The sequence below is a fragment of the Pseudomonas sp. TAE6080 genome (assembly GCF_018732265.1).
Taxonomy (GTDB): domain Bacteria; phylum Pseudomonadota; class Gammaproteobacteria; order Pseudomonadales; family Pseudomonadaceae; genus Aquipseudomonas; species Aquipseudomonas brenneri.
Genome location: NZ_JAHIDY010000003.1, coordinates 99,089 through 155,796, shown reverse-complemented (window position 1 = coordinate 155,796; position 56,708 = coordinate 99,089). Strand labels below are relative to the sequence as shown.

General features: G+C 58.8%; 51 protein-coding genes and 1 tRNA gene (1 of these 52 cut by a window edge). 17 read left to right on the top strand and 35 right to left on the bottom strand.

Features of this window, described 5'->3' with window-relative positions:
* From nuoJ to KL786_RS04195, 19 genes are all read right to left on the bottom strand, one after another.
* On the bottom strand, window positions 1-455 hold the 5' portion of the coding sequence (gene nuoJ / locus KL786_RS04285) for an NADH-quinone oxidoreductase subunit J (protein WP_017476146.1). Its footprint begins 49 nt before the window's first position; the window shows 455 of its 504 coding nt (coding positions 1-455); the start codon lies at window positions 453-455; the stop codon falls past the left edge of the window.
* A 9-nt stretch (window positions 456-464) separates the two neighbouring features.
* On the bottom strand, window positions 465-1,013 hold the full coding sequence (nuoI, locus tag KL786_RS04280; protein WP_003174725.1) for an NADH-quinone oxidoreductase subunit NuoI: 549 nt from the start codon (window positions 1,011-1,013) through the stop codon (window positions 465-467).
* A gap of 11 nt (window positions 1,014-1,024) precedes the next feature.
* On the bottom strand, window positions 1,025-2,032 hold the full coding sequence (gene nuoH, locus KL786_RS04275) for an NADH-quinone oxidoreductase subunit NuoH (RefSeq protein WP_017737147.1): 1,008 nt from the start codon (window positions 2,030-2,032) through the stop codon (window positions 1,025-1,027).
* On the bottom strand, window positions 2,029-4,743 hold the full coding sequence (nuoG, locus tag KL786_RS04270; protein ID WP_215516860.1) for an NADH-quinone oxidoreductase subunit NuoG: 2,715 nt from the start codon (window positions 4,741-4,743) through the stop codon (window positions 2,029-2,031). The genes nuoH and nuoG overlap by 4 nt, the downstream gene beginning before the upstream one ends.
* 135 nt (window positions 4,744-4,878) lie before the next feature.
* The gene (nuoF, locus tag KL786_RS04265) at window positions 4,879-6,234 is read right to left on the bottom strand and encodes an NADH-quinone oxidoreductase subunit NuoF (RefSeq protein ID WP_215516859.1); all 1,356 of its coding nucleotides are present in this window, start codon (window positions 6,232-6,234) and stop codon (window positions 4,879-4,881) included.
* Entirely contained in the window at window positions 6,231-6,728 is a 498-nt protein-coding gene (gene nuoE / locus KL786_RS04260; protein ID WP_029293358.1) for an NADH-quinone oxidoreductase subunit NuoE, read from the bottom strand. Before nuoE ends, nuoF begins: the two co-directional genes overlap by 4 nt.
* Window positions 6,729-6,730: 2 nt before the next feature.
* Window positions 6,731-8,515, bottom strand: coding sequence for an NADH-quinone oxidoreductase subunit C/D (gene nuoC / locus KL786_RS04255; protein WP_032857382.1), 1,785 nt, complete (start codon window positions 8,513-8,515; stop codon window positions 6,731-6,733).
* Window positions 8,516-8,588: 73 nt separating this feature from the next.
* The gene (locus KL786_RS04250; protein WP_012724951.1) at window positions 8,589-9,263 is read right to left on the bottom strand and encodes a NuoB/complex I 20 kDa subunit family protein; all 675 of its coding nucleotides are present in this window, start codon (window positions 9,261-9,263) and stop codon (window positions 8,589-8,591) included.
* Between the two features lie 10 nt (window positions 9,264-9,273).
* Entirely contained in the window at window positions 9,274-9,687 is a 414-nt protein-coding gene (locus KL786_RS04245) for an NADH-quinone oxidoreductase subunit A (RefSeq protein ID WP_003219575.1), read from the bottom strand.
* A gap of 572 nt (window positions 9,688-10,259) precedes the next feature.
* Window positions 10,260-11,585, bottom strand: a complete 1,326-nt coding sequence (gene aceA, locus KL786_RS04240; RefSeq protein WP_007946425.1) for an isocitrate lyase — start codon at window positions 11,583-11,585, stop codon at window positions 10,260-10,262.
* 508 nt (window positions 11,586-12,093) lie between these two features.
* Entirely contained in the window at window positions 12,094-12,819 is a 726-nt protein-coding gene (locus KL786_RS04235; protein ID WP_215516858.1) for a secretin N-terminal domain-containing protein, read from the bottom strand.
* A gap of 222 nt (window positions 12,820-13,041) precedes the next feature.
* Window positions 13,042-13,464, bottom strand: a complete 423-nt coding sequence (locus KL786_RS04230; protein ID WP_032857376.1) for a GNAT family N-acetyltransferase — start codon at window positions 13,462-13,464, stop codon at window positions 13,042-13,044.
* Window positions 13,457-14,626 (bottom strand): ribosomal protein uL16 3-hydroxylase, encoded by a 1,170-nt coding sequence (locus KL786_RS04225; RefSeq protein WP_215516857.1) that lies wholly within the window; start codon window positions 14,624-14,626, stop codon window positions 13,457-13,459. The genes KL786_RS04230 and KL786_RS04225 overlap by 8 nt, the downstream gene beginning before the upstream one ends.
* An 84-nt stretch (window positions 14,627-14,710) precedes the next feature.
* A complete protein-coding gene (gene purB / locus KL786_RS04220; RefSeq protein WP_215516856.1) occupies window positions 14,711-16,081 on the bottom strand; it encodes an adenylosuccinate lyase in 1,371 nt (456 codons plus the stop codon).
* 125 nt (window positions 16,082-16,206) lie between these two features.
* Window positions 16,207-16,830: a high frequency lysogenization protein HflD gene (gene hflD / locus KL786_RS04215; protein WP_032857372.1), complete on the bottom strand. Its 624-nt coding sequence runs from the start codon at window positions 16,828-16,830 to the stop codon at window positions 16,207-16,209.
* Window positions 16,827-17,951, bottom strand: coding sequence for a tRNA 2-thiouridine(34) synthase MnmA (gene mnmA, locus KL786_RS04210; RefSeq protein ID WP_215516855.1), 1,125 nt, complete (start codon window positions 17,949-17,951; stop codon window positions 16,827-16,829). Before mnmA ends, hflD begins: the two co-directional genes overlap by 4 nt.
* 59 nt (window positions 17,952-18,010) lie before the next feature.
* Window positions 18,011-18,457 (bottom strand): NUDIX hydrolase, encoded by a 447-nt coding sequence (locus KL786_RS04205; RefSeq protein WP_215516854.1) that lies wholly within the window; start codon window positions 18,455-18,457, stop codon window positions 18,011-18,013.
* Window positions 18,458-18,980: 523 nt separating this feature from the next.
* Window positions 18,981-19,382, bottom strand: coding sequence for a carbohydrate-binding module family 20 domain-containing protein (locus tag KL786_RS04200; RefSeq protein ID WP_215516853.1), 402 nt, complete (start codon window positions 19,380-19,382; stop codon window positions 18,981-18,983).
* 179 nt (window positions 19,383-19,561) lie between these two features.
* On the bottom strand, window positions 19,562-21,787 hold the full coding sequence (locus tag KL786_RS04195; protein ID WP_215516852.1) for an NADP-dependent isocitrate dehydrogenase: 2,226 nt from the start codon (window positions 21,785-21,787) through the stop codon (window positions 19,562-19,564).
* A gap of 495 nt (window positions 21,788-22,282) precedes the next feature.
* Between KL786_RS04195 and icd the strand changes: the two genes are divergently transcribed.
* Window positions 22,283-23,539: an NADP-dependent isocitrate dehydrogenase gene (gene icd, locus KL786_RS04190; RefSeq protein ID WP_169993185.1), complete on the top strand. Its 1,257-nt coding sequence runs from the start codon at window positions 22,283-22,285 to the stop codon at window positions 23,537-23,539.
* Between the two features lie 79 nt (window positions 23,540-23,618).
* On the opposite strand, the gene cspD is transcribed toward icd, so the two are convergent.
* Window positions 23,619-23,918: a cold shock domain-containing protein CspD gene (cspD, locus tag KL786_RS29830; protein ID WP_215516851.1), complete on the bottom strand. Its 300-nt coding sequence runs from the start codon at window positions 23,916-23,918 to the stop codon at window positions 23,619-23,621.
* Between the two features lie 224 nt (window positions 23,919-24,142).
* Between cspD and clpS the strand changes: the two genes are divergently transcribed.
* Both clpS and clpA read left to right on the top strand, forming a co-directional pair.
* Window positions 24,143-24,511, top strand: coding sequence for an ATP-dependent Clp protease adapter ClpS (gene clpS, locus KL786_RS04180; RefSeq protein WP_029293391.1), 369 nt, complete (start codon window positions 24,143-24,145; stop codon window positions 24,509-24,511).
* A gap of 29 nt (window positions 24,512-24,540) precedes the next feature.
* Entirely contained in the window at window positions 24,541-26,811 is a 2,271-nt protein-coding gene (gene clpA / locus KL786_RS04175; protein WP_032857364.1) for an ATP-dependent Clp protease ATP-binding subunit ClpA, read from the top strand.
* Window positions 26,812-27,013: 202 nt separating this feature from the next.
* Here clpA and infA read toward each other — a convergent pair whose 3' ends face one another.
* The 3 genes from infA to aat form a co-directional block, all read right to left on the bottom strand.
* Window positions 27,014-27,232: a translation initiation factor IF-1 gene (gene infA / locus KL786_RS04170; protein WP_002553999.1), complete on the bottom strand. Its 219-nt coding sequence runs from the start codon at window positions 27,230-27,232 to the stop codon at window positions 27,014-27,016.
* A 100-nt stretch (window positions 27,233-27,332) separates the two neighbouring features.
* A complete protein-coding gene (locus tag KL786_RS04165) occupies window positions 27,333-28,040 on the bottom strand; it encodes an arginyltransferase (RefSeq protein ID WP_032857359.1) in 708 nt (235 codons plus the stop codon).
* Window positions 28,041-28,095: 55 nt separating this feature from the next.
* Entirely contained in the window at window positions 28,096-28,776 is a 681-nt protein-coding gene (gene aat, locus KL786_RS04160) for a leucyl/phenylalanyl-tRNA--protein transferase (RefSeq protein WP_215516850.1), read from the bottom strand.
* A gap of 515 nt (window positions 28,777-29,291) precedes the next feature.
* On the opposite strand from aat, the gene KL786_RS04155 reads away from it, so the two are divergent.
* Genes KL786_RS04155 through cysG form a run of 6 tightly spaced genes read left to right on the top strand, consistent with a single transcriptional unit; the run spans window position 29,292 to window position 36,780 of the window.
* Window positions 29,292-31,700 (top strand): DNA translocase FtsK, encoded by a 2,409-nt coding sequence (locus KL786_RS04155; protein WP_215516849.1) that lies wholly within the window; start codon window positions 29,292-29,294, stop codon window positions 31,698-31,700.
* A gap of 57 nt (window positions 31,701-31,757) precedes the next feature.
* The gene (gene lolA, locus KL786_RS04150; protein ID WP_215516848.1) at window positions 31,758-32,381 is read left to right on the top strand and encodes an outer membrane lipoprotein periplasmic chaperone LolA; all 624 of its coding nucleotides are present in this window, start codon (window positions 31,758-31,760) and stop codon (window positions 32,379-32,381) included.
* Between the two features lie 10 nt (window positions 32,382-32,391).
* The gene (locus KL786_RS04145; RefSeq protein WP_215516847.1) at window positions 32,392-33,717 is read left to right on the top strand and encodes a replication-associated recombination protein A; all 1,326 of its coding nucleotides are present in this window, start codon (window positions 32,392-32,394) and stop codon (window positions 33,715-33,717) included.
* Window positions 33,714-34,088 (top strand): fluoride efflux transporter CrcB, encoded by a 375-nt coding sequence (gene crcB / locus KL786_RS04140; protein ID WP_215516846.1) that lies wholly within the window; start codon window positions 33,714-33,716, stop codon window positions 34,086-34,088. The genes KL786_RS04145 and crcB overlap by 4 nt, the downstream gene beginning before the upstream one ends.
* A 16-nt stretch (window positions 34,089-34,104) precedes the next feature.
* Window positions 34,105-35,385, top strand: coding sequence for a serine--tRNA ligase (gene serS, locus KL786_RS04135; protein ID WP_032857349.1), 1,281 nt, complete (start codon window positions 34,105-34,107; stop codon window positions 35,383-35,385).
* Complete coding sequence (gene cysG, locus KL786_RS04130) at window positions 35,386-36,780, top strand: siroheme synthase CysG (RefSeq protein ID WP_032857348.1); 1,395 nt, start codon at window positions 35,386-35,388, stop codon at window positions 36,778-36,780. It begins immediately after the preceding gene.
* A gap of 128 nt (window positions 36,781-36,908) precedes the next feature.
* On the opposite strand, the gene KL786_RS04125 is transcribed toward cysG, so the two are convergent.
* The 7 genes from KL786_RS04125 to KL786_RS04095 form a co-directional block, all read right to left on the bottom strand.
* On the bottom strand, window positions 36,909-37,904 hold the full coding sequence (locus tag KL786_RS04125; protein ID WP_215516845.1) for a glutathione S-transferase family protein: 996 nt from the start codon (window positions 37,902-37,904) through the stop codon (window positions 36,909-36,911).
* 88 nt (window positions 37,905-37,992) lie between these two features.
* The gene (locus KL786_RS04120; protein ID WP_215516844.1) at window positions 37,993-38,994 is read right to left on the bottom strand and encodes a glycosyl transferase family protein; all 1,002 of its coding nucleotides are present in this window, start codon (window positions 38,992-38,994) and stop codon (window positions 37,993-37,995) included.
* Complete coding sequence (locus KL786_RS04115; RefSeq protein ID WP_215516843.1) at window positions 38,991-39,326, bottom strand: TusE/DsrC/DsvC family sulfur relay protein; 336 nt, start codon at window positions 39,324-39,326, stop codon at window positions 38,991-38,993. Before KL786_RS04115 ends, KL786_RS04120 begins: the two co-directional genes overlap by 4 nt.
* Window positions 39,323-39,616: a sulfurtransferase complex subunit TusB gene (tusB, locus tag KL786_RS04110; protein ID WP_032857342.1), complete on the bottom strand. Its 294-nt coding sequence runs from the start codon at window positions 39,614-39,616 to the stop codon at window positions 39,323-39,325. Before tusB ends, KL786_RS04115 begins: the two co-directional genes overlap by 4 nt.
* Window positions 39,616-39,966: a sulfurtransferase complex subunit TusC gene (gene tusC, locus KL786_RS04105; RefSeq protein ID WP_215516842.1), complete on the bottom strand. Its 351-nt coding sequence runs from the start codon at window positions 39,964-39,966 to the stop codon at window positions 39,616-39,618. The genes tusB and tusC overlap by 1 nt, the downstream gene beginning before the upstream one ends.
* Before the next feature lies 1 nt (window position 39,967).
* The gene (gene tusD, locus KL786_RS04100) at window positions 39,968-40,360 is read right to left on the bottom strand and encodes a sulfurtransferase complex subunit TusD (RefSeq protein WP_215516841.1); all 393 of its coding nucleotides are present in this window, start codon (window positions 40,358-40,360) and stop codon (window positions 39,968-39,970) included.
* A gap of 87 nt (window positions 40,361-40,447) precedes the next feature.
* Window positions 40,448-41,119 (bottom strand): Bax inhibitor-1/YccA family protein, encoded by a 672-nt coding sequence (locus KL786_RS04095; RefSeq protein ID WP_029293588.1) that lies wholly within the window; start codon window positions 41,117-41,119, stop codon window positions 40,448-40,450.
* A 152-nt stretch (window positions 41,120-41,271) separates the two neighbouring features.
* Between KL786_RS04095 and KL786_RS04090 the strand changes: the two genes are divergently transcribed.
* A tRNA-Ser gene (locus KL786_RS04090) sits at window positions 41,272-41,362 on the top strand.
* A gap of 463 nt (window positions 41,363-41,825) precedes the next feature.
* Here the strand turns inward: KL786_RS04090 and KL786_RS04085 are convergent.
* The gene (locus KL786_RS04085; RefSeq protein WP_215516840.1) at window positions 41,826-42,827 is read right to left on the bottom strand and encodes a LysR family transcriptional regulator; all 1,002 of its coding nucleotides are present in this window, start codon (window positions 42,825-42,827) and stop codon (window positions 41,826-41,828) included.
* A gap of 82 nt (window positions 42,828-42,909) precedes the next feature.
* On the opposite strand from KL786_RS04085, the gene KL786_RS04080 reads away from it, so the two are divergent.
* Both KL786_RS04080 and KL786_RS04075 read left to right on the top strand, forming a co-directional pair.
* A complete protein-coding gene (locus tag KL786_RS04080; protein WP_154843156.1) occupies window positions 42,910-44,235 on the top strand; it encodes an MFS transporter in 1,326 nt (441 codons plus the stop codon).
* Window positions 44,236-44,267: 32 nt separating this feature from the next.
* Window positions 44,268-45,200, top strand: a complete 933-nt coding sequence (locus tag KL786_RS04075; protein ID WP_032857336.1) for a carbon-nitrogen hydrolase family protein — start codon at window positions 44,268-44,270, stop codon at window positions 45,198-45,200.
* Here the strand turns inward: KL786_RS04075 and KL786_RS29425 are convergent.
* Window positions 45,157-45,426 carry a BrxR family transcriptional regulator gene (locus tag KL786_RS29425; RefSeq protein WP_502937842.1) on the bottom strand — a complete coding sequence of 90 codons (270 nt, stop codon included), beginning with the start codon at window positions 45,424-45,426 and terminating at the stop codon, window positions 45,157-45,159. The two genes, KL786_RS04075 and KL786_RS29425, sit on opposite strands and share 44 nt — an antisense overlap.
* 150 nt (window positions 45,427-45,576) lie before the next feature.
* Here KL786_RS29425 and KL786_RS04070 point away from each other — a divergent pair, with 150 nt between their 5' ends.
* Window positions 45,577-46,830, top strand: a complete 1,254-nt coding sequence (locus KL786_RS04070) for a ferredoxin reductase family protein (RefSeq protein ID WP_215516839.1) — start codon at window positions 45,577-45,579, stop codon at window positions 46,828-46,830.
* A 247-nt stretch (window positions 46,831-47,077) separates the two neighbouring features.
* Here the strand turns inward: KL786_RS04070 and KL786_RS04065 are convergent, their stop codons facing one another.
* Together KL786_RS04065 and KL786_RS04060 are read right to left on the bottom strand one after the other, a co-directional pair.
* The gene (locus KL786_RS04065) at window positions 47,078-48,061 is read right to left on the bottom strand and encodes a fimbrial protein (protein ID WP_215516838.1); all 984 of its coding nucleotides are present in this window, start codon (window positions 48,059-48,061) and stop codon (window positions 47,078-47,080) included.
* Between the two features lie 23 nt (window positions 48,062-48,084).
* Window positions 48,085-48,693 carry a fimbrial biogenesis chaperone gene (locus tag KL786_RS04060; RefSeq protein ID WP_353844641.1) on the bottom strand — a complete coding sequence of 203 codons (609 nt, stop codon included), beginning with the start codon at window positions 48,691-48,693 and terminating at the stop codon, window positions 48,085-48,087.
* Between the two features lie 424 nt (window positions 48,694-49,117).
* Here KL786_RS04060 and KL786_RS29420 point away from each other — a divergent pair, with 424 nt between their 5' ends.
* The 4 genes from KL786_RS29420 to KL786_RS04045 all read left to right on the top strand — a co-directional run bounded on the left by KL786_RS29420 (window position 49,118) and on the right by KL786_RS04045 (window position 55,472).
* Window positions 49,118-49,459 (top strand): hypothetical protein, encoded by a 342-nt coding sequence (locus tag KL786_RS29420; RefSeq protein WP_252193591.1) that lies wholly within the window; start codon window positions 49,118-49,120, stop codon window positions 49,457-49,459.
* A 99-nt stretch (window positions 49,460-49,558) separates the two neighbouring features.
* Window positions 49,559-50,815 (top strand): TolC family protein, encoded by a 1,257-nt coding sequence (locus KL786_RS04055; RefSeq protein ID WP_215516837.1) that lies wholly within the window; start codon window positions 49,559-49,561, stop codon window positions 50,813-50,815.
* Entirely contained in the window at window positions 50,812-52,296 is a 1,485-nt protein-coding gene (locus KL786_RS04050) for an efflux RND transporter periplasmic adaptor subunit (protein ID WP_215516836.1), read from the top strand. Before KL786_RS04055 ends, KL786_RS04050 begins: the two co-directional genes overlap by 4 nt.
* Window positions 52,293-55,472, top strand: coding sequence for an efflux RND transporter permease subunit (locus KL786_RS04045; protein WP_215516835.1), 3,180 nt, complete (start codon window positions 52,293-52,295; stop codon window positions 55,470-55,472). The genes KL786_RS04050 and KL786_RS04045 overlap by 4 nt, the downstream gene beginning before the upstream one ends.
* A gap of 190 nt (window positions 55,473-55,662) precedes the next feature.
* On the opposite strand, the gene KL786_RS29415 is transcribed toward KL786_RS04045, so the two are convergent.
* A partial coding sequence (locus tag KL786_RS29415; RefSeq protein ID WP_252193590.1) for a fimbrial protein occupies window positions 55,663-56,708 on the bottom strand: 1,046 nt, incomplete at its 5' end.

Here is a 56,708-nt window from a genome sequence, read left to right as displayed (position 1 = left end):
GCAGCGAGCAGCAGCATCGAAGCCAGTTCGACCACCAGCAGGTACGGGCCGAACAGGCTGATGCCCACGGCCTTGGCGTCTACGGTGGTGTGGCCGATGGCCTGGCCGCTCTGGTGAGCGAACAGCACATACAGCAGTTCAGCCAGCAGCAGGGCTGCCAGGATCACCGGGCCAAGCCAGATGCCGGGCTTGAGCCAGACGCGTTCCTGGGCGACCGAAGCCGGCCCCAGGTTGAGCATCATCACCACAAACACGAACAGCACCATGATGGCGCCAGCGTAGGCGATCACTTCCAGGACACCGGCAAACGGTGCGCCGAGGCTGAAAAAGGTCATGGCCACGGCGATCAGCGAAATGATCAGGTAGAGCAGGGCGTGCACAGGGTTGGTGTTGGTGATCACGCGAAGCGTGGACACCACTGCAATACCCGATGCGAAATAGAAAGCGAATTCCATCTTTCTTCCTTAAGGCAGCAAGCTCTTCACGTTGATCGGCTCGGCTTCGTTTTGTGCGGCGCCCTTGGGCTTACCGGCAACGGCCATACCTGCAACGCGATAGAAGTTGTAATCAGGGTTTTTACCGGGACCAGAGATCAGCAGATCTTCTTTCTCGTACACCAGGTCCTGACGTTTGAACTCGGCCATCTCGAAATCCGGTGTCAGCTGGATCGCGGTGGTCGGGCAAGCTTCCTCGCACAGGCCGCAGAAAATGCAGCGCGAGAAGTTGATGCGGAAGAAGTCCGGGTACCAGCGACCGTCTTCGGTTTCAGCTTTCTGCAGGGAGATACAGCCCACAGGGCACGCCACGGCGCACAGGTTGCAGGCTACGCAACGCTCTTCGCCGTCGGGGTCGCGGGTCAGTACGATGCGGCCGCGATAGCGCGGCGGCAGGTACACCGCTTCTTCCGGGTATTGCAGGGTGTCGCGTTTGCGAAAGCCATGGCCGAAAACCATCACCAGGCTTCGCAACTGGGTACCGGTACCCTTAACGATGTCGCCAATATATTTGAACATGGGTCAAATCCTCACTGAACCGCGCCCGCTGGCGTGTTCAACAACACAACGGCAGCAGTCACCAGCAAATTGATCAGGGTCAGCGGCAGGCAGAAGCGCCAGCTGAAATCCATCACCTGGTCGTATCGTGGACGCGGAATGGAAGCGCGCAGCAGGATAAACAACATGATGAAGAACGCGGTCTTGAGGAAGAACCAGAAGAACGCCAACTGCGGCAGGATGCCGAACGGACCGTGCCAGCCGCCGAAGAACAGCGTGACCAGCAGGGCCGAGATCAAGATGATGCCGATGTACTCACCGACGAAGAACATGCCCCATTTCATGCCGGCGTATTCAATGTGGTAACCGTCGGCCAGTTCCTGTTCCGCTTCCGGCTGGTCGAAGGGGTGACGGTGAGTCACGGCCACGCCAGCGATGAAGAAGGTACAGAAGCCAAAGAACTGCGGAATGATGAACCACAGGTTCTGCGCCTGGTACTCGACGATGTCGCGCATGTTGAACGAGCCAACCTGCACCACGATGCCCATCAGCGCCAGGCCCATGAACACTTCGTAGGACACAGTCTGCGCCGAGGCCCGCAAGCTGCCCAGCAGGGCAAACTTGTTGTTACTGGCCCAACCGGCGAACAGCACCGCGTAGACCGACAGGCCGGCCATGGCGAAGAAGAACAGCAAGCCGATGTTCAGGTCCGCCACGCCCCAGGTCGGGGTGATCGGGATGATCGCGAAGGCAATCAGCAAGGCGCTCATGGCCACGACCGGTGCCAGGGTGAAGATCACCTTGTCGGCAAACGGCGGGGTCCAGTCTTCCTTGAAGAACATTTTCAGCATGTCGGCAGCGATCTGGAACATGCCGAACGGGCCAACGCGGTTCGGACCGTAACGGTCCTGCCACCAGCCCAGCAAGCGACGTTCGACGAAGCTGAGCAGGGCGCCCGCGACGACCACGGCCAGCAGGATCACGATGGCCTTGACCACCGAGATGATCACGTCGATCACTTCAGGAGTGAACCAAGTCATTGCGCTGCCTCCTGCAGACCGTCAACGGTGTGGCCGAAGATCGCAGGCGGAATGCCGGCGATACCTTTTGGCAGGCCAACCAGGCCAGCACCCAACTCATCGTTGATGCGCAGCGGCAGGCGCAGGGTCTGGCCGGCTACGTTCAAGCTGAGCAGGGCACCGTCGTTGACGCCCAGGCGGTCGGCTTCGGACTTGGCCAGCGCCACGTAGGCAGCCGGGATGCGCTCTTGCACCGGCGCGGCCTTGGAAGAGTTCTCTTCGCTGCCGAACAGGTGGAAAAACGGCACAACCTGCCAGGTGCCCTGGGCCGGGTTGAACGGACGCGGTACGGCCGCGAACCAGTTCAGCGAGTCGCCGGTGCTTTCGATCAGGCGGGTGCCCGGGTCGCCAGCGCGGATATGACCACCGACTTCGTCCTGGAACTTGTTCCAGGCCTGCGGCGAGTTCCAGCCCGGCGACCAGGCGAAAGGCACCTGCTGACGTGGCTCGACCGAACCCGAGTAACCTTCCATGGAGAAGGCAAACGCGGTGTCGTTGTCTTGCGGGGTACGCGGTTCGTGCACGCTGATGTCAGCGCGCATGGCGGTACGCCCGGAGTAACGCAGCGGCTCACGGGCCAGCTTCATGCCCTTGATGCGGAACGCGGCGGACGGTGCGGCATCGACGATACGCGCCAGTTGCGGTGCGCTGGAGGCGACGGCAGCGGTGACGTGGTCGAGCTGGGTCCAGTCGATCGGCTGGTTCAGCAGGGTTGCGCGCAGGGCATGCAGCCAGCGCCAGCCTTCGTGAACCAGGATGCTGGCGTCCATGTACTTCGGATCGAACACCTGGAAGAAGCGCTGGGCGCGGCCTTCCTGGCTGACCAGGGTACCGTCGCCTTCGGCGAAGGTAGCGGCTGGCAGCACCAGGTGGGCACGGTCGCTGGTGGCGGTCTTCTGGTGGTCGGCGACGATCAGGACTTTGGCGGCGTTCAGTGCAGCATCAACCTTGGCGGCATCGGTACGGGTGTACAGGTCGTTTTCCAGCACCACGATGGCGTCGGCATTGCCGTCGATCACCGCTTGCAGGGCTGCGTCCACGGACTCGCCGCCGAGCATGGCCAGGCCAAGGCTGTTGGCTTCCGGTACAACCAGGCTGATGGAGCCGTTCTTGTCGCGCAGCTTCAGGGCCTTGGCGATGTTGGCGGCGGCCTCGATCAGCGCCTTGGAACCCAACGAGGTACCGGCAATGATCAAAGGACGCTTGGCCGCCAGCAGGGCGTCGGCGATGCGCTGGGCCAGGGCCACGGCTTCTGCGTCCAGGCCTTCGACGGCAGGCGCGCTGGCGTCAAGGGCGTGGGCCACGGCGAAACCAATGCGGGCCAGGTCATCTGGTGCTGCGTGCACGCACTCTTCGGCGATATCGTCGAGCTTGGTTTCAGCGATGCTTGCGATAAACAGCGGGTTCAGCGCGTGTTGGCCGATGTTTTTTACGGCGGCGTCGAGCCAAGGCTGCACGCGCATGGCGTCGGCCATTTCTTCGGCCTTGCCTTTGACCGACTGGCGCAGGGACAGCGCGATACGCGCGGCGGTCTGGGTCAGGTCTTCACCGAGGACGAAGATCGCATCGTGGTCTTCGATGTCGCGCATGTTCGGCACGGGCAGCGGGCTGTCGTTCAGCACTTGCAGGACCAGGCGGATGCGCTCCAGCTCAGCGGCTTCGATACCACTGTAGAAGTGCTCGGCACCGACCAGTTCGCGCAACGCGTAGTTGCTTTCGAGGCTGGCTCGCGGCGAACCGATACCGACGATGTTACGGCCGCGCAGCAGGTCGGCGGCTTTATCCAGCGCGTCGTCCAGGCTCAGCTTGGCACCATCGGGCAGCAGTGGCTGGCGCGGACGGTCTTCGCGGTTGACGTAGCCATAGCCGAAACGGCCACGGTCGCACAGGAAGTACTGGTTGACCGAACCGTTGAAGCGGTTTTCGATGCGACGCAGTTCACCGTAGCGCTCGCCCGGGGAAATGTTGCAACCGCTGGAGCAGCCATGGCAGATGCTCGGGGCGAACTGCATGTCCCACTTGCGGTTGTAGCGCTCGGAGTGGGTCTTGTCGGTGAACACACCGGTCGGGCAGACCTCGGTGAGGTTGCCGGAGAACTCGCTTTCGAGCACGCCGTCTTCAACGCGACCGAAGTACACGTTGTCGTGGGCACCAAAGACGCCCAGGTCGGTGCCGCCGGCGTAGTCTTTATAGAAGCGTACGCAGCGGTAGCAGGCGATGCAGCGGTTCATTTCGTGAGAAATGAACGGGCCCAGTTCCTGGTTCTGGTGGGTACGCTTGGTGAAGCGGTAACGGCGCTCGTTGTGGCCGGTCATCACCGTCATGTCTTGCAGGTGGCAGTGACCGCCTTCCTCACAGACCGGGCAGTCGTGGGGGTGGTTGGTCATCAGCCATTCGACAACGCTGGCGCGGAACGCCTTGGACTCTTCATCTTCGATGGAGATCCAGGTGTTGTCGGTGGCTGGGGTCATGCAGGACATGACGATACGACCACGGGTGTCGTTCTCGTCGGTGTACTGCTTGACCGCACACTGGCGACAGGCACCGACGCTACCAAGCGCGGGGTGCCAGCAGAAATAAGGGATGTCGAGGCCTAGTGACAGACACGCCTGTAACAGGTTGTCTGCCCCATCGACTTCGAGCGCTTTGCCGTCTACGTGGATAGTGGCCATGGTTCAAAGTTCTTCGTTGGCCCGTTGTCAGCGGGCGTGGCTAATGGAATCTTGTTATTCATGTGCATCAACACAGCCTTCAAGGCGTCAGCACATGACAAAGCGAAGGGCACGGACCCTTCGCTTATTGAAGCGTTACGCGCCGACTACGATCGGCTTTGCCAGAGGCGGGACGGCGGCGCTTTTGGGCGCGATGCCGGCTTCGAACTCCGAGCGGAAGTACTTGATTGCGCTGCCCAGTGGCTCCACGGCGCCCGGTGCGTGAGCACAGAAGGTCTTGCCAGGGCCGAGGAAACCGACCAGGCCCAGCAGGGTCTCGATATCGCCCGGCTGGCCTTCACCTTTCTCGATGGCCATCAGGAGCTTGACGCTCCATGGCAGGCCATCGCGGCACGGGGTGCAGAAACCACAGGATTCACGGGCGAAGAACTGCTCCATGTTGCGCAGCAGCGACACCATGTTCACGGTATTGTCCACCGCCATCGCCAGGCCGGTACCCATCCGGGTGCCTACCTTGCCGATGCCGCCGGCATACATTTGTGCGTCGAGGTGCTCGGGGAGCAGGAAGCCGGTACCGGCGCCGCCTGGCTGCCAGGCTTTCAGGGTGTAGCCGTCGCGCATGCCGCCGGCGTAGTCCTCGAACAGCTCGCGGGCGGTCACGCCGAACGGCAGCTCCCACAGGCCCGGGTTCTTGACCTTGCCGGAGAAGCCCATGAGCTTGGTGCCCATGTCTTCGCTGCCTTCGCGGGCCAGGGATTTGTACCAGTCCACGCCGTCGGCGATGATCGCCGGCACGTTGCACAAGGTCTCGACGTTGTTAACGCAGGTCGGCTTGCCCCACACGCCTACGGCGGCAGGGAAGGGCGGCTTGGAACGCGGGTTGGCACGGCGGCCTTCGAGGGAGTTGATCAGGGCGGTTTCTTCACCGCAGATATAACGCCCGGCGCCGGTGTGCACGAACAGTTCGAAGTCAAAACCCGAACCGAGGATGTTCTTGCCCAACAGGCCGGCAGCCTTGGCTTCTTCCACGGCACGGTTCAGGTGCTTGGCGGCGGTGGTGTATTCGCCACGCAGGAAGATATAGCCACGGTAGGTTTTCAGCGCGCGGGCACTGATCAGCATGCCCTCGATCAGCAGATGGGGCAGTTGCTCCATCAGCATGCGGTCTTTCCAGGTGTTGGGCTCCATTTCATCCGCGTTGCACAGCAAGTAGCGGATGTTGATGGATTCGTCTTTGGGCATCAGGCCCCACTTCACACCCGTGGGGAAGCCAGCACCGCCGCGACCTTTAAGGCCGGCGTCCTTCACGGTCTGGACGATATCGTCCTGGGCCATGTCGGCAAAAGCCTTGCGCGCTGCGGCATAACCGTTCTTGGCCTGGTACTCGTCAAGCCATACTGCCTCGCCGTCGTCACGCAGGCGCCAGGTCAGCGGGTGGGTTTCGGCCGAACGCTTGATCAGGTTGGCCGGGCCAAAGGAAGTCAGGGTCATGGATAGCCCTCAAGCAATTGGGTGACGCCAGAGGCCTGGACGTCGCCGAATGTGTCGTCGTCGATCATCAACGCCGGCGCCTTGTCGCAGTTACCCAGGCAGCACACCGGCAGCAGGGTGAAGCGCCCGTCTGCAGTGGTCTGGCCGAGGCCGATGCCCAGCTTGCTCTGGATCGCGTCGACCACCGACTCGTGGCCGCCGATGTAGCAGACCATGCTGTCGCACACGCGAATGATGTGGCGGCCGACCGGCTGGCGGAAGATCTGGCTGTAGAACGTGGCCACGCCTTCAACGTCGCTGGCCGGGATGCCGAGGATCTCGCCAATGGCGTAGAGGGCGCCGTCGGGCACCCAGCCACGTTCCTTCTGGACGATCTTCAAGGCTTCGATCGACGCTGCGCGCGGATCTTCGTAGTGATGCAGCTCGTGCTCGATGGCCGAGCGCTCGGTTTCACTCAAGGTGAAACGGTCTGTCTGGATAAGCGTGCTGTTCATGCTTAGCGGTCCACGTCGGCCATAACGAAATCGATACTACCCAGGTACGCAATCAAGTCCGCGACCATCTCGCCTTTGATCACCGAAGGGATCTGCTGCAAGTGCGGGAAGCTTGGGGTACGAATCCGGGTGCGGTAGCTCATGGTGCCGCCATCGCTCGTCAGGTAATAACTGTTGATACCCTTGGTCGCTTCGATCATCTGGAAGGACTCGTTGGCCGGCATCACCGGGCCCCACGAGACTTGCAGGAAGTGCGTGATCAGGGTTTCGATGTGTTGCAGGGTGCGCTCTTTAGGCGGCGGCGTGGTCAGCGGGTGATCCGCCTTGTACGGGCCTGCCGGCATGTTGCGCATGCACTGCTCGATGATCTTCAGGCTCTGGCGCATTTCTTCGACGCGCACGATGCAGCGGTCGTAGGCATCGCCATTGGCCGCCAGCGGGACTTCGAACTCGAAGTTCTCGTAGCCGGAGTACGGGCGCGCCTTGCGCAGGTCGAAGTCGCAACCGGTCGAACGCAAGCCCGCACCGGTGACGCCCCATTCCAGGGCCTCTTTGGTGTTGTAGGCAGCGACGCCGATGGTCCGACCCTTGAGGATGCTGTTGTCCAGGGCGGCTTTCTGGTACTCGTCCAGACGCTTGGGCATCCAGTCGATGAATTCCTTGACCAGGCGTTCCCAGCCGTTCGGCAGGTCGTGGGCCACACCGCCGATGCGGTACCAGGCCGGGTGCAGGCGAAAGCCCGTGATGGCTTCGATGACCTTGTAGGCGCGCTGACGGTCGGTGAAGGTGAAGAACACCGGGGTCATGGCGCCGACGTCCTGGATATAGGTACCCAGGAACAGCAGGTGGCTGGTGATCCGGAAGAACTCGGCCATCATGATGCGGATGGTGTCGACCCGGTCTGGGACCTTGATGCCGGCCAGCTTCTCGACCGAGAGCACGTACGGCAGGTTGTTCATCACGCCGCCGAGGTAGTCGATACGGTCGGTGTACGGGATGAAACTGTGCCAGGACTGGCGCTCGGCCATCTTCTCGGCACCACGGTGGTGGTAGCCGATGTCGGGCACGCAGTCGACGATTTCTTCGCCGTCCAGTTGCAGGATGATGCGGAACGCACCGTGGGCCGAAGGGTGGTTCGGGCCCAGGTTGAGGAACATGTAGTCCTCGTTGGTGCCGGAACGCTTCATGCCCCAGTCTTCCGGCCGGAAGCGTGCGGCTTCTTCTTCAAGCTGCTGCTTGGCCAGGTTCAGGCTGAACGGGTCGAATTCGGTGGCGCGCGCCGGGAAGTCCTTGCGCAGCGGGTGACCTTCCCAGGTCGGCGGCATCATGATGCGCGTCAGGTGCGGGTGGCCCGGGAAATCGATACCGAACATGTCCCAGACTTCACGCTCGTACCAGCTGGCGTTCGGCCAGATACCGGTCACGGTCGGGATGCTCAAGTCGCTTTCCGAGAGAGCGACCTTGATCATCACATCGCTGTTACGTTCCAGCGACATCAGGTGATAGAACACGGTGAAGTCGGCGCCGCTCGGCAGCCCCTGGCGCTTGGTGCGCAGACGCTCGTCCACGCCATGCAGGTCATAGAGCATGACGTACGGCTTGGGCAGGTTGCGCAGGAAGGTCAGGACTTCGACGAGCTTGGCACGCGCCACCCACAGCACCGGCATACCGGTGCGTGTGGCCTGGGCGGTGAAGGCGTCAGGGCCAAAACGGTTGTTGAGTTCGACGACCACATCCTGGTCGTCTGCCTTATAAGGCGGGATGTACAGAGCACTGCCTGTAGTCATGGTTTTTTATCGCTTTCGGTCAACGTAAAGAATGAAGCCAGGTTTTCGTTCTATAGAAAGAAGCGGTGCTGGATCAGACTTCGTCGGGGCTGCGCAGGTTGGTGACTGCGATTCGCTGTTCGCGGCGCTGTTCCTTTTGCGACGGCATCTCGGCGCGGTACACGCCTTGATCGCCGACGACCCAGGAAAGCGGGCGACGCTCCTTGCCAATCGATTCCTGCAGCAGCATCAAGCCTTGCAGGAATGCTTCAGGGCGGGGCGGGCAGCCAGGCACGTAGACGTCCACGGGCAGGAACTTGTCCACCCCTTGAACCACGGAGTAGATGTCGTACATGCCACCGGAGTTGGCGCACGAACCCATGGAGATCACCCACTTTGGTTCGAGCATTTGCTCGTAGAGACGCTGGATGATCGGCGCCATCTTGATAAAGCAGGTACCGGCGATAACCATGAAATCCGCCTGGCGCGGCGATGCCCGGATAACTTCGGCGCCAAAGCGCGCGATGTCATGGGGCGCCGTGAAGGCGGTGGTCATTTCCACGTAGCAGCACGAAAGGCCGAAGTTGTACGGCCACAGGGAATTCTTGCGCCCCCAGTTGACCGCGCCACTCAGCACGTCTTCCAGCTTGCCCATGTAGATGTTTTTGTGGACTTGGTCTTCTAACGGATCGGAGACGGTTTCCCGTTCGCCGATGGGGTACTGATCGTTAGGAGCATCCGGGTCGATCCTGGTGAGATTGTATTGCATCGCCAAAGCCTCATTGTTTCAGCTTCGCTTGCCGCTTGCGACGAGCTTCCGGAGCCCAGTCAAGGGCGCCCACTCGAAATAGGTAGACAAGGCCTGCCAACAGAATTGCTATGAAAACGAGAGCTTCGACGAATCCGGTCCAGCCGCTTTCGCGAACAGACACAGACCAGGCAAAGAGAAAGAGGGCTTCGATATCGAAGATCACGAACAGCATCGCGACCAGATAGAATTTGGCTGAGAGCCGCAAGCGGGCGCCACCTGTAGGTAGCATGCCGGACTCGAACGGTTCGTTTTTGCTGCGGCCCCAGGCTTTTGACCCGAGGAGGCTGGAAACACCGAGCATGAAGGCGCAAAGGCCGACAACACCGAGGAGGAAAATGGCAAAGCCCCAGTTGTGGGCCATGAGTCCTGTCGCTTCGGTCATGCTGGAAATCCTTAACAGAGAGCAAAGGTCTCTGAGCTCGAAAAAGTAACGACGCAGTGACGATATGTCGCAGCGCAATCAATCGCGGTGATTTTATGGCTAAACACCTAGCAAGTAAAATTCCTGTAGCTAATTTATTCGCTGAATTAAGGACATAGTGCACCTTTATGGGGCTGTAGCCCAGACGCTGCGGGCATTAGCTTGATTTTAATCAATTGTGTTTTGTTTAGGGTGTAACGAAGTTTTAATGCTCTAAATGATAATGAATATTGTTTGCGGGAGTTTTAAGCGGGTGTTGAGTGCGTCGCGGGAAAAGTTGTTGTTACTTGCCCGTTAGGCGCAAGTTGCCAGCGCGAAACTTTTAACTGATTTTTCCTAAGTGAATACCGCTCTGGATCAAGGTTTTGCGCAAAAATATCAGGCTTACCGCATTTTTATTGTGGGAGCGGGCTTGCTGGGGCAGGAGGGTTTTCTCGGGGCAAAAAAACGCCCCGAACCAGTCGGGGCGTCAGATCGTGCGGCACTGCGGTTAGCTTTCTATCGGGCCCGCAATGGCCGTGTACTCAGGTCACTTAGTGAAACTGTTCTTCTTCGGTCGAACCGGTCAGCGCGGTCACGGACGAGGAGCCGCCCTGGATCACGGTGGTCATGTCGTCGAAGTAGCCAGTGCCCACTTCCTGCTGGTGCGCCACGAAGGTGTAGCCTTTGGACGCGTCAGCGAACTCCTGCTCTTGCAGCTTCACGTAGGCAGTCATGTCGTTGCGGGCGTAGTCGTGCGCCAGGTTGAACATGCTGTGCCACATGTTGTGAATGCCGGCCAGGGTGATGAACTGGTGCTTGTAGCCCATGGCGGACAGTTCGCGCTGGAACTTGGCGATGGTCGCGTCGTCCAGGTTCTTTTTCCAGTTGAAGGAAGGCGAGCAGTTGTAGGACAGCAGTTGGTCCGGGTATTCCTTCTTGATCGCCTCGGCGAAGCGACGGGCTTCGTCCAGGTCAGGCTTGGCGGTTTCGCACCAGATCAGGTCGGCGTACGGCGCGTAGGCCAGGCCGCGGGCAATTGCTTGATCCAGGCCTGCACGAACCTTGTAGAAACCTTCCTGGGTGCGCTCGCCAGTTACGAACGGCTGGTCGTACGGATCGCAGTCCGAAGTCAGCAGGTCAGCGGCGTTGGCGTCGGTACGGGCCAGGATGATGGTCGGGGTGCCGGCAACGTCAGCAGCCAGACGGGCTGCAGTCAGCTTCTGCACGGCTTCCTGTGTCGGAACCAGTACCTTGCCGCCCATGTGGCCGCATTTTTTCACGGAAGCCAGTTGGTCTTCGAAGTGCACACCGGCAGCGCCAGCCTCGATCATGCTCTTCATCAGTTCGTAGGCGTTCAGTACGCCACCGAAACCGGCTTCGGCGTCAGCCACGATTGGCGCGAAGTAGTCGATGTAGCCTTCGTCACCCGGACCTTTACCGGCTTTCCACTGGATCTGGTCGGCGCGGCGGAACGAGTTGTTGATGCGCTTGACCACGGTTGGCACGGAATCCACCGGGTACAGCGACTGGTCAGGGTACATGGACTCGGCGGAGTTGTTGTCTGCAGCCACTTGCCAGCCGGACAGGTAGATCGCCTGGATGCCAGCCTTGACTTGTTGCACCGCCTGGCCGCCGGTCAGAGCGCCCATGCAGTTGACGAAATCTTTCTCGGGACGGAAGGACGGCTTGGCGCCCTGGGTGACCAGGTTCCACAGCTTCTCGGCGCCCAGTTTTGCGAAGGTGTGCTCAGGTTGAACCGAGCCGCGCAGGCGGACGACGTCAGCAGCGGAGTAAGCGCGAGTCACGCCTTTCCAGCGTGGGTTTTCAGCCCAGTCTTTTTCAAGGGCTGCAATTTGCTGTTCGCGTGTCAGTGCCATGGGGAAAAACCTCGTCGCGTCTTTTGTGGAAAAACTACTGGGTTGAAAATTCCGTTTGCCAGCCACGTATTCAGTGCGTGGTGATGGCTGCTCGCTGACCAGAAGCTTAGGCGGTCAAAGTGGGCTTGGCGGGGAAGGCGACGGGATGAACGATAGGCTCAAGGGAGAAAGTGAGCAGGTAGAGGCGAACCGAGAACAGTCTTCGGGCGTCGTGGGCCTTGATACGATTCATCAGTGTGTTGCCGGGTTACCTGGTTAGCTTCCGTCCCTCGGGACAACTTCGTTCCAGTCGCAACCTCGTCAAACACGCCTTGTGGGCAGTACAGACACGAATCGGCTCAGGTGGGTAGCTTAGAGCGACGATCCGAAGGCCCTTGCCAGGGCCCCTGATTAGCGGGAGCGAGGCCATCATGCCCATGCTTTTTTGGATCGTCAAATGTTTTGTAGTGCTTTTTTTATGGCACTACATCTTTGGTCTAATACGACTAATCAGTCAGTTTTTGGTGCTTCAGTTCAGGGTGTCGACTTTGACCCGCAGTGTCAGGTCGTCCCGGCCCTGGGTCGAGTAGGTGCGGGTCGCGCCCTGTTTATCGGCCTGGGTCTGGCGGTTGATACCGGCCAGGGTGATCCACTCGCCCAGGCGCCCGCTGACAGTTGTGTCGGTGCTTTGCACGTTCACTACATCGGGACGCTCCTGGCTCATGCGGTCACGATTGGTGCTGATGCTCAGGTGTACGGTCTCGCCGGTGACGCTGGCGGTCACGTAGAAGCCTTGGGTGACGTTGCGGTACTGGGTCTGGTTCTGTGGGCGGCCATAGGTGTCGGGCTGGGTGGTGGTCAGTGGCACGCTCTGGCCGACCTGGATCAGCGCTGGCACACCTTCGCTGGCCTGGATCTGCTGGATCCCGCCATCACGGCTTTCGGTGCTGTAGGTGATGATGTGGCTATTGGTTTGCTGGTTGTTCTCGTTGGTGTCGACGGTGATCAGCAAGCGTTTGGAGGGTGTGTCCAGTTGTGCGAGCAGGGCGCGCAAGCCCTGGATTTTGTCCGGCTCGGCATTGACGATCAACTGATTGCCGTAGGCGCTGACCGTGCCGTCCTTGCCAATGAAGTTCTGCGCCACGGGCAACAGGTCGGCGCTGGTGCGGTTGTTCAGGGGTAGGACTTCGGTAGCTGCAATTGCTGAAAAACTGACGGCCATGAGCAGGCTGGCGACTAGGGTGCGTAGGGACATGTCCGTTATCTCTGCAAGTCATTTGGGCTTGATGGTGCCAGTTTATCGGCCTGGCGGGGCGCAAGTTGAATCGTAGACGGCAAAAGGCCCTGGCATCGGTGGATGGCAGGGCCTTTTTGGGTGTTGCTGATATCGTCATCGCAGGCAAGCCAGCTCCCACAGGAGAATACATTCCAAGTGTGGGAGCTGGCTTGCCTGCGATGGGGGCGACTCGGCCTAAAGTCAGCCCTCGCGCTCCATATCAACATGGGGAATCCCGACTTCGAGGAATTCCCCGCTGACGATCTTGAAACCCAGCCGCTCATAAAACGGCGCGGCATACACCTGCGCGCTGAGGAACTGCCGGGTCTGGCCGCGTTTCTCAGCCGCACCCATCACCGCTTCCATCAGCTTGTCGCCGACTTTCAGCCCGCGCCAGTCCTTGAGGACCGACACCCGGCCGATCTCGCCGCTGGGCAGCAGGCGTGCAGTGCCAATCGGAAAGTCGCCTTCCAGTGCGAGGAAATGCATGGCGCCCGCATCGTCTGCGTCCCACTCCAGTTCAGGTGGGACCGATTGTTCGGCGATAAACACCGCTTCACGAATGCGCCGAATCTCGGCGATATCCTTTTGCCAGTCTGCGACACGTACGCGAATTTTATTCATCGGCAAACCCCAGGCTTCCTTGCTTGACCAGTTCGCACAGCAGGTCGCGGCCGTCTTCATCGGCCAGCCATGGACCCAGGTTGTCCACGTGCAGGGCGTCGGCGGCGCAGATCAGCTTCAGCAGTTCGCGCAGTTTGCCCGGCAGGTAACGGCTCTGGCCGCTGGCGAACAGCAGTACGTCGTCGTCCACTTCCGACCAGGCCAGGCGCGCGCTTGGGTTGCGGATCAGGATCGCGCCGTCTTCCAGGCTGCTGATCACTTCGTCCTGCACCAGCTCTTCGGGGCCTGCGACCAGCTCCGGGTAGCGCGGCTCGGTCATGAACTGGCCGAACCAGGTCAGCAACATGCGCTCATCGCTCATGTGCTCGGCCAGCAGGCTCTTGAGGCGGTCCAGGGCGTCGCTCTGGATCTGGTGCGGGTCGCTGACGGGCTGGGCGTCGGCGTCGGTGTAGCGTTCTTCATCCGTCAGGTACTGGCTGAGGAAGTCGGTGAAGTGGGTCAGCACTTCGGCGGCGCTCGGTGCGCGGAAGCCTACCGAGTAGGTCATGCAGTCATCTTCAGCGATGCCGAAGTGTGCCAGGCGCGGCGGTAGGTAAAGCATGTCGCCCGGTTCCAGCACCCATTCGGCAGTCTCTTCGAATTCAGCGAGGATGCGCAGGTCGGCGTGCTGCAGCAGCGGGCTTTCCGAGCTGCACATCTGGCCGATCTTCCAATTGCGCTTGCCCTGGGCTTGCAGCAGGAACACGTCGTAGTTATCGAAGTGTGGGCCCACGCTACCACCGGGGGCGGCAAAGCTGATCATCACGTCGTCGATGCGCCAGCTTGGCAGGAAGCGGAACTGCTCCAGCAGTTCGGCCACTTCCGGTACGAACTGGTCGACCGCCTGCACCAGCAGGGTCCACTCGCGCTCGGGCAGGCTGCTGAAGGCGTCTTCGGCAAACGGGCCGCGGCGCAGTTCCCACGGGCGTTCGCCGTGTTCGATCACCAGTCGCGATTCGACTTCTTCTTCCAGGGCCAGGCCTGCCAGTTCGTCGGCGTCGATCGGGCTTTCGAAATCAGGGATGGCCTGGCGGATCAGCAGCGGTTTTTTCTGCCAGTAGTCGCGCAGGAATTCCCGTGCCGTGATGCCGCCCAGAAGTTGAAGAGGAATATCAGGATTCATGTGTAACCTATTGAAAAAAAGCACTTTTAAGACGGGAATAAAAACGCCCGGCGCTGCCGGGCGTCTTAAGGGTTCAAGCCGCAATCAGATGCGTTTGGCTTGCTCTACAGCGTTGCCGATGTAGTTGGCCGGGGTCAGCAGTTTCAGCTCGGCCTTGGCCGCGGCGGGCATGTCCAGGCCGTCGATGAAAGTTTGCAGCGCCTCGGGGCTGATGCCCTTGCCGCGTGTCAACTCTTTCAGCTTTTCGTACGGGTTTTCGATGTTGTAGCGGCGCATTACGGTCTGGATCGGCTCGGCCAGGACTTCCCAGCAAGCGTCCAGGTCAGCGGCGATTTTCTGCGCGTTGAGTTCCAGCTTGCTGATGCCTTTGAGGCTGGCTTCGTACGCGATCACGCTATGGGCAAAGCCCACGCCGAGGTTGCGCAATACGGTGGAGTCGGTCAGGTCGCGCTGCCAGCGGGAGATCGGCAACTTGCTGGCCAGGTGCTGGAACAAGGCGTTGGCGATGCCCAGGTTGCCTTCGGAGTTTTCGAAGTCGATCGGGTTGACCTTGTGCGGCATGGTCGAGGAGCCGATTTCGCCAGCGATGGTGCGCTGCTTGAAGTAGCCCAGGGAGATGTAGCCCCAGATATCGCGATCGAAGTCGATCAGGATGGTGTTGAAGCGCGCAATGGCGTCGAACAGCTCGGCGATGTAGTCGTGGGGTTCGATCTGCGTGGTGTACGGGTTGAAGCCCAGGCCCAGTTCGTCTTCGATGAAGGCGCGGGCGTTGGCTTCCCAGTCGATCTCAGGGTAGGCCGACAGGTGGGCGTTGTAGTTGCCCACGGCGCCGTTGATCTTGCCCAGCAATGGCACGGCGGCCACTTGAGCGATCTGACGCTCCAGGCGGTACACCACGTTGGCCAGTTCTTTGCCCAGGGTGGTCGGCGAGGCCGGTTGGCCGTGGGTGCGCGACAGCATCGGCACGTCGGCGAAGCGGATGGCCAGTTCGCGGATGGCGTTGGCGGTCTGGCGCATCAGTGGCAGCATCACGTCATCACGGCCTTCGCGCAGCATCAGGGCGTGGGACAGGTTGTTGATGTCCTCGCTGGTGCAGGCAAAGTGGATGAACTCGCTGACCTGGGCCAGTTCCGGCAATTTGGCCGCTTGCTCCTTGAGCAGGTATTCGATGGCTTTGACGTCGTGGTTGGTGGTGCGCTCGATCTCTTTCACACGCTCGGCGTGCTCCAGGGAGAAGTTTTCCGCCAGGGTGTTCAGTACAGCGTTGGCCTCGGCGGAGAACGCCGGCACTTCGCTGATGGCAGGGTGAGCGGCCAGGCGCTGGAGCCAGCGCACTTCAACCAGTACACGAGCACGGATCAGGCCGTATTCGCTGAAAATAGGGCGCAGGGCCTGGGTTTTGCCGGCGTAGCGGCCGTCAACAGGGGAAACCGCAGTGAGCGAAGAGAGCTGCATGGGGTGTTCTCGGACAGTCGGGCAACGAAATGGGGCGCGTATCATACATGAAAAAATCCGCCGGTCCGTCGCCAACTGACCGGCGTATTACGCGTAACGGCTTGAAAATGGCCTGTTGCTGCGACTTATTCGTTGCGCATCAACGGGTAAAGCTCTTTAAGCAATTTGCGACGGCTGATGACCAGCTGCCAACGATGACCGCCCAACTGGCGCCACAACCGCGCCGAACGAATACCGGCCAGAAGCAGGGCGCGGATTTTCGAGGCGTTGTTGGGTTGTTGCAGGTTGCGCATGTCGCCATGGACCTGGATCCGCTGGCGCAAGGTGCTCAAGGTGTCCTGGTAAAGCGCACCACAGGCGGCGATCACGTTCTCGTGGGCCGGGCCGAAGTGTTGCACTTGTGACTGGATCTGCGGCAGGCGTTTGCCGATGGTTTCCAGCAGATCGTCGCGCTTGGCCAACTGCCGCTCAAGGCCGAGCATCGACAGGGCGTAACGCAACGGCTCGCGCTGCAAGGTGCTCGGGTCGCGTTCGAGGGCGCCGATCAGGGCGCGATAACCTTCACGCAGGCTCAGGTCGTCGCCGCCGTACACATCCAGGGTGTCCTTGGGGTCGACCACCAGCAAGCTGCCGAGCATGCAGGTCAGGCCCGCCTCGGTCACCTGGCCGGTCTTGGCGATCTTGTCCACCAGCACGGCCGCGAGGAAGACCCCGCCCAGTGCCGTCAATTGCTCCTGGGTCGGGCTCATGCCGGGTTGCTCCAGGGTTCGGCGACTTCAATCACGCCGCCTCCCAGGCAAATCTCACCGTCGTAGAACACGACCGATTGGCCAGGCGTGACCGCGCGCTGCGGATCATCGAACGTCGCACGGTAGCCGCTGGCGGTTTTTTCCAGGGTGCAGGGCTGGTCGCTCTGGCGATAGCGCACCTTGGCGGTCAGGCGGCGCGGGGTGCTCAGGTCAATCGGGTTGACCCAATAGATCTCCGAGGCCAGCAGCGCGCCGGAGAACAGTAGCGGGTGCTCATTGCCCTGGCCGACGATCAGCACATTGTTTTCCAGGTCCTTGACCAGCACGTACCACGGCTCTTCACCGGCGTCCTTCAGGCCGCCGATGCCCAGGCCCTGGCGCTGGCCGATGGTGTGGTACATCAGGCCGTGGTGACGGCCAATGACTTCACCTTCAGTGGTCTTGATCTCGCCCGGTTGTGCCGGCAGGTACTGCTTGAGGAAGTCACTGAAGCGGCGCTCGCCGATAAAGCAGATCCCCGTGGAGTCTTTCTTCTTGGCGGTAGCCAGGCCGTGTTTTTCGGCGATCCTGCGTACTTCGGGCTTTTCCAGCTCGCCCACCGGGAACAGGGTCTTGGCGATCTGTTCACCGCCCACGGCGTGCAGGAAGTAGCTCTGGTCCTTGTTCGGGTCCAGGCCCTTGAGCAGTTCGGTACGGCCATCGATATCGCGACGGCGCACGTAGTGGCCTGTGGCAATCAGGTCGGCGCCGAGGATCATGGCGTAGTCGAGGAACGCCTTGAACTTGATTTCGCGGTTGCACAGGATGTCCGGGTTCGGCGTGCGACCGGCCTTGTACTCGGCCAGGAAGTGCTCGAACACATTGTCCCAGTACTCGGCGGCGAAGTTGGCGGTGTGCAGCTTGATGCCAATCTTGTCGCACACGGCCTGGGCATCGGCCAGGTCGTCCATGGCAGTGCAGTATTCTGTTCCATCGTCTTCTTCCCAGTTCTTCATGAACAGGCCTTCCACCTCATAACCCTGCTCCATGAGCAGAACGGCGGAAACGGAAGAATCCACGCCGCCGGACATGCCGACGATGATGCGCTTCTTTTGTGTGTCAGAAGGGGCTGGATCACGCATAGGATTTCAACGGGTGTCTTGAAAAAGGACGCGATTCTAGCAGGCCCGAGCCCGCAAGGCTAAAGAGAAGGGCGGATCAATTCGAGACTGTGGCAGTGACCGGCCAGATAATCATCGATACAGCGGATAATCAGCTCGCTGCGCCAGTCGTCGCGCACGGCCATCAGTTCGTCACGGGTCAGCCAGCGGGCGCGCACGATGCCTTCGTCCAGTTGATAGTCCGGGTGGTGTTGCAGGGCCTTGGCGATAAAGCACACGCGCTGGTAGGTCACCCCATTGCTTGGGGCCGTGTACAGGTAAATGCCGACAATGCCAGTGGCTTCGACGTCCCAGCCGGTTTCTTCGAGGGTTTCACGTACGGCGGCTTCGGTCAGGGTTTCGTGTGGGTCGAGATGGCCGGCGGGCTGGTTGAGCACGGCGCGGCCACCCTTGAGCTCTTCGACCATCAGGAAGCGGCCGTTGTCTTCGACGATGGTGGCGACGGTGATGTGGGGTTGCCAGGTCATTTGAAAACCTTGATTCAGGGTGTGACACGGTCAGTGTGGGAGCGGGCTTGCTCGCGAATACGGTCGTTCAGCCAATATGCCTGCTGACTGACACGGCGCTTTCGCGAGCAAGCCCGCTCCCACATTTTGATTGGGTTTCTTCAGTGAGGCTGCATAAGCAATCTGCATGGTGTGCCTGACATTATGTGATTTTACCGGAGCCAGGCCGGGGCGCAGGTTACCTCTTCAGAACAGTCGTTATTGAAGAGTGTCATGAATCCGGTTGCCCGCAAAAGCTACGAGGTGCGTCTGGCATCGCGGCTGCCTATTGCCTTTATTATGCTCTGGCGTGTCTTTGCGCGTGTTTATGTTGGTATGGCTGGGGAGCGTGAGAGGCAGGAGGTTTTGCTGGCATGGGTCAAGGTGGCGTGCATGTTCCGATGTCCTGGCTGTCGAGCTCAAGTAGAGGATGGGCTGGAGGCCTTGGTATAAGCCGCGGCGCACGGAATACGGCGTTGTTTAAGTCACTGGAAATGCGTGCTGGTCAGAATGTGCCGACTGCTTGCGGCTCTGGAGAGAAGGCAAATGTTACCTGATTGTCAGGGTCTGGCTGCCATTGTGGTTTTTCCAGTGGGTCTTTTTCATTGCGGATGATGCATTTCCATTCCAGCGTGTCACCGGGTTTAGCATTTTTGAACAGTACTCTGCCAGACCAGGTTGGGTGGCCAGGGTTTTTGAGTAATACGGCTTTGGATGGATCCCAATTTCCCAGCTCTGGGCGTGATCCGCTAATAAACACGCTGTATCCCGGTTTGGTGTTGCCGTTATGACAGGTAAAGCTTACGTTGAGGAAATACTCAATCTGTACGTTCTGGCCGGCGTTGGCTGCGGACAGTATCGCAAGTAAGAGAGCGCTCAGAGGCAATAGATAACGAATGCGCAGCATTTGATTGTCTCCTGCCCTTAAGTCATTGAGTACGGCAGCAGAATGCTCTTCGGAGGGCTGGAAGTAACCTGTTAGAACTTACAGTTCATTAGAGTCTTTCGCGATAGTTCTTCTGTTGTGAGCGCCGGAAAACACAAACCCCGGCACTTGTCCGGGGCTTGTGATGTTCCTTTGCGAACTTACTTCAACTTGGCAATCGCTGCGTTAAGCGTGCTGCTCGGACGCATGGCCTTGCTAGTCAGCTCAGGATTCGGCGCGTAGTAGCCGCCGATGTCCACTGGCTTGCCCTGTACGGCGTTGAGTTCGGCAACGATGGTTGCTTCGTTCTCGGCCAGGGTTTTTGCCAGTTGAGCGAACTGCGCCTGCAGCGCGGTATCTTCAGTCTGGGCGGCCAGGGCTTGTGCCCAGTACAGCGCCAGGTAGAAGTGGCTGCCGCGGTTGTCGATGTTGCCGACTTTGCGCGATGGCGACTTGTTGTTGTCGAGGAACTGGCCGGTGGCCTGGTCCAGGGTCTTGGACAGTACCAGGGCTTTCGGGTTGTTGTAGTTCACACCCAAATGCTCAAGGGAGGCGGCCAGGGCCAGGAACTCGCCCAGGGAGTCCCAGCGCAGGAAGTTTTCTTCCAGCAACTGCTGCACGTGTTTTGGCGCCGAACCGCCAGCGCCGGTTTCGAACAGGCCGCCACCGTTCATCAGCGGTACGATCGACAGCATCTTGGCGCTGGTGCCCAGTTCCATGATCGGGAACAGGTCAGTCAGGTAGTCGCGCAGTACGTTGCCGGTCACCGAGATGGTGTCCAGGCCCTTGCGGGTGCGTTCCAGGGTGAACTTCATCGCGTCGACCGGCGACATGATGCGGATGTCCAGGCCTTCGGTGTTGTGGTCTTTCAGGTAGGCCTGAACTTTCTCGACCACGACGCCGTCATGGGCGCGCAGCGGGTCCAGCCAGAAGATGGCCGGTGTGCCGCTGGCGCGGGCGCGATTGACGGCCAGTTTGACCCAGTCCTGGATCGGCGCGTCTTTGGTCTGGCACATGCGGAAGATATCGCCGGCTTCAACCGACTGTTCCATCAGCAGGTTGCCCTTGCTGTCGGTGACGCGGACTACGCCGTCAGCCTTGATCTGGAAGGTCTTGTCGTGGGAGCCGTACTCTTCGGCTTTCTTCGCCATCAGGCCAACGTTTGGCACGCTGCCCATGGTGGTTGGGTCGAAGGCACCATTGGCCTTGCAGTCTTCAATGACCGCCTGGTAGATGGTGGCGTAGCAGCGATCCGGGATCACGGCCTTGGTGTCGTGCAGTTGGCCGTCGGTGCCCCACATCTTGCCGGAGTCACGGATCATGGCTGGCATCGAGGCGTCGACGATGACGTCGCTCGGCACGTGCAGGTTGGTGATGCCTTTGTCGGAGTTGACCATCGCAAGCGATGGGCGAACGGCGTACACCGCCTGGATGTCAGCTTCGATCTGCGCTTGCTGATCGCTAGGCAGGGCCTTGATGCGAGCGTACAGGTCGCCGATGCCGTTGTTCAGGTTGAAGCCGATCTGTTCCAGCACGGTGGCGTGCTTGGCCAAGGCGTCTTTATAGAACTCGGCAACGATCTGGCCGAACATGATCGGGTCGGAGACCTTCATCATGGTGGCTTTGAGGTGAACCGACAGCAGTACGCCCTGTTTCTTGGCGTCTTCGATTTCGGCGGCAATGAACGCGCGCAGGGCGTTCTTGCTCAGCACGGCGCTGTCGAGGATCTCGCCGGCCTGTGCGGTGGTCTTTTCTTTCAGGACGGTGGTGGTGCCGTCCTTGCCGACCAGTTCGATTTTGACCGCGTCAGCGGCTTCGATCTGTACGGCTTTTTCACTGCCGTAGAAGTCGCCATTGCTCATGTGCGCAATGTGGGACTTGGAGTCGGCAGCCCAGGCGCCCATTTTGTGCGGGTGCTTGCGCGCGTAGTTCTTGACCGACAGGGGAGCGCGGCGGTCGGAGTTGCCTTCGCGCAGGACCGGGTTCACGGCGCTGCCCTTGACCTTGTCGTAACGTGCACGGGTTTCTTTTTCCGCGTCGGTGGTTACGGTTTCCGGGTAGTCCGGCAGGGCGTAGCCCTGGGCTTGCAGTTCCTTGATCGCGGCTTGCAGCTGCGGGGTCGAGGCGCTGATGTTAGGCAGCTTGATGATGTTGGCTTCGGGGGTTACGGCCAGGGCGCCCAGTTCGGCGAGGTGGTCCGCAACGGCCTTGTTGCCCAGTTGCTCGGGGAAGCTTGCGAGGATGCGCCCTGCGAGGGAGATATCGCGGGTTTCCACTTCAATATCAGCGGAAGCGGTGAAGGCCTCTACGATAGGCAGCAGTGAATAGGTGGCGAGGGCCGGGGCTTCGTCGGTGAAGGTATAGATGATCTTCGAGCGGGTGGGCATATTCGGATTAACTCTCTTCTTTGCTAAAAGCGTGCGCGGAAACTCGAGATGCGCCGGGTAAAGCGCGTTCGTTCAAAGTCATCCATGAGCCGAATGTCGATGTTTCTTCGCGGTGATGTTGGGTTGCATCAGTCGAGCGTCAAGCGGGTGGGCTACGGTGGCAGCCCGGCTTTTTCAGGCGCAGGTGCTCGATATAGAGCGGTCGGCCGTCGTGACTCTTTGGTCAGCGGCGGCATTATACATAGGTCGCTATGCTTACGCCGAGCCTTCATACAAAAGGTGGCTCGTCCATTGGTCTAAAGGTCGCAGGGACCTGATTGCGCCTAAAGTCGCACGTAGTGCTCAAGTTTGGCGTTTTTCCCTTTTGTTTCAAGGTTGTAGGCGACTAAATCTACGGTTTTCGCCGCAAATGTGCCGGGTGCAAGGTTCCAGTCCACATTCAACTGGAGTAGGCTCGGACACAGCCAGATGTTCAATCCACAAACGGAGTTCAGCATGGGATACAAGAAGATTCAGGTTCCGGCAGTCGGCGACAAAATCACCGTCAACGCAGACCATTCTCTCAATGTTCCTGATAACCCGATCATTCCCTTCATCGAAGGTGACGGTATTGGCGTCGACATCAGCCCTGTGATGATCAAGGTGGTCGATGCAGCTGTTAACAAGGCTTACGGCGGCAAGCGCAAAATCTCCTGGATGGAGGTGTATGCCGGCGAGAAGGCGACTCAAGTTTACGACCAGGACACCTGGCTGCCCCAGGAAACCCTGGACGCGGTCAAGGACTACGTGGTTTCCATCAAGGGTCCGCTGACCACGCCGGTCGGTGGCGGCATCCGCTCGCTGAACGTGGCGCTGCGCCAGCAACTGGACCTGTATGTGTGCCTGCGCCCGGTGCGCTGGTTCGAAGGTGTACCAAGCCCGGTCAAGAAACCAGGCGATGTGGACATGACCATCTTCCGTGAAAACTCCGAGGATATTTACGCCGGTATCGAGTGGAAAGCCGGCTCGCCGGAAGCGATCAAGGTCATCAAGTTCCTGAAAGAAGAAATGGGCGTCACCAAGATTCGTTTCGACCAGGATTGCGGGATTGGCGTCAAGCCGGTTTCCAAGGAGGGCACCAAGCGCCTGGCGCGCAAGGCCCTGCAATATGTAGTGGATAACGACCGCGAGTCGCTGACCATCGTCCACAAGGGCAACATCATGAAGTTCACCGAAGGTGCCTTCAAGGAATGGGCCTATGAAGTGGCGGCCGAAGAGTTCGGCGCGACCCTGCTTGATGGTGGGCCGTGGATGCAGTTCAAGAACCCGCGCACCGGCCGCAATGTGGTGGTCAAGGACGCGATTGCCGACGCCATGCTCCAGCAGATCCTGCTGCGCCCGGCCGAATACGATGTGATCGCCACCCTGAACCTCAACGGTGACTATCTCTCCGACGCCCTGGCGGCAGAAGTGGGCGGTATCGGTATTGCGCCGGGCGCCAACCTGTCTGACACCGTGGCAATGTTTGAAGCTACCCACGGGACGGCTCCCAAGTATGCCGGCAAGGACCAGGTCAACCCGGGTTCGCTGATTCTGTCGGCTGAGATGATGTTGCGCCACATGGGCTGGACCGAGGCGGCAGACCTGATCATCAAGGGCACCAATGGGGCGATTTCGGCCAAGACCGTCACCTATGATTTCGAGCGGTTGATGGACGGCGCCAAACTGGTGTCGTCGTCGGGCTTTGGGGATGCGTTGATTTCGCACATGTAAGCCGAAGGCTATAAGAAAACGGCCATCCTGACTGCTCGGGATGGCCGTTTTTTATGCAGGGTATCTACTCAGTGGCTGATCAGGCCGTTTGCTTCTTTTTGGAATGAGCGGATTTATCTGCCTTGTCGTGCTTGTCTTCGTGGGGGTTTCCAGGGGCAGCCGCACTTGCTGCGCTGATTTTGACAGCGTGCAGGCCCTTGGGTCCCTGGATGATTTCAAAGGACACAGGTTGGCCTGCTTTCAGCGTTTTGTACCCCTCCATGGTAATCGCTGAGTAATGCGCAAACAGGTCTTCATCCTTGCCGTCTTCATTAATGAAGCCGTACCCCTTGGTATTGTTGAACCATTTGACCTTGCCGTTGATCTTGACGCCAGACATACCCATATCCCTCTGCACCAGACTCCATCACTGGAGTATCATCCAGTTTATCCGTCCTAACCCGAATAAATAAGGTTGACTGCGCGGACCTTTTTTACCCACTGTGGGTTCTATTGGTTGTATCACCGTTTTGCCGATAGTCAAGTTGACCAGTCGGTCGGAGTTGAATTTCTGACAGGTCGCCCCCACCACTGTAAATGCACAACTGACGAACCTTTCTTTCCATGCATGCATTCAGCCAGATTCGACTAACATTCAATCAGGATCGCCCGGATCATCTAGAAGACGATGACGGTTCTGCAGGCATCGCTGTTCAAGAGGCCAAGCCTGCTTTACAGGCGCCGCCGATGTACAAGGTGGTTTTGTTCAATGATGACTACACGCCGATGGATTTCGTCGTCGAAGTACTCGAGGTGTTTTTTAATCTGAACCGCGAGTTGGCGACCAAGGTAATGCTGGCCGTTCACACAGAAGGACGGGCAGTATGTGGAGTGTTTACCCGCGACATCGCCGAGACCAAGGCCATGCAGGTCAACCAGTACGCCAGGGAAAGCCAGCATCCGCTACTCTGTGAAATCGAGAAGGACGGTTAACTCCGACCACTTGGGTATGAGGTGAAGCTATGTTAAACCGCGAGCTCGAAGTCACCCTTAATCTTGCCTTCAAGGAGGCTCGTTCGAAGCGTCATGAATTCATGACCGTCGAACACCTGCTGCTGGCACTTTTGGATAACGAAGCTGCCGCCACCGTTCTGCGTGCGTGCGGCGCCAACCTCGACAAGCTCAAGCATGATCTGCAGGAGTTTATCGACTCCACCACGCCGCTGATCCCCGTGCATGACGAGGACCGTGAGACCCAGCCAACCCTGGGCTTCCAGCGGGTATTGCAGCGTGCTGTCTTCCACGTGCAGAGCTCCGGCAAGCGTGAAGTCACGGGCGCCAATGTGCTTGTGGCAATCTTCAGCGAACAGGAAAGCCAGGCAGTGTTCTTGCTCAAGCAGCAGAGCGTTGCCCGTATTGATGTCGTCAACTACATCGCCCACGGCATCTCCAAGGTGCCTGGGCACGGCGATCACTCCGAGGGTGAGCAGGATATGCAGGACGACGAGGGCGGTGAGTCTTCTTCTTCAAGCAACCCGCTGGATGCCTATGCCAGCAACCTCAATGAACTGGCGCGCCAGGGGCGGATCGATCCGCTGGTTGGGCGCGAGATGGAAGTTGAGCGTGTGGCGCAGATCCTGGCCCGTCGGCGCAAGAACAACCCGCTGTTGGTGGGCGAGGCGGGCGTGGGTAAAACCGCGATTGCCGAAGGCCTGGCCAAGCGTATTGTTGATAACCAGGTGCCGGACCTGTTGGCCAACAGCGTCGTCTACTCCCTTGACCTGGGGGCGCTGCTCGCCGGGACCAAGTACCGTGGCGACTTTGAGAAGCGTTTCAAGGCGTTGCTTGGCGAGCTGAAAAAGCGCCCGCAGGCGATCCTGTTCATTGATGAAATCCATACCATCATCGGCGCCGGTGCGGCTTCCGGTGGGGTAATGGATGCTTCCAACCTGCTCAAGCCACTGCTGTCTTCGGGCGATATCCGTTGCATCGGCTCGACCACGTTCCAGGAGTTTCGCGGGATCTTCGAAAAAGACCGTGCCCTGGCGCGTCGCTTCCAGAAGGTCGATGTGTCCGAGCCTTCGGTCGAAGACACCATCGGTATCCTGCGTGGGCTGAAAGGGCGTTTCGAGGCGCACCACGGCATCGAATACAGTGATGAGGCGCTGCGTGCGGCCGCTGAGCTGGCGTCGCGCTACATCAATGACCGGCACATGCCGGACAAAGCCATTGATGTGATCGACGAAGCAGGGGCCTACCAGCGCCTGCAGCCGGTAGAGAAACGTGTGAAGCGCATCGAAGTGCCGCAGGTCGAGGATATCGTGGCGAAAATCGCGCGAATTCCGCCAAAACACGTCACCAGTTCCGACAAGGAGCTGCTGCGTAACCTGGAGCGCGACCTCAAGCTGACGGTATTTGGCCAGGATGCGGCGATTGACTCGCTGTCGACAGCGATCAAGTTGTCCCGGGCCGGCCTCAAGTCGCCGGACAAACCTGTGGGTTCGTTCCTGTTTGCCGGGCCTACCGGCGTCGGCAAGACCGAGGCTGCGCGGCAGTTGGCCAAGGCCATGGGTATCGAGCTGGTGCGGTTCGACATGTCCGAATACATGGAGCGGCACACCGTGTCGCGCCTGATCGGTGCGCCTCCGGGCTATGTCGGCTTCGACCAGGGCGGCCTGTTGACTGAGGCGATCACCAAGCAACCGCATTGTGTGTTGCTGCTCGACGAAATCGAAAAGGCTCACCCGGAAGTCTTCAACCTGCTGCTGCAGGTCATGGATCACGGGACCCTGACCGACAACAACGGGCGCAAGGCGGATTTCCGCAACGTCATCGTGATCATGACCACCAACGCCGGTGCCGAGACGGCCGCGCGGGCTTCCATTGGCTTTACTCATCAGGATCACTCTTCCGACGCCATGGAAGTGATCAAGAAGAGCTTCACGCCGGAATTCCGTAACCGCCTGGACACCATCATCCAGTTTGGTCGCCTCAGCCATGAGGTGATCAAGAGCGTGGTGGACAAGTTCCTTACCGAGCTTCAGGCGCAGTTGGAAGACAAGCGCGTGCAGTTGGAAGTGACGGAAGCGGCACGCAGCTGGATCGCCGAGGGTGGCTACGACGCGGCAATGGGCGCCCGCCCAATGGCGCGCCTGATCCAGGACAAGATCAAGCGACCGTTGGCCGAAGAGATCCTGTTTGGCGAGCTCTCCGATCATGGTGGCGTGGTGCATATCGACCTGAAGGATGGCGAGCTGACCTTCGAGTTCGAGACCACGGCCGAAATGGCCTGACCGATAGCTGCAATAAAGCAAAGGCGCCGAAAGGCGCCTTTTTTGCTGTCTTGAAAACGATGAGGATCAAATGTGGGAGCGGGCTTGCTCGCGAATGCGGAGTGTCAGTCAACAGATTTACTGGCTGATCCACCGCATTCGCGAGCAAGCCCGCTCCCACACAAAAACGCCCGGCATAACCGGGCGTTTTGTATTGACTTGTTTAGCGAGCGCGGTAAGTGATGCGCCCTTTGCTCAAGTCATAGGGCGTCAGCTCGACGCGCACTTTGTCACCGGTAAGAATACGAATGTAGTTCTTGCGCATCTTGCCGGAGATATGCGCGGTTACGACGTGCCCATTTTCCAACTCCACGCGAAACATGGTGTTGGGCAGGGTGTCGACGACAGTGCCTTCCATTTCGAAGCTGTCTTCTTTCGACATGCAGTAAAGCCCTCGGTATCCAGTGAATGGCCCGGTGCAACTGCGCCAGGCAAAAGCGGCGTGCATTGTGCCCGAAAAAGGGTGTTCAAGCCAAGGGGTTCTAGTTAAGCGTGACCCATCTTTGATTAATCAGCAGTTCAATGGGCCGATATTGGGTCTTGTAGCTCATCTTTTTGCAGTTTTTGATCCAGTACCCGAGGTACACCGCTTCCAGTTTTTGCCTGGATGCTTCACCAATCTGCCAGAGAATGGCAAAGCGCCCGAGGCTGCGACGCTCTTCGGCGGGCTCGTAGAAGGTGTAGACCGCCGATAGGCCGTTGGGCAGCAGGTCGGTGACCGCGACAGCCAGCAGCCTTCCTTCAAGCCGGAACTCGTAAAAGCGCGAGAACGGCAGATCCCGCACCAGGAACGTGGAAAACTGGTCACGACTGGGTGGGAACATGTCGCCGTCGGCGTGGCGTTGTTCAATGTAGCGCTGGTAAAGATCGAAGTACTCTTCACTGAAGCCTGGCTTGGCGGGGGTCACGATCAGGTCGGCATTGCGCTTGAGGATGCGTTTCTGATTGCGGTCTGCAAGAAACTGTTCCACCGGTATGCGCGCCGGCACGCAGGCGTTGCAGTTCTGGCAGTGCGGCCGGTACAGGTGGTCGCCACTGCGCCGAAAGCCCATCTCTGACAGATCGGCATACACATGCACGTCCATCGGCTGGCTGGGGTCGAGGAACAGCGTAGTGGCCTGTTCGTCGGGCAGGTAGCTGCAAGAGTGGGGTTGAGTGGCATAAAACTTCAAGCGCGCCAACTCGGTCATGATCAACCCTCGGATAAGCTTTGAAATAAGTGTAAGCCAGGTGCGCGCAAGTCGCCTAAGAAACCCACGGCCCGCTGCTGGCTTGATCAAGATGGTTGCGCAGGTAGCCGGCAAAGTCGCTGCGGGGAATGGCGCGGGCGCCGAGGCTGTGCAGATGATCGGTGGGCATCTGGCAGTCGATCAGCACAAAACCCCAGGCCTGCAGTTGCCTGACGAGCGTGGCGAAGCCGTATTTCGAGGCATTGTCTGCGCGACTGAACATAGACTCACCAAAAAACAACTGGCCCATGGCCAGGCCATACAGGCCGCCGACCAGCTCACCTTGGTCCCACACCTCGACGGAGTGGGCATAACCGCGCTGGTGCAGTTGCAAGTAAGCGTTCTGCATGGCGTCAGTGATCCAGGTGCCGTCTGCATAGCTGCGAGGCGCCGCACAGGCCTGGATAACGGCGGCGAAGTCCTGGTCGAAGGTCACCTCGTAGCGTTGCTGGCGCAGCAGCTTGGCGAGGCTGCGGGATACGTGCAGCTCTGCGGGGAACAGTACCGTGCGTGGGTCGGGCGACCACCACAGGATCGGCTGACCTTCCGAAAACCAGGGGAAGCAGCCGTGGCGATAAGCCTGGATCAGCCGGTCGGCAGACAGATCGCCGCCGGCGGCGAGCAGGCCGTTGGGCTCACGCATGGCTTTGGTCAGGGGTGGAAATGTCAGGGTGTTACGTTGCAACCAGGTCAGCATGGGATTCAGGCTTACAAGAAGGGGAGGGCGGTGGCAGGCCAAGCCCGCCGCGATAGGCTGTGATTGATTATTGTCGACGAAGCGCTTCCCGGCTACCCCGATCACGCAATCGGTGGGCCGATGGGTAAGTGGGTGTTTCTGCAACTTGGCCCTGTCAACGTGGTCGTAAGCGAGTCCGTCGGGCGGGTGATGGGTGGTGAACCTTGGTAAAGCTTGTCCAGTCTGATAAATACAGCTCATAAGCCTTTGTCAGCAAAGACAATGCATGCTCAAATTGAAGAATCTGCGAACAGCTTGTGCAAGCAGGCTCGCAAGCGTGGCAACAGGCACGCAAACCCGTACAATAAGCGGGCTGGATGCCGGTTTTCAGCGGTTATGGCCACTTCATGAATCCGTTACAGAGTGTTAAAAGAAGATTTGACAACACTCGTTCATTTTTCAACTGTCCGGATTGGCCAGTATTTTTATAGTCATTCAACTGTTGGACGCGCTTAAGGCGCAGGAAAAGACCCGTTTTGAAGAAATCCGCCGCAGCACCCAAAACAGCAGTGGTACCGGCCTGGCGCCAGCACCTGCATTATCGGCTCAAGGAAGGCGCGCTGATTGCCATCGGTGCTTTATGCCTGTTCCTGATGATGGCCTTGCTGACCTATGGCAAGGACGATCCGGGCTGGAGTCATAACAGCAAGATCGACGATGTGCAGAACTTCGGTGGGCCTGTGGGCTCCTACAGCGCCGATATCCTGTTCATGATCCTCGGCTATTTCGCCTATATCTTCCCGCTGTTGCTGGCGATCAAGACCTGGCAGATCTTCCGCCAGCGCCATGAGCCGTGGCAGTGGAGTGGTTGGCTGTTCTCCTGGCGCCTGATCGGCCTGGTGTTCCTGGTGTTGTCGGGTGCGGCGTTGGCACATATTCACTTCCACGCGCCGACCGGCCTGCCGGCGGGTGCGGGCGGAGCCCTGGGTGAAAGCCTGGGTGACCTGGCCCGCAGGACCCTGAATATCCAGGGCAGTACGCTGATGTTCATCGCCCTGTTCCTGTTTGGCCTGACGGTATTCACCGACTTGTCCTGGTTCAAGGTCATGGACGTGACCGGCAAGATTACCCTCGACCTGTTCGAACTGTTCCAGGGCGCTGCCAACCGCTGGTGGGCAGCCCGTGTGGACCGCAAGCGCATGGTGGCGCAATTGCGTGAAGTCGATACCCGGGTCAATGATGTCGTGGCTCCAAGCACCCCGGATCGCCGTGAGCAGGCCAAGGTCAAGGAGCGCCTGATCGAACGCGAGCAGGCCCTGACCAAGCACATGTCCGATCGCGAGAAACAAGTGCCGCCGGTTATCGCCCCGGCGCCAATCAAGACGCCCGAGCCAAGCCATCGCGTGCAGAAAGAGAAGCAGGCGCCGCTGTTTATCGACAGCGCCGTCGAAGGCACCTTGCCGCCGATCTCGATCCTTGACCCGGCTGAAAAGAAACAACTCAACTATTCCCCGGAGTCCCTGGCGGCGGTTGGCCATCTGCTGGAAATCAAACTCAAGGAGTTTGGCGTCGAGGTCACGGTGGATTCGATCCACCCTGGCCCAGTGATTACCCGTTACGAAATCCAGCCAGCCGCTGGCGTCAAGGTCAGCCGTATTTCCAACCTGGCAAAAGACCTGGCGCGCTCCCTGGCCGTGACCAGCGTGCGTGTGGTGGAAGTAATCCCTGGCAAAACCACCGTGGGTATCGAAATTCCCAACGAAGACCGCCAGATCGTGCGCTTCTCCGAAGTGCTGTCGACCCCGGAATACGACAACTTCAAGTCGCCGGTAACCCTGGCCCTGGGCCACGACATTGGCGGCAAGCCGGTGATCACGGACCTGGCGAAAATGCCTCACCTGCTGGTGGCCGGTACCACCGGCTCCGGTAAGTCGGTAGGTGTGAACGCGATGATCCTGTCGATCCTGTTCAAGTCCGGCCCGGAAGACGCCAAGCTGATCATGATCGACCCGAAGATGCTGGAACTGTCGATCTACGAAGGCATTCCGCACCTGCTGTGCCCGGTCGTGACCGATATGAAGGATGCGGCCAACGCCCTGCGCTGGAGCGTTGCCGAGATGGAGCGGCGCTACAAGCTGATGGCGAAGATGGGCGTGCGTAACCTGTCCGGCTTCAACGCCAAGGTCAAGGAAGCCCAGGACGCCGGCACACCGCTGGCCGACCCGCTGTACAAGCGCGAAAGCATTCACGATGAAGCGCCGCTGCTGACCAAGCTGCCGACCATCGTCGTGGTGGTCGACGAATTTGCCGACATGATGATGATCGTCGGCAAGAAGGTCGAAGAGCTGATCGCGCGTATTGCCCAGAAAGCCCGTGCGGCCGGGATCCACTTGATCCTTGCGACCCAGCGGCCATCGGTGGATGTGATCACCGGCCTGATCAAGGCCAACATCCCGACCCGTATGGCGTTCCAGGTGTCGAGCAAGATCGACTCGCGGACCATTATCGACCAGGGCGGTGCCGAGCAACTGCTGGGCCATGGTGACATGCTCTACATGCCGCCCGGCACCAGCCTGCCGATCCGGGTGCACGGTGCATTTGTTTCCGATGATGAAGTGCATCGGGTGGTGGAAGCCTGGAAACTGCGCGGCGCGCCTGAATACAACGACGACATCCTCAATGGTGTCGAAGAGGCCGGCAGCGGCTTTGAAAATGGCGGCGGTAGTGGTGATGACGATGCTGAAACCGACGCCTTGTACGACGAAGCCGTGCAGTTCGTCCTGGAAAGCCGCCGCGCCTCGATCTCTGCGGTGCAGCGTAAACTGAAGATCGGCTACAACCGCGCCGCACGTATGATCGAATCCATGGAAATGGCCGGCGTCGTCACGGCAATGAACACCAACGGCTCTCGCGAAGTAATCGCGCCAGGGCCGATGCGCGACTGACCTCGTGCCGCGTGGCAGCACGCGGCGCGCCTTTCACATCATTCTATGAGGACTCCCATGCGTCTTATCCGCATGCTGTTGTTGCCAGCCTTGGCCCTGACTGCGTTTTCGGCCCACGCTGACCAGGCATCCGTTGCGAGCCTGACCAACCTGCTGGACAAATCCAAGACCCTGACCGCGCGCTTCTCCCAGTTGACCATGGACGGCGGCGGCACGCAGTTGCAGGAAACGGCCGGTGAAATGGCTGTGCAGCGCCCAGGCCTGTTCTTCTGGAAAACCGACGCGCCCAACGAGCAGACCATCGTCTCCGATGGCAAGAAAGTCACGCTGTGGGACCCGGACCTGGAGCAGGCGACCATCAAGACCCTTGACCCACGTCTGAGTCAGACCCCGGCCTTGTTACTGTCCGGTGATGTGTCGCAGATCAGCGAGAGTTTCGAGATCACGTCCAAGCAACAAAGCAACGTGATCGATTTCATCCTCAAGCCCAAGTCCAAGGACACACTGTTCGACAGCCTGCGCCTGTCGTTTCGCAACGGTGTGATCAACGATATGCAACTGATCGACAGTGTTGGCCAGCGCACCAATATCCTGTTCGCCGGGGTCAAGGCCAATGAGTCGGTCCCAGCCTCCATGTTCAAGTTCGACATCCCCAAGGGTGCCGATGTGATCCAGGAGTAAATCGCTGCCCATGGACCTGTTTCGCAGTGACCCGATTGCCCAGCCTCTGGCCGCGCGTTTGCGCTCGACCAACCTGGATGAGTATGTCGGGCAAGAGCACTTGCTGGCCCGCGGCAAGCCCCTGCGCGAAGCTCTGGAGCAGGGAGCCCTGCACTCGATGATTTTCTGGGGGCCGCCGGGCGTGGGCAAGACCACCCTGGCGCGGCTGCTGGCGAAAGTCTCGGACGCACACTTTGAAACAGTCTCGGCCGTGTTGGCCGGGGTCAAGGAGATCCGCCAGGCGGTGGAAGTCGCCAAGCAGCAGGCCGGGCAGTACGGCCGGCGCTCCATCCTGTTTGTCGACGAAGTGCATCGCTTCAACAAGTCGCAGCAGGATGCATTCCTGCCCTATGTGGAAGACGGCACGCTGATTTTTATTGGCGCCACCACTGAAAACCCCTCGTTTGAATTGAACAACGCCTTGCTCTCGCGGGCGCGGGTGTATGTGCTCAAGAGCCTCGATGAAGCCGCGATGCAGAAGCTGTTGCAGCGAGCGCTGGGCGAGGACAAGGGGTTGGGCAAGCGCCATCTGAGCCTGGGGGAGGAGGGTTTCAAGATCCTGCTGGCGGCGGCTGACGGTGACGGTCGACGTTTCCTCAACCTGCTGGAAAACGCCTCTGACCTGGCTGAAGACAACAGTGAGATTGGCGTCGACCTGCTGCAAAGCCTGCTGGGCGATACCCGGCGGCGCTTCGACAAGGGAGGCGAGGCCTTCTACGATCAGATTTCGGCACTGCACAAATCCGTGCGCGGTTCCAACCCGGACGGCGCGTTGTATTGGTTTGCGCGCATGATCGACGGTGGCTGCGACCCGCTGTACCTGGCCCGGCGTGTGGTGCGCATGGCCAGCGAGGACATCGGCAACGCCGATCCCCGCGCCCTGAGCCTGTGCCTGGCGGCCTGGGAAGTCCAGGAGCGCCTCGGCAGCCCGGAAGGCGAGTTGGCGGTGGCGCAGGCCATCACCTATCTGGCCTGCGCGCCGAAAAGCAATGCGGTGTACATGGGCTTCAAGTCGGCGCTGCGTGCTGCGGCTGAGCATGGCTCATTGGAAGTCCCGCTGCACCTGCGTAACGCGCCGACCAAACTGATGAAACAGTTGGGTTATGGCGACGAATACCGCTACGCCCACGACGAGCCGGATGCCTATGCGGCCGGCGAAGACTATTTTCCCGATGATCTGGAGCCGCAACCGTTCTATCAGCCGGTGCCCCGTGGCCTGGAACTGAAGATCGGCGAGAAGCTCAATCACCTCGCGCAACTGGACCGCTTGAGCCCGAAACAGCGGAGAAAGCCATGATTCCCTTGGTGATCGCAGTCTCCGTAGGCGGTGTGGCCGGTACCCTATTGCGCTTTGCCACCGGCAATTGGATTAGCGCCAATTGGCCGAAACACTTCTATACCGCGACGCTGGCCGTTAATATCGTGGGCTGCCTGCTGATCGGCGTGTTGTACGGCCTGTTTCTGTTACGCCCGGAGGTGCCTGTTGAAGTGCGCGCCGGGTTGATGGTGGGCTTCCTTGGCGGCCTGACCACTTTTTCATCCTTTTCACTGGATACCGTGCGCCTGCTGGAAAGCGGGCAAGTGCTGCTGGCATTAGGCTATGTGGCCATCAGTGTATTCGGCGGGCTGCTCGCCACCTGGGCCGGCCTGTCCTTGACCAAACTTTGATAAACGAGAGACCGACATGCTCGATTCCAAACTGTTACGTAGCAACCTTCAGGACGTAGCGGACCGCCTGGCATCCCGTGGCTTTGCCTTGGATGTTGCGCGCATCGAAGCGCTGGAAGAACAGCGCAAGACCGTCCAGACCCGCACCGAAGCACTGCAGGCTGAACGCAATGCGCGCTCCAAATCCATCGGTCAGGCCAAGCAGCGTGGTGAAGACATCGCGCCGCTGATGGCGGATGTCGAGCGCATGGGCAGCGAGCTGTCTGACGGCAAGGTCGAACTGGATAAGATTCAGTCAGAGCTGGACTCGATCCTGCTGGGTATCCCCAACCTGCCGCACGAATCCGTGCCGGTCGGCGCCGATGAAGACGGTAACGTCGAAGTCCGCCGTTGGGGCACGCCAAAAGCCTTTGATTTCGAGATCAAGGACCACGTTGCCCTGGGCGAATTGACCGGTGGCCTGGATTTTGAAACCGCCGCCAAAATGTCCGGCGCGCGCTTTGCCTTGCTGCGCGGCCCGATCGCGCGCATGCACCGTGCCCTGGCGCAGTTCATGCTCAACCTGCACACCGGCGAACACGGTTACGAGGAGGCTTACACCCCGTACCTGGTGCAGGCTCCGGCGCTGATGGGCACCAGCCAGTTGCCGAAGTTCGAGGAAGACCTGTTCAAGATCAGCCGTGATGGCGAAGCCGATCTGTACCTGATCCCGACCGCCGAAGTGTCGCTGACCAACATCGTGGCCGGCGAGATCCTTGACGCCAAGCAACTGCCGATCAAGTTCGTCGCCCACAGCCCGTGCTTTCGCAGCGAAGCCGGCGCATCGGGCCGTGACACCCGTGGCATGATCCGCCAACACCAGTTCGACAAGGTCGAGATGGTGCAGGTTGTCGAGCCGTCGACCTCCATGGAAGCCCTGGAAGGCCTGACCGCCAACGCCGAGCGCGTCCTGCAATTGCTGGAGCTGCCGTACCGCGTATTGGCGCTGTGCACCGGCGACATGGGGTTCAGCGCGGTGAAGACCTACGACCTGGAAGTGTGGGTACCGAGCCAGGACAAATACCGCGAGATTTCCTCGTGCTCCAACTGCGGTGATTTCCAGGCCCGCCGCATGCAGGCGCGTTTCCGTAACCCGGAAACTGGCAAGCCGGAACTGGTCCACACCCTCAACGGCTCGGGCCTGGCTGTAGGCCGGACCCTGGTCGCAGTGCTGGAAAACTACCAGCAGGCTGACGGTTCGATCCGCGTACCTGAAGTGCTCAAGCCGTACATGGCGGGCGTTGAGGTCATCGGCTAAATGGAATTTCTGCCGCTGTTCCATAACCTGCGCGGCAGTCGTGTGTTGGTCGTCGGTGGCGGGGAGATTGCCTTGCGCAAATCCCGGCTGCTGGCCGATGCCGGCGCGTTGTTGCGGGTGGTTGCTCCCCTGATCGAAGACCAGTTGCGTGAACTGGTACAGGGCAGTGGCGGTGAGCTTATTGTGCGTGGTTACCAGGAGGCGGACCTTGATGGCTGCACCCTGATCATCGCGGCAACCGACGACGAGCCGCTGAACGCGCAAGTGTCCAGCGATGCTCGGCGCCGCTGTGTGCCGGTCAATGTGGTGGACGCGCCGGCCTTGTGCAGCGTGATCTTCCCGGCGATTGTCGATCGCTCGCCCTTGGTGATTGCGGTATCCAGTGGTGGTGACGCGCCGGTGCTGGCACGGCTGATTCGCGCCAAACTGGAAACCTGGATTCCGTCCACTTATGGTCAATTGGCCGGACTGGCCGCACGTTTTCGCGCGCAGGTCAAAAATCTGTATCCCGATGTGCAGCAGCGCCGGGCCTTCTGGGAAGACGTTTTCCAGGGCCCGATCGCTGATCGGCAACTGGCAGGGCAAGGCGATGAGGCCGAGCGTTTGCTGGTGGAGAAGGTCAATGGCAAGCCGCCCCATGCGCCGGGTGAAGTGTATCTGGTGGGCGCAGGTCCCGGTGATCCGGACCTCCTGACCTTTCGCGCGCTGCGCTTGATGCAGCAAGCTGACGTGGTGCTGTATGACCGCCTGGTGGCGCCAGCGATTCTTGAGTTGTGCCGTCGCGACGCCGAGCGGGTGTATGTCGGCAAGCGCCGCGCCGATCATGCGGTGCCGCAAGACCAGATCAACCAGCAACTGGTGAAACTGGCCAAGCAGGGCAAGCGCGTACTGCGCCTCAAGGGCGGCGATCCATTTATTTTTGGTCGCGGCGGCGAAGAGATCGAGGAGCTGGCGGCCAATGGCATCCCGTTCCAGGTGGTGCCGGGGATTACGGCAGCCAGTGGCTGTGCGGCGTATGCCGGTATTCCCCTGACCCATCGTGACTATGCGCAATCGGTACGCTTCATCACCGGGCACCTGAAAGACGGCACCTCGGATTTGCCCTGGAATGACCTGGTCGGGCCGTCGCAGACCCTGGTGTTCTACATGGGCTTGATTGGCTTGCCGATCATCTGCGAGCAACTGATCCGCCATGGCCGTTCGGCAGACACCCCGGCTGCGTTGATCCAGCAAGGCACCACGTCCAACCAGCGCGTGTTTACTGGCACCCTGGCTGACCTGCCACGCCTGGTGGCGGAGCATGAAGTGCATGCGCCGACGCTGGTGATCGTAGGAGAAGTGGTGGTGTTGCGTGAGAAGCTGAAGTGGTTCGAAGGTGCTCAGTCCCAGGTGTGAAACCTGCACTCACATCAATTGTAGGAGCGAGCTTGCTCGCGAGAAACTCAAGGGCGCCGCATTCATCCAGGATGCCAGCGCTATCGTTGACGATCTTCGCGAGCAAGCTCGCTCCTACCGTTTTTGCTTCAGCTCCAGACGCCCTTGCTGCTCATCTTCTGTCGGTCATGTTTGCTATCAAACGCCTGCAACGGCCCCTTCGGTACAATCCCCGTCGGATTGATCGTCCGGTGGCTGGCATAGTAATGCCCCTTGATATGGGCAAAATCCACTGTCTCGGCCACGCCCGGCCATTGATACAGCTCGCGTAACCAATTCGACAGATTTGGATAATCCGCAATCCGCCGCAGGTTGCATTTGAAGTGGCTGTAATACACCGCATCAAACCGGATCAGCGTCGTAAACAGGCGTACATCAGCCTCGGTCAGGTATTCACCGGCCAGGTAGCGGTGACCACCCAAGTGCTGCTCCAGGTGATCCAGCTCGGCAAACACGTCATCAAAAGCACTTTCGTACGCCTGCTGTGAAGTGGCAAAGCCTGCGCGATATACGCCATTGTTTACGGCGGGATAGATCCGCTCGTTCCACGCGTCGATGATTGGACGCAGCGGTTCGGGGTAAAAGTCCAGGGTGTTGCCCGTCAGCTCGTTGAACGCGCTGTTGAACATGCGGATGATCTCCGCCGATTCATTACTGACGATGCGACTGAGCTTCTTGTCCCACAGCACGGGCACAGTGACGCGTCCGGTGTAATCGGTGGTGTCGGCGGTATAGCGCTGGTGCATGAAGGAAAAATCGTCGAGCTTGTCGCCAGTTGAGCCGTGGGCCTTGTCGAAGGTCCAGCCATTTTCCAGCATCAGCCAACTGACCACTGAAACGTCGATCAGGCTCTCCAGACCCTTGAGCTTGCGCAGGATCAGGGTGCGGTGCGCCCAGGGGCAGGCGAGGGAGACATAGAGGTGGTAGCGGCCGGCTTCGGCTTTGAAGCCGCTGTCGCCGCTTGGGCCAGCTTGGCCATCTGCGGTGACCCAGTGCCGGCGTTGCGCCTGTTCCCGTTGGAAGGCGCCATCTGCGCTACTTTCGTACCACTGGTCATGCCAGCGTCCTTCAATCAGCAAACCCATGACTGACTCCTTGGCTAGTAAGCGTTGGTGTGCAGTCTAATCGTCTGAGTTCGAAGAAATAGCGCAAAGGCTCGGGGTTAATGATCGATTAAATCGATTTGTCCCGCGCATCCCAATACTGCTGGGCCAGTTCAAAAGCCTGTTCCCGTGGGTGCCCAAGGCCGCGCAGGGCCAGGGCCATGGTGGCGATCAGCGCCAACTGTGGGTAGCTATCCTGCACCTCGCCGCGCCACAGGGCTTTCAAATGCTCAGGTTCGAGGCTGGCCGGCTTGACGTGGCGCTGAGCCGAGAGGGCTGGCCACTCTTCATCCCAACTTGCGCCGCCGGTGGTGCCATATAAATGGCTGGTGGTATCGGGGTTGATCTCGATCTCGCCGCCATCGCCCTTGATCACAATCGTGTTGTCGCCCAGCAAGCCACTGGCATCACGGTGTACGCCCTGGTAGCCGGGGTGGAAGATACTTTGCAAGCCGCAGCGTGCACCCAACGGGTTGAGGATGCGTGCCAGGGAATGGATAGGTGAACGCAGGCCGAGGATGTTGCGCAGGTCAATCATGCGTTGCAGTTGCGGGGCCCAGTCGCCCAGCGGCATAAACGCCAGGTTGCCTTGCGCAAAGGCTGTCTCGACCTGCTGCCAGCTGCGGCACAGTGGAATCTGCAACTCACCCAGCAATTGTTCGGTGTACAGGCGCCCGGCCGTGTGGGCGCCGCCGCCGTGCATGAAGATTCGCACACCGTTCTGCGCCAGGCACTTGGCGGCCAGCAGGTACCACGGCAGGTGGCGCTTTTTCCCCGCGTAGGTAGGCCAATCGATATCTACGTTCAGTGCTGGCGCGTTGAGGCGCTCACGCAGGGCTTCGGTGAAGCCAGCGAGCTCTTCCGGGCTTTCTTCCTTGTGGCGCAACAGCATCAGGAATGCGCCGAGCTGGGAGTCTTCGACCTTATCGTCGAGCAGCATGCCCATGGCTTCCCGCGCTTCTTCGCGCGTCAGGCTGCGGGCACCACGCTTGCCTTTGCCGAGGATGCGTACAAACGGCGCAAAGGGGTGTTCGGCGGGAGTTTCGGTGATCAGCGGGGCGAAGTCGGTCATAAGCAATTCGTCGGCCTGGGCAGGCCCGCCAGCTTGGCGGCAAGTTTGGCGGGAGTGCCTTTGAACAGTCGGTTGAGGTGCAGGCTGTTGCCCTTTTCCGGGCCCAGCTTCAAGGCGGTGTATTTGATCAGCGGGCGGGTGGCCGGTGACAACTGGAACTCCCGATAAAAGCCCCTGAGCAGCTCAAGGATCTCCCAGTGCTCGTCGGTCAACTCCAGTTCTTCGGCGCTTGCCAGGGCACTGGCCACTTCGGCAGACCAGGTGTTCAGGTCAACCAGGTAACCGTCCTTGTCCAGTTCAAGGGTGCGCGCGCCTACGGTCAGGGTGTTCATAGCCAGGTGTTGACCTTGTCATGGTCGATCGACAACTGCACAAAACCCGGGTAGTCGACACTTTTGGCCCAATCCGGCAACGACAGGCCACGGGCCTGGGCATCCTCAGCCAGCACGAAGACATCCAGGGCCTTGGCTTGCAAGGCCTGGAAGGGCGCGCTGCCGGCTTGCAGGGCATAGGTTGCATCACCGCACAGCAGGACTGCATCCTGCGCGCCACACAGGCGTAGGCAACTGCCCAGGCGGCTGTCGGTAAAAGGGGAGTGGGACAACACATGCAAGGTCGACATCAGAGGGTCATCACCTGATCGTAACGGTCAATCATCTGGGAAATCTGTTCGCTGCTCAGTGGCTGCGTGTTATCGGGGGTGCTCAGCCCACGTTCGGCCAAGCTGTGGCTGCAGGCGAACACCTCATCGATACCAAACAGCGAGAGTGCCTGCAGGTTGGCAGTCACGTCCTTCTGCTGAACGGCCTTGGCATCCTGCGCGGTTGCCAGTTGAAACACGCCGTCATCGAGAAACAGCAGCCCAATCGGCAAGTCGAATGCACCACCGGCCAGCACCACATCCAGCGCTTCTCGCGCACTGGGCCCGGACCACGGTGCCTGGCGGCTGATTACCAACAAGGATCTGGACATTTCATGGCCCTCCAAAGCAGATCAGACGGTCGGCGTCCTGGATTGCATCGTGCAACTGCCCAAGGCCCGACAGCGCCCAGGGCGCATCGATATTGACCGCGCTACGTTGATAGCGTGAGGCTTCCTCGTTATTCAACACCCCACGACGCAATGCTGCCGCAATGCACACCACACCATCAAGCTGATGCTCGCTGACGAAGGTGCGCCACTGTTGAGCGATATCCTGCTCATCCTGCGGTGTTACCACTGAATTGGATGCGCTGTAGACCCCATCCTGATAGAAAAACAGCCGCACAATCTCATGCCCGCCGGCCAGCGCAGCCTGGGCAAACTGCAGGGCACGGCGCGAGGAGGGCGCATGGGCGGCGGAAAAAAGCGCAATCGCGAACTTCATGGAACACTCTGTAGGCAAACTTGCGCCAATGATAAAGCCGCAGGCAACAAAAAGCCCGCCGAAGCGGGCTTTTTGATGAGGCTGGGATCAGTCGTCGCGGCTCATGATGCCGAAGATCTGCAACAGGCTGACAAACAGGTTGTAGATCGATACATACAGGCTGATGGTCGCCATGATGTAGTTACGCTCGCCGCCATGGATGATGGCGCTGGTCTGGAACAGAATGCAGACCGAGGAAAACAGCACAAAACCGGCGCTGATCGCCAACTGCAGGCCGCTGATCTGGAAGAACATGCTCGCCAGCACCGCCGCCAGCAACACGAAGAAGCCAGCCGTGATGAAGCCGCCGAGGAAGCTCATGTCCTTACGGGTGATCAGTACATAGGCCGACAAGCCACCAAACACCAGTGCCGTCATGGCAAACGCCGAGCTGACCACTTCCGCGCCGCCCTGCATACCCAGGTAACGGTTAAGGATCGGGCCCAGCAGGAACCCCATGAAACCGGTCAGGGCAAACGCCGACACCAGGCCCCAGGCCGAGTCGCGCAGCTTGTTGGTGAGGAAAAACAGGCCGTAGAAGCCGATCAATACCACAAAGATGTTCGGGTAGCCGACACGCATCTGTTGCGCCACATACGCCATCACGCCGCTAAATGCGAGGGTGAGGGCGAGCAAGCCGTATGTATTGCGCAGGACGCGGCTAACCTCTAGCTGCTCAGCCTGCACGTTGCTATTAACTGCGTAATCCTGTTCGCGCATGGCGACACTCCTTCAGTTTTGAAACGTTCAGTCGCAAAGATCATAACAGACGCTCTGTAACAAGCTATGCAGAGAGTTTGACAGTGTGTTTCATTCGGGTATTATGGCGCCCGCTGAGACAGGATGGGCTACTATAATCCTGTGTTGCACAAGGGAAATTGGCAGAGTGGTTGAATGCACCGGTCTTGAAAACCGGCGAACGTTAATAGCGTTCCCAGGGTTCGAATCCCTGGTTTCCCGCCAAGATTCATACGAAAGCCCCGCGATTGCGGGGCTTTTGTGTTTCTGGGGTTTGGCTGTGGCGGGCTTGTATTTGCTCGATGTTCCATAACTATTATGGAGCCGTTCCAGAACTTTTCTATTTTGACGGCTTCGCAGTGGCGCCGAGCCTTCTGCACTCCGTCCTTTCAGGTCGTTCAGCAGCAACTGTGCGGCGTTTACGCCCCAAAATAAGATGTTCACGCCGAATTGAATTCCACTGCAGTCCTTCCAAAGGGATGCGGTCGCCTGCCAATCTCTGCGTAAGCTTCTTCTCTGGTCATCGTCTTGCCTCCGTTGATTATCCGGATGACCCTGTCGCCAAGGTCATCGAGGAAATCTGTTGTCTTGCTCGGCAAACCTTGCGTGTCGAATCCCGATCACGGAAGCAGGCCGTATTGCGTTATCTCCCCCAGGCTTATTGCCGGGCTGTCGTCGTCTTGGTTAATTATGTCGATGATCTGCTGTTTTTTTCATTCGGCTCTTGCAACCGGTCACTGCCTCTCAGGTCGGTGTGTGAGCCGCGCTGCAGTTCCTGGGTGGTGTCGATAATGAAGCTACGTAGCCAGCGGTTGTGCGGATCGTCGTTGTGCTCCACATCCCAGACCATGAACACGCGAAAGGCCGGGACGAAAATCGGTACAGGGCTGACGGTCAAACGCGCAATCCGCGCATAGGATAGTGCCGCAAACGTGGGCAAGGTAGCGATCACATCGCTGTGCACCAGGGTCGCCAGGGCGCCACTGAAGTGGGTGAACGATGCCGATACCCGACGGGCGACACCTTCGCTTTCCAGCAGATCGTCAACGAACCCCCGGCGCCCGTCGAAGGAAATCCGCACATGTTCGTGCATGAGGTATTCATCGCGGGTGAGCGGGTTTTTTAGGTTTAGCCTGGGTCCGTCGTAGAGGCATGAGTAGGAAGAAGAAAACAGTACCTGTGAGCTGTAATGCGAAGTCAGTTCCTTGGGTTCGGAGCACAGGACCAGGTCGATATCCGGGTCGGCCAACGAGCTTTTCCACAGCGAACTGTTGCTCTGGTGAAAGGCAAATTTCACCGAAAGCCCGCGTGCTTTTGCTTCGTTGACCAGCCGTGGCGATACATAGCTTTCGATGTCATCCGACAGCGCAATGTTGAACACCCGCGTGGACGATTCGGCGGAAAACTGCGGGCGTTTGTCGACGATGGAGGCCACTGCGGTGAGGGCCTCAGTGACTTTCGGCGCAATCTCCAGCGCCCGTCGGGTTGGCATCATGCCGGCGCTGGTACGGATGAACAGCTCGTCGTGAAACTGTTCGCGCAGGCGCTTGAGCGAAGAGCTGACCGCCCCTTGCGTGACATGCAGCACCGCTGCTGCACGGGTCACGCTGCGCTCGTTCATCAGGCACTGAAAAACGATGAGCAGGTTGAGGTCGATCCTGCTGATATTAGCAACGCTAATTATGGTCATCTATTGTATTCGTTTGTTTAATTTGACTCGACATTCTTATTCTCGGCCCTACGCAAACACAACAATAATCAGGTGGCCGGGGATGCAAGATTCAATAGTGCAATCGCAACAGGGTGAGCACGCGGTCTCATCAAACGACGCAGCAGAGTTGCGCAAACGGGCCATTGCCGTCGGCATTGGCAACTTCATGGAATGGTTCGACTTTGCCATCTACGGCTACTTCGCCGCGGTGATCGGGCAACTGTTCTTTCCTTCCACCGCGCCCGGCGTTTCGCTGCTGTCGTCGTTGGCGGTGTTTGCCGTAGGCTTCCTGTCACGGCCCTTGGGCGCTGTGGTACTGGGCCCGATTGGCGACAAGCTGGGGCGGCGCGCCGTGCTGATCATCACCGTGTTCGGCATGGGCCTGGCCACCACCCTGATCGGATTGTTGCCCGGCTACGCCGCCATCGGCATCGCTGCACCGATCCTATTGGTTGCTCTGCGTTTTCTGCAGGGCATGATGGTGGGTGGAGAGTGGTCCAGCGCCGGCATCTACATTGTCGAAAGCGCCCCCGCCAACCGCCGGGCAACCGCAGCCAGCGTGATCACCGGCACCGCAGGCGCGGCATTCCTGTGTGGTACGGCCATCGCCGCCATCATCACCGCGACCCTGTCGGACGCAGACCTCATGGCCTGGGGCTGGCGCGTACCGTTTGTAGCCTCGATCATCATGGCCGGTGTGGCCATGTACATTCGCCGCAAACTGGGTGACACCCCGGTCTACGAGGCGCTGCAACACAAGCGTGCCACTGGTGCCGTGGAGCAGGTGTCGCGTGGGGCCAAGCAGCGAGCCTTCGTGGTCTCGTTTGCCTTCTCCGCCCTGTTCGGTGTGTCGCTGTACTACTTCATCACCTACGCCAACACCCACCTGACCCAGACCGTGGGCCTGAGCAAATCGACTGCGTTGGTGCTGTGCAGCCTGGCCCTGGTGCTCTACACCCTGTTCAACCCGCTGGTAGGTCGCCTGAGCGATCGCTTCGGCCGTCGTCCGTTTGTACTGACTGCCGCCGCCGGCCTGACCCTGTTGGCGTACCCGGTGTTCCTGTTGATGAACACCGGCAGCTTCGCCGCGATTCTGCTGGGTCTGGTGATCATGGCGGCGCTGGTGGCAATCACCGCAGTGATGGATGTGGTGCTGCTGGTTGAAGTGTTCCCGGCCTCGATCCGTTCGACCGGTGCTGCTGTTGGCCACAACGTCGCCTTGGCGCTGCTGGCAGGCCCCGGACCGTTCATTGCCGTGGCACTGATCCAGGCCACTCATAACCCGAACATTCCTGCAGCCTACCTGGCAGCGGTGTCGCTGATCTGCTTCATCGTGCTCTGGTTCCTCCTCCCGGAAACCAAAGACCGCGATATCACCCACGGTTAATGCCGATCCACACATTCATCAAGGGAAGACTCATGATCAAGGTTGCTGTTGTTCAAGCTTCATCCATTCCGTTCGAGCCGCAACTGAGTGCTGAAAAGGCCGTCGGGTTGATTCGTGACGCCGCAGAGCGTGGTAGTGAACTTGCCGTATTCCCCGAGGCGTTTCTCGGTGGTTACCCCAAAGGTGCAGCGTTTGGCACCGTCGTCGGCAGCCGTAATGATATCGGCCGCGCGCAGTACTTGCGGTATGTGCAAGGCGCCGTCAGCCTCGACGGTCCGGAGCTGGCCAAGATCTGTGAAGTGGTCAATGAAACCGGCGTCCATGTCGTCATGGGCATCATCGAACGCCTGGGTCGGACCCTGTACTGCACCGCCGTGACCTTGGCGCCGGGCAAGGGCGTTGCAGGCTATCACCGTAAACTCATGCCGACCGGGCAGGAACGCATCATCTGGGGTTTCGGCGACGGCTCAAGCATCGCCCCGGTAGATACCCCGTTCGGCCGAATCGGCACGGTTATCTGCTGGGAAAACTACATGCCGGCATTGCGCCAGGCGATGTATGCCCAGGGTACTGAAATCTACTGTGCGCCGACTGCCGATGACCGTCCCACCTGGGCTGCGTCCATGGTCCATATCGCACTGGAAGGGCGGGTGCCGGTGCTCTCCGCTTGCCAGGCGATCACCCTCGGCGAGTACCCGGCAGCCTACCGGGAAGACTTCAGCCTGGAGGCCGCAGAAGGGGACTACATCATGCACGGCGGCAGCATGATCGTCAGTGCTACCGGTCAGGTGCTGGCCGGGCCGGTGTTTGATCAGGAGACGATTCTGTATGCAGAGATCGATTTGACTGTGGGGCAGGCCAGTAACCTCGACTTCGACGTGTGCGGGCATTACGCCCGGCCGGATGTGTTCACCCTGAAGGTCAATACGGCGGCGATGAAACCGGTGGTGTTTGACGGAGACTGACACCTTCTGTTGTAGGGGGCAGCCTTGCTGGCGATACCCGGCAAAGCCGGGCCAGGGGCACTACATACTTGACGAACGCCCGGCGACTGGGCATCTCCAGCTGTCCACCAACCATACCGAAGTCAGTCTGGATGATCGCCTTCTGTGCGGCATCCAGGTGAGGGTCGGGCTGCTGCGTGCAAATGAGGGGTTGGTGTTCGGTCGGCAGGACGCCGGGGCGACTCACCGTGCAGGTCTGGGATGATTAAGATGTTCTCCATAGGTATGACTTGGGTCATGCCCCGATTTTGGCAGTCTGCTAGCGTGTCCAGCCGCTGACACGCTCAAGGAGGATCAGGTTCAGCCTACAACCATGTTGATGACTGGAGCATTCACGGTGAAGAGCTGGCACTGCATAATTGGTATCTTGGTAGTTACTACACTAACGTTGTTGATTGAAATACCTATTGATACTTGGCTTACATCGGCAACTCTCAGCCTGATACTCGGAACTTGCGCACTGGTCTTTATGGCTGCTTCCTGCCTGCTGGCCAGTCGCTGGGGTGTAATTGAGAATCTATTCGGCGGCCTAGACCGGGTCTATGAGTCGCACAAGTGGCTAGGCATCTGGGCTCTCGTATTTGCCACTTATCACTTTGTATTCAAGGCAAACCTGGATGTTTGGAACAGCGTTCCTATCCTGGAGCTACCCAAATATTGGACACGACTAGTGCGCCAGTTGAGCTATGTAGCTTTAGGCTTCATCGTATTACTTGCGCTGAACCGCAATATTCCTTACAGCGTATGGCGGTGGTGGCACAAGCTCTCCGGACCATTGTTTCTTGTCGTGATCTTGCATTGGCTTAGCTTCAAATCACCGATCACGTTGTTCAGCCCTTCAGGTATCTGGTTGGCGCTGTCCTGTGGGTTGGGTGTGTCAGCGGCCCTCTACAAACTGATTTTTTACCCATTTCTCGCACGTGCTGGCGAGTACAAGGTGACAGCAGTCAATAGGGGAAACAGGGCACTGCATTTGACGCTGGAACCAACCCATAATGGGTTTGACTTCAGCGCTGGGCAGTTTGCTTTTCTGGCAATGCGGCAAAAAGGTTTGCGTGAGCCTCACCCTTTCACGATAGCGAGTGCTGGCGGTCCAAATGGGCAGGTTGAGTTCATAATCAGAGGGCTTGGGGATTACACCAAAAAGCTATGCGAGTGCGCGAAAGCCGGAATGCTGGCCACTATCTACGCCCCTTATGGGCGATTTAAACGGGTTTCTCAGGCCGAGCGGGAAATCTGGATCGGCGCCGGTGTGGGGATTTCACCCTTCATTTCCTGGTTGCAAGATCCGAATGGCAAAGACTTCAACAAGGCAACCCTGGTCTATTGCTTCACCCCCTCACGCGTGTTTCCTCCTTCCGAAGAGTTGGAAAGCATGACCGCAATGCGTGGCGTGCAATTTGTTCGTAATACAGGCGGCACTGAGCAGTTGGCTGAAACCTTGCGTGAGGCAGCAGCTCAAACCGAGCCGCACAAGATTCAAGTAAGCTTTTGCGGTCCAAAAGGCCTACTCGCCAAGGTGTATGAGCTTATGGAAATCAATCGGATTCCGAAGGCTAATCTTCAATTCGAACTTTTCGAGTTCCGTTGATTCGGTAGGATGTCTAATGCAGCTCACGCTACTTGGCTTTTGCAATCGTCCGCCAGTGCTAGAGTCCCGCCAAACGAAAGAGGGAACGACATGCGGACTTTGATGGCGGCGGTAATGATGTTTGAAGCCAAATCACCGCTTCCGTCTTCGCTCTACACGCATCTTGCGGTGATGTAGTTCCGGCATCGTGTCCGCACCCTATTTGTTCCTCAAGTTGCCCGTGGCATAAGAGGATCCTTAAAAACGTCTACTTGTAATACATATCCACCACCACTGCGGCGTCGAATACACCTGGGATCGGCTGTGTGCGCCATTTCAGGTCCGCACGAAATTCATTGTGACTCTGACCTTGCCCCATCAATGCCTGCAGCGTGAACCAGTCGTTGAAAGGCAGTGGCTGTTGGCTATCGACACGAGATAGCGAGATTCCCACTGACTTGTTGTTACCTGGCACCAGCAACCCATTGATCACACCGCCACCGCCTGGTGTGGTGGCGAAGCGCGCACTGACGGTATAAGGCGTGTAGCAGCCTTTGCGCAGGTTCAAGCTGAAGTTCGCGCTGCTGGCGACTTCTCCAATCGATGCTTTATGCGACGGGTTGGGGAAATTGACCACACTGGGGCTGATGGTCAGATCGGGGGCGCACGGCACGAAGCGGATATCGTTCATGCCGGTGACCACATAGTTGAGGTTACTGTTGGGGCGGGGGTTGAGCCCGCCCTTGCCGTCCAGTTGGAATACACGGTACGAGGCCAACTGGCTGGCCTGGCCGTTTGGCGGCGTGGTGCCATATTTCTCGATGAACACGCTGAAATTGAGGGTGAAGCGTGCCTTGTCCCAGCCTTGGCAGTTGGCCCAGTTGCAACCGTGGTCGGAAAAGAATCCGGTAGCGACCGCCCCGGTGCTTTGGGTAATCAACTGGTTGTTATAGCGGATTCCCAAGCGGATACCCGTACCGATGTTGGCTTTGGCTGGATTGACGTAGAAATACACGCCTTCGCGGCCTGCTTCGTAGTCTTGCTTGCAGAGAATCTGGACGGAGCGTGGGCCGGACTCCCAGATGATAGTGCCGTCGGGTGCATCGGCTGAGATCGCCAGCGCCGTGCCCAGCGCTTCTCGGGTGATAGCCGAGTTGGTTCCGTCTTCAACACAGGCCAAGGCGTGGCTGGTAGCAGGCAATACCGCGCCGGCCCACAACAGTAGTGGTAGAAAACGTTTGGTCAGTGGCATAGGTGAAAATACTCCGTGATCGATCACTTGACGACCGCGCTGTGGTGGGACTGCAAGCCGATATCGTTGATTTCGGTGAAGTGGAGGGTGGCGCCTTTCGGCAAGGTGCCTTGGGCGCTTAGGGTTTTGCTCTCATAGGGTTTGAGCAGCAGATAATCGCTGAGGGCGTAGCTGGCGGTTTGCAGGTTCATCAGCGAAAGGTGGAATGCGCTGGGGTTGCTGACCGTTAGGGTGCGTCCGTCGTCGCTGCGCCAGACCAACTGCTGCACCGCTTCGGCCAAGTCACCCTTGAGCCTGGGCGGTCGATAAAACAGCTTGAGTCGTTGGCGTATCGCAAACTGCACGCTGTTGGGACCTTCCGGCATGAGTGGGATTTCCATGACGTTGAGCCAGAACAGCGATTCGCGATCTATGGGCAAGCCTTCACCGGCATACAGGATGCGCAGTCGGTGATGCTCCCCGGCAGCCAGTTGCACTAGCGGTTCGGTGACGGCAAAGGGAACATCGTCGTCTGCGGCTTCGTCCTCGCTGGTGATCCAGGTTTGCACCAGCATTTTCTGTGGCGCCTGGTTGACCACGCCGATGCTGACCTCCCGGTCATGACCGAAGTAGATCAGACGTGTGCCTTGGATTTTCAGTGCGGCGTGGGTTGACGGTGCGAGGGCCAGCAGTGCACAGGCGATCAGTAAGATTCTGAGGAAGGGCGGTAAGGAAATTATCGTACGGGTAGGCGCGACCTTAGTGGCTGCTGGCTTGCATTTTACTTAACTCTTTGAAATTAGTTAAGTTTTTGTCCGGTATCTGACTCGTAAGCAGCGCACTTTAGTGGCCACTTTGCATCGTGAACATAAGGTATTTCTGAGTTTTCTTGCGGTGGATGCCATCACTCATTGGTCAAATGCCGGTAAGACCAGGCAGAAACTGGCCAGTCGCCTTTAATCTGAATGCTGCGCAAATCATAAGTTAGTGATAATGCTGGCTTAATTCAGATACGGTGATATCGCATGAACATGCATTCAATTGTAAGAGCCATTTTCAGCGACTACACTCCGGCCCATGAAACGCTATCTGCGGTTTTGCCTCATCTTTTTTGTCAGCTTGGCGCTTCCCCTCAGCGGGATGGCGGGTGTTCAGGCACCAACAGAACCTTGCCCAATGAAGACGATGGGCATGGCTATGATGGACGACATGGGGATGGACTGCTGCAACGATATGAAAAGCCCTTCCGAGCACGGTAAGCCTTGCAAACCGGGCCAGGAATGCAAGACGGGCGGGATGTTGCAAGTCTCGGTCTTCAAGCCTCCCGTAACGTTGTTCAGCCCAGTAGCAATTTCCGTTTTCAGCGATTCCCTACCTATACAGACCCTATCCGGGGTATGGCGACCGCCCCGCGTTTGATTCCTGTCCCACATTGAGCCTCATTCTGCATTAGCGGGATGGACTAGCTGTGCGCATGTCTTTTGGCGCGTGCAGTGGATGATTACAGGAATCGTAAACATGAACTCCAAGTGCAATTGCACAGGCTGGTCTCTCGTGGCCGGCCTAGCGGCAAGCGTGCTGGCATTGCCGAGTTTCGCTGCCGCATTGACGCTCGATGAAGCGTTGCGGCTGGCAGAAAACAATGCGCCGTCGCTGACCGCACAAGACGCAAAAATTCAGGCTGCCAGCAGTGCAGCCATCCCTGCTGGTGAATTACCTGATCCCAAGCTCCTGGTGGGCGTGCAGAACTACCCCATCGGCGGCCCGGATCGTTGGCGTATCGACCAGGACTTCATGACCATGCAGATGGTCGGGGTCAGGCAGGAGGTGCCCAATAGCGACAAGCGCAAAGCGCGTATCGAAGTCGCCGATGCAGCTATTGATCGTGCCTCTGCGCAGCGTCGAGTCGAACGTCTGAAGGTGCGCCAGTCCACGGCATTGGCCTGGATCAGCAGCTACTCGGTTGAGCGCAAGGATGTGCTGTTCCAGGACTTCTACAAAGAAAACCGCCTGCTGAGCGATACCGTCCGGGCCCAAATTGCCGGTGGCCGCGCTCAACCCGCCGATGCGGTGACACCCAGGCAAGAAGCCGCTCAACTGGCGGAGCAACAGGACGATCTGACTCTCCAGAGAGCACAGGCGCGAGCAGCCCTCAAACGCTGGATTGGCTCCGCCGCCAACGACAAGCCTGTGGGTCGTATGCCTGAATGGCCCGTAGATACCTCAGGCTACTCCCATAAGTTGCAACACCACCCCGAGTTGGCAGCGTTTGCACCGATGACCCGCGAGGCGCAAGCCAAAGTTCGTGAAGCCGAAGCGCAAAAGCAGTCGGACTGGAGTTGGGAGCTTGATTATCAGCATCGTGACCGTCAGTTCGGCGACATGGTCAGTGTTCAACTTTCCTGGGATCTGCCGCTATTTCCCGACTCTCGCCAAAACCCCAGGATTGCAGCCAAGCAGGCTGAACTCAACCAGTTGGAGGCCGAGCGCGAAGCGCTGTCACGCGAGCATACCCAGCAACTGGAAAATGAACTGGCTGACTATGAGCGTCTGAATCGTGCCGTGCGCAGAAATCAGGACAGCCTGTTGCCTCTGGCCAAGGAAAAGGTCGAACTCAGCATGGCCAGTTACCGTGCAGGCAAGGGTGATTTAAACGCGGTGATTGCCGCCCGACGTGAACTCATTGAAGCCCGTCTCAAACAGATCGACGTGGAAGAGCAGCGAGCACTGACCAGTGCGCGTCTGTATTTTGCGTATGGGGAGTCCAGCCAATGATCCTTAAGAAATGGAGCGGGGCATTACTGGTAGGCGTCTCGCTGGCATTCGGTGTTGCCGGTGGTTATTGGTTCGCACATCAACGCGTGAACGGAGTTCCTGGTGTCAGCTCGGAGCAGAGTCCCAACTCCCCAGAGGAACGCAAGGCTCTGTATTGGTACGATCCCATGTATCCGCAGCAAAAGTTCGATAAGCCGGGCAAATCCCCTTTCATGGACATGCAACTGGTTCCTCGGTACGTCGGGGGCGCAGGAGATCGTGCGAGCGTCAGTATCGATCCGAGCCTGACTCAGAATCTCGGTCTGCGTTTTGCGACAGTCACCCGTGGAATCTTTAATTCCAGTCTCGACGTCACAGGAGTCTTGGGATTCAACGAGCGTGATGTCGCTGTGATTCAGGCCCGCACCACTGGTTTTGTGGAGCGGGTCTATGCCCATGCTCCCGGCGATGTACTCAAAGCCAATGCGGCGTTGGCGGATATCCTGGTGCCCGAGTGGGCAGCCGCCCAGACAGAGTTCCTTGCCCTGAAGCGCAACGGTGATGCTGGCTTGTTGGCTGCCGCCCGCCAACGACTGCAGCTCACAGGGATGCCGGCAACACTGATCACTCAGTTAGAGCGTGGCGGTAAGGTTCAGCCCTACCTGACACTCACCAGCCCTATTGGCGGTGTGCTGCAAGAGTTGAATGTACGTTCGGGTATGACCGTGGCGACTGGCGACACTCTGGCGCGCGTCAATGGCTTGAGCAGTATCTGGCTAGCCGTGGCCGTTCCAGAATCGGATTCCGGAGCTATCACCGTGGGGCAGGCGGTCGAAGCGCGACTGCCGGCCTTCCCAGGAACAACACTCAGTGGCAAGGTCAGCGCGATTTTGCCCGAGACCAATCCGGACAGCCGCACACTTCGGGTACGTGTCGAGTTACCCAATCCGGGCGAGCGCCTCAGGCCGGGTTTGACGGTGCAGGTACGCCTGAATCGTTCGACCGAGCAAAGTGTATTGTGGGTGCCGAGTGAGGCGGTGATTCGCACTGGCCGACGAGCCCTGGTGATGCTCGCCGAAGACGCTGGTCGCTACCGTCCAGTGGAGGTGCACCTCGGGCAGGAAAGCGATGGCAAAACGGCGATAGTGAAAGGTCTGGAAGCAGGCCAGAAGGTGGTTACGTCTGGCCAGTTCCTGCTCGACTCGGAGGCCAGTCTCAAGGGCATTGTTGCTCGCACGGAGGAAGAGTCGCCACCCAGTGAAACAGCCTCCAGCTTTCATGAGGCGGATGGGCAGATCGTTGAAATCAACGACAAAGACGTCACGCTCGCCCACGGCCCTTTCAAGACGCTGGGTATGCCTGGCATGACGATGACGTTCCCACTCGCTAGTCCGGCGCTGATGCAGGGCCTCAAAGCGGGTGACAAGGTTCGAATCGCGTTGAGCCAGATCGACGATGGCTTGCGTGTTGAGCGCCTGGATAAATCGGGGAGCCAGCCATGATTGCTGCCCTGATTCGTTGGTCAGTGGCCAACCGATTCCTAGTGCTACTGGCGACACTGTTTGTCACCGCTTGGGGCGTCTGGTCGGTGCAAAGCACGCCCATTGATGCGTTGCCAGATCTCTCCGATGTACAGGTGATTATCCGCACCCCTTATGCAGGACAAGCGCCGCAGATCGTCGAGAACCAGGTCACCTATCCGTTGGCCACCACCATGCTCTCGGTGCCGGGGGCCAAGACCGTGCGTGGTTATTCTTTCTTTGGCGATAGTTTTGTCTACGTGCTGTTCGAAGACGGCACTGACTTGTATTGGGCTCGCTCGCGGGTGTTGGAGTACCTGAGTCAGATACAAAGCCGCTTGCCGGCCAGCGCCAAGCCGGCGTTGGGGCCAGATGCGACGGGGGTGGGTTGGATCTATCAGTACGCACTGGTGGATCGCAGTGGCGGGCACGATTTGGCACAGCTTCGCGCTCTTCAGGACTGGTTCCTCAAGTTTGAACTCAAGACCCTGCCGAACGTTGCGGAAGTAGCCACCGTGGGTGGCATGGTCAAGCAGTATCAAGTGCAGCTCGATCCGCTGAAATTGGCCAGCTTCGGCATCACTCAGGCTGAGGTGACCGACGCCATCGGCAAGGCCAATCAGGAAACCGGTGGTGCCGTGCTGGAGATGGCGGAGACCGAGTTCATCGTGCGCGCCTCGGGCTATCTGAAGACGCTCAATGACTTCCGGGCGATCCCGCTTAAGTTGGGTGCGGGTGGTGTACCAATGACCCTTGGCGATGTCGCAACGATCCAGTTGGGGCCGGAAATGCGGCGGGGCATTATCGAACTTGACGGCGAAGGAGAGACCGTCGGTGGCGTGGTGATTTTGCGCAGTGGCAAGAATGCTCGCGAGACCATTGCGGCAGTCAAGGCCAAGCTCGACGAACTGAAAAGCAGCCTGCCGTCCGGGGTGGAAATCGTTACCACCTACGACCGCAGCAAGCTGATCGACCGCGCTGTTGAAAACCTCAGCCACAAGCTGATCGAAGAGTTCATTGTCGTCGCGTTAGTCTGTGGAATCTTCCTCTGGCACCTGCGCTCATCCCTGGTGGCGATCATCTCGCTGCCTGTTGGTGTGTTGATTGCCTTTATCGTCATGCGCTACCAAGGCATCAACGCCAACATCATGTCCTTGGGCGGGATTGCCATTGCCATTGGCGCCATGGTCGATGCCGCTGTGGTGATGATCGAGAACGCTCACAAGAAAATTGAGGCATGGCACGTGGCCAATCCGGGGGAAGAGCTGAAGGGCGAGCGTCATTGGCATGTAATGACCGAAGCGGCGGCAGAGGTGGGCCCCGCGCTGTTCTTCTGTTTGTTGATTATCACCCTGTCGTTTATTCCGGTGTTCACGCTGGAAGCTCAGGAGGGACGGTTGTTCGGCCCTTTGGCTTTCACCAAGACCTACGCCATGGCGGCAGCGGCGGGATTGTCAGTGACCTTGGTGCCAGTGCTGATGGGCTACTGGATTCGAGGACGAATTCCCAGTGAACATCAGAACCCGTTGAACCGGTGGTTGATTCGGATCTATCAGCCAGCCCTGGACGCAGTCTTGTGTCGACCAAAGATCACGCTGCTGGTGGCGCTATTGGTTGTTGTCAGTACGCTATGGCCAATGTCGCGCTTGGGTGGCGAGTTTCTCCCCCCGTTGGATGAGGGTGACCTGCTCTATATGCCTTCAGCTCTGCCGGGATTGTCGGCGCAGAAAGCGGCACAACTGCTGCAACAGACTGACCGTCTGATCAAAACCGTGCCTGAAGTTGAACACGTCTTCGGTAAAGCGGGGCGCGCTGAAACCGCCACCGACCCTGCACCGCTGGAGATGTTCGAAACCACCATTCAATTCAAGCCGCACGAGCAATGGCGTCCAGGCATGACCCAGGAAAAGTTGGTGGAAGAGCTGGATCGAGTGGTACGAGTTCCTGGGCTGACGAATATCTGGATCCCCCCGATTCGCAATCGTATCGACATGCTGGCTACGGGTATCAAGAGTCCAATTGGGGTGAAAGTTGCCGGCACCAACCTGACGGAGATCGATGCAGTGACTCAGGCGGTCGAGCGGGTAGCCAAGGATGTGCCAGGGGTCAGTTCGGCTCTGGCTGAACGACTGACCGGTGGCCGCTATATCGACGTGGATATCGACCGCAAGGCCGCCGCCCGCTACGGACTGAATATCGCCGATGTGCAGTCCATTGTGGCCGGCGCTATCGGCGGTGAAAACGTCGGAGAGACCATTGAAGGGCTTGCACGCTTCCCGATCAACGTCCGTTACCCCCGTGAGTGGCGTGACTCGCTCGGCGCCCTGGCGCAGTTGCCAATCTACACCCCGCTAGGCAGCCAAATCACACTTGGCACGGTGGCGAAGATCAAGGTCAGCGACGGGCCGCCGATGCTCAAGAGCGAAAACGCAAGGCCTTCAGGCTGGGTGTATATCGACGTGCGGGGACGGGACATTGCCTCGGTTGTCGCCGACCTGCGTCGGGTCATCAATGAACAGGTCAAGCTGCAGCCAGGCATGAGCCTGAGCTACTCGGGACAGTTCGAGTTTCTCGAAAGGGCCAACGCACGCCTCAAACTGGTAGTACCTGCCACGCTGTTGATCATCTTCGTTCTGCTCTACCTGACTTTCGCCCGCTTCGATGAGGCGCTATTGATCATGGCCACTCTGCCATTTGCACTGAGCGGTGGAGCATGGTTCCTCTATCTCTTGGGGTTCAACCTGTCGGTCGCCACCGGAGTCGGCTTTATCGCCTTGGCTGGGGTTTCTGCCGAGTTCGGCGTGATCATGCTGCTCTACCTGAAGAACGCTTGGGCCGAACGTGAAAACGTCGGCGACAGCACTGAGCGCGGATTGATTGCGGCGATTCGTGAAGGTGCTGTGCAGCGAGTTCGACCTAAGGCCATGACCGTGGCCGTCATTATTGCGGGCTTGTTACCCATCTTGTTGGGCAGTGGGACTGGTAGCGAAGTGATGAGCCGCATTGCCGCGCCCATGGTTGGCGGCATGGTCACAGCGCCCTTGCTTTCACTTTTTGTGATTCCGGCAGCCTATCGCTTGATGCGTCGCCGGCACCTCTTAGTCGAACCCACCAAATCTGAAGGTAGCAGAGCCACGACTGTGTCTATTAAAAAATAAATACCTGCGGTGGAAGTGTCCGGCACGCTTTGTCGTACCAGAGGGTGCTGGATCAGATTAATGGACGGTGGGCAAGGGGAGGGAGTCGCTGTTTAAAATTACGGTGGGCAGCCAGCGTACTCAAAATAGAAAAACTTCTTGCTGATGCCCATCGCTTTAGAAAAGCACGACTCCGCGTTCTAGTTGCACTTTATAAGTAGCTGATTGAAAAGGTAACTTCAGTATTGGCCGATCCCGAAACGAGCTGTTGGTTTTGTAGTCGTACATAGGCAGCTGTTAAGGGTATAGAGAAATTTCCTCCAGCTGTATTGTAATCAGAAAACGTGTAAGAGCGATTCAGTTCTATCGGAAGTCCGTTGTCATTCATAAGTTTCAGACCAACACCATTGGCTGTAGAATTGGCACTCATTGAAACTACCCCTCCTGTTTTATCAATGATAGGGGTCGTGGCGATTAAGGTATAAATTACTTTTTTGATACCCTTCGGGCAATTCAGAAGTCCAATTTTGTAGTCGATAGGAAGGGTCTGTCCATTGCTATGAAAGTCACCAGGGGTGTATTCACCCATTGGCACCGAGATATTGGGTGTTACACATGATAGTGCTTCCTGGGGAACTTCTTTTGACATGGCAACATTGATAAGGGCCATCTGGTTGGCCTTGATAGTTCCCCAGATACCTGCGGGCAGCTTCGTTTTTCCAGTAATGTTGCCCGTTTTAATTATTTCCAATTTGAATGTGCTAACGTTGCTGGACCAGCTGTACCAAAGGTTAACAGGGCCTAGGGGTGGCAAAATTTTACCTGGTGGTACTGAAGGGATTTTTCCCGCGATTAGGCTGCCGTTAGAAGCGGAAATTTGCCAAGAGAGGCCAGTATCTTTGATGGGGAATAGATAGCCTCCCGTCGGTTGTTCGCCGACCGCAAGGTTCGATTTTATACCGAAGGCAGCAGGTGTTTCGCATCTAAAGGTTGCACTAACGTTACCTTGGGTTTCTTCATAAATTACCGTTCCTGAGGGTGTGTCCGCAGGTATGCTTAGAGATGCCGGGCCATGAAAGTTTAAAGTGCTAGTCCCTGAGGTCCAGGCTTCTTTGCAATCACCTATCGACCAAGCCGCCAATGCGCCGGGAATATAAGCCGCTGACATAACGACAAGTAAAAACTTTAGCGAAAAGCTGCTTGCTGCTTGCTGCTTGCTGCTTGCTGCTTGCTGCTTGCTGCTTGCTGCTTGCTGCT

Bases quoted from the DNA above. Each gene is read 5' to 3' on its own strand.
- nuoI (WP_003174725.1), bottom strand. From the start codon at position 1,013: ATGTTCAAATATATTGGCGACATCGTTAAGGGTACCGGTACCCAGTTG.
- nuoH (WP_017737147.1), bottom strand. From the start codon at position 2,032: ATGACTTGGTTCACTCCTGAAGTGATCGACGTGATCATCTCGGTGGTC.
- nuoG (WP_215516860.1), bottom strand. From the start codon at position 4,743: ATGGCCACTATCCACGTAGACGGCAAAGCGCTCGAAGTCGATGGGGCA.
- nuoF (WP_215516859.1), bottom strand. From the start codon at position 6,234: ATGACCCTGACTTCCTTTGGCCCGGCCAACCTGATCAAGCGTTCGGCC.
- nuoE (WP_029293358.1), bottom strand. From the start codon at position 6,728: ATGAACAGCACGCTTATCCAGACAGACCGTTTCACCTTGAGTGAAACC.
- nuoC (WP_032857382.1), bottom strand. From the start codon at position 8,515: ATGACTACAGGCAGTGCTCTGTACATCCCGCCTTATAAGGCAGACGAC.
- KL786_RS04250 (WP_012724951.1), bottom strand. From the start codon at position 9,263: ATGCAATACAATCTCACCAGGATCGACCCGGATGCTCCTAACGATCAG.
- KL786_RS04245 (WP_003219575.1), bottom strand. From the start codon at position 9,687: ATGACCGAAGCGACAGGACTCATGGCCCACAACTGGGGCTTTGCCATT.
- aceA (WP_007946425.1), bottom strand. From the start codon at position 11,585: ATGGCACTGACACGCGAACAGCAAATTGCAGCCCTTGAAAAAGACTGG.
- KL786_RS04235 (WP_215516858.1), bottom strand. From the start codon at position 12,819: ATGTCCCTACGCACCCTAGTCGCCAGCCTGCTCATGGCCGTCAGTTTT.
- KL786_RS04230 (WP_032857376.1), bottom strand. From the start codon at position 13,464: ATGAATAAAATTCGCGTACGTGTCGCAGACTGGCAAAAGGATATCGCC.
- KL786_RS04225 (WP_215516857.1), bottom strand. From the start codon at position 14,626: ATGAATCCTGATATTCCTCTTCAACTTCTGGGCGGCATCACGGCACGG.
- purB (WP_215516856.1), bottom strand. From the start codon at position 16,081: ATGCAGCTCTCTTCGCTCACTGCGGTTTCCCCTGTTGACGGCCGCTAC.
- hflD (WP_032857372.1), bottom strand. From the start codon at position 16,830: ATGAGCCCGACCCAGGAGCAATTGACGGCACTGGGCGGGGTCTTCCTC.
- mnmA (WP_215516855.1), bottom strand. From the start codon at position 17,951: ATGCGTGATCCAGCCCCTTCTGACACACAAAAGAAGCGCATCATCGTC.
- KL786_RS04205 (WP_215516854.1), bottom strand. From the start codon at position 18,457: ATGACCTGGCAACCCCACATCACCGTCGCCACCATCGTCGAAGACAAC.
- KL786_RS04200 (WP_215516853.1), bottom strand. From the start codon at position 19,382: ATGCTGCGCATTCGTTATCTATTGCCTCTGAGCGCTCTCTTACTTGCG.
- KL786_RS04195 (WP_215516852.1), bottom strand. From the start codon at position 21,787: ATGCCCACCCGCTCGAAGATCATCTATACCTTCACCGACGAAGCCCCG.
- icd (WP_169993185.1), top strand. From the start codon at position 22,283: ATGGGATACAAGAAGATTCAGGTTCCGGCAGTCGGCGACAAAATCACC.
- cspD (WP_215516851.1), bottom strand. From the start codon at position 23,918: ATGTCTGGCGTCAAGATCAACGGCAAGGTCAAATGGTTCAACAATACC.
- clpS (WP_029293391.1), top strand. From the start codon at position 24,143: ATGCATGCATTCAGCCAGATTCGACTAACATTCAATCAGGATCGCCCG.
- clpA (WP_032857364.1), top strand. From the start codon at position 24,541: ATGTTAAACCGCGAGCTCGAAGTCACCCTTAATCTTGCCTTCAAGGAG.
- infA (WP_002553999.1), bottom strand. From the start codon at position 27,232: ATGTCGAAAGAAGACAGCTTCGAAATGGAAGGCACTGTCGTCGACACC.
- KL786_RS04165 (WP_032857359.1), bottom strand. From the start codon at position 28,040: ATGACCGAGTTGGCGCGCTTGAAGTTTTATGCCACTCAACCCCACTCT.
- aat (WP_215516850.1), bottom strand. From the start codon at position 28,776: ATGCTGACCTGGTTGCAACGTAACACCCTGACATTTCCACCCCTGACC.
- lolA (WP_215516848.1), top strand. From the start codon at position 31,758: ATGCGTCTTATCCGCATGCTGTTGTTGCCAGCCTTGGCCCTGACTGCG.
- KL786_RS04145 (WP_215516847.1), top strand. From the start codon at position 32,392: ATGGACCTGTTTCGCAGTGACCCGATTGCCCAGCCTCTGGCCGCGCGT.
- crcB (WP_215516846.1), top strand. From the start codon at position 33,714: ATGATTCCCTTGGTGATCGCAGTCTCCGTAGGCGGTGTGGCCGGTACC.
- serS (WP_032857349.1), top strand. From the start codon at position 34,105: ATGCTCGATTCCAAACTGTTACGTAGCAACCTTCAGGACGTAGCGGAC.
- cysG (WP_032857348.1), top strand. From the start codon at position 35,386: ATGGAATTTCTGCCGCTGTTCCATAACCTGCGCGGCAGTCGTGTGTTG.
- KL786_RS04125 (WP_215516845.1), bottom strand. From the start codon at position 37,904: ATGGGTTTGCTGATTGAAGGACGCTGGCATGACCAGTGGTACGAAAGT.
- KL786_RS04120 (WP_215516844.1), bottom strand. From the start codon at position 38,994: ATGACCGACTTCGCCCCGCTGATCACCGAAACTCCCGCCGAACACCCC.
- KL786_RS04115 (WP_215516843.1), bottom strand. From the start codon at position 39,326: ATGAACACCCTGACCGTAGGCGCGCGCACCCTTGAACTGGACAAGGAC.
- tusB (WP_032857342.1), bottom strand. From the start codon at position 39,616: ATGTCGACCTTGCATGTGTTGTCCCACTCCCCTTTTACCGACAGCCGC.
- tusC (WP_215516842.1), bottom strand. From the start codon at position 39,966: ATGTCCAGATCCTTGTTGGTAATCAGCCGCCAGGCACCGTGGTCCGGG.
- tusD (WP_215516841.1), bottom strand. From the start codon at position 40,360: ATGAAGTTCGCGATTGCGCTTTTTTCCGCCGCCCATGCGCCCTCCTCG.
- KL786_RS04095 (WP_029293588.1), bottom strand. From the start codon at position 41,119: ATGCGCGAACAGGATTACGCAGTTAATAGCAACGTGCAGGCTGAGCAG.
- KL786_RS04085 (WP_215516840.1), bottom strand. From the start codon at position 42,827: ATGACCATAATTAGCGTTGCTAATATCAGCAGGATCGACCTCAACCTG.
- KL786_RS04080 (WP_154843156.1), top strand. From the start codon at position 42,910: ATGCAAGATTCAATAGTGCAATCGCAACAGGGTGAGCACGCGGTCTCA.
- KL786_RS04075 (WP_032857336.1), top strand. From the start codon at position 44,268: ATGATCAAGGTTGCTGTTGTTCAAGCTTCATCCATTCCGTTCGAGCCG.
- KL786_RS04065 (WP_215516838.1), bottom strand. From the start codon at position 48,061: ATGCCACTGACCAAACGTTTTCTACCACTACTGTTGTGGGCCGGCGCG.
- KL786_RS29420 (WP_252193591.1), top strand. From the start codon at position 49,118: ATGAAACGCTATCTGCGGTTTTGCCTCATCTTTTTTGTCAGCTTGGCG.
- KL786_RS04055 (WP_215516837.1), top strand. From the start codon at position 49,559: ATGAACTCCAAGTGCAATTGCACAGGCTGGTCTCTCGTGGCCGGCCTA.
- KL786_RS04050 (WP_215516836.1), top strand. From the start codon at position 50,812: ATGATCCTTAAGAAATGGAGCGGGGCATTACTGGTAGGCGTCTCGCTG.
- KL786_RS04045 (WP_215516835.1), top strand. From the start codon at position 52,293: ATGATTGCTGCCCTGATTCGTTGGTCAGTGGCCAACCGATTCCTAGTG.